The organism is Providencia sp. PROV150 (assembly GCF_028481025.1).
Classification (GTDB): Bacteria; Pseudomonadota; Gammaproteobacteria; order Enterobacterales; family Enterobacteriaceae; genus Providencia; species Providencia hangzhouensis.
On sequence record NZ_JAMPPJ010000003.1, the window covers coordinates 57,672 to 115,342 of the forward strand.

Consider the following 57,671-nt stretch of genomic DNA (forward strand, 5'->3'; position numbering starts at 1 on the left):
AAAGTGAAAATATTTATTCGACAATAACGAGCGACTAATCCTAGTACAACTACAGCAAAAAATATAATTGCACAATGGACGAGGATAACAAGTTTTAATAAAGGAACTAATGATGAAAAGCCGAAGTTAGCGACGGTAACGGATATTAATGCGAAAACCCCGATTGGGGCATACATCATAATCATATTTGTTACACGGAACATTGTTTCAGAGAAAGTCTGTAATACATTGAGTAACGGTTGTTTCTTCTCTGATGGTAAAGAAGAGAGCCCCAAGCCAAATAATACAGCAAAAAAGATGACTGGTAGCATATCACCACTTGCCATCGCTGCGAAAATATTACTCGGAACTAAAGTTAAGATCGTATTAATGATCCCCGAAGGGTGGCTTTCGACTTCTTGAGTGGTTTTTTCATATTGAGAAATATCGACCTGCGTTAATTGCGACATATCGATACCAACACCAGGCTGGAATATATTGGCAAAAGAGATACCGACGATAATGGCAATTGTAGTGATAATTTCGAAATAAAGGATAGTTTTAAAGCCGAGAGAACCTAATTGCTTAGTATTACCAACCCCGGCTATTCCAACAATTAGAGTCGATATAACAATAGGAACAACAATCATTTTGATTAACTGAATAAATATTTTACCTGCCGGGGAAAGAATATTTAGAATCAACCAATCTTTGTACTCTGTATTATCATGTAAAAGTGCACCAGCAATAACACCTAAAATAAGAGCAACCAGTATTTGCCATCCTAGGCCAAATTTAAACAGCTTCTTTTTAGTCACTTGGTTTAATGTCATAATGAAATCTCATTTTATATTAATAATTTTTATGTATGTGTTGTTATTATCATAAATTTTATATCGAATATTCGAGAAAACTACAACTATTAACTCGATAAATTTGAGTAATTTCAATATGTAATTTATATCAATATGTTTATTATGTTAAATTTAGATAGTAAAATAGCGATGCATGTTAAATATTATGGATTTTTGTTAATAATCAGTAGATTTTAAGGTGAAGTTGTCATTTTAATTAAATGTAAGCAATTATTTTAAATTGTTAATGATATTGCTTTTTTGTTACTTATTTTTTCGCGAATAAAACTAGATAGAGTAAAAAACAACCTCTAAAAATAATCTTTTTATTGAAAAGTCAGCAGAATATAATTTTCTGTATAACTCATTCAATTTAATAAGTTAATAAAAAAAGAATTTAATTTGAGCTAATCATTATTAGAAGAATAGGAATTATTAAAATATCAAGGTATGACTATAAATGACCACCTACTAAAGTTTATGTAATGAAATTAGTAAGGGATGAGCGAGTTAAATAAGAAAACTATTAATATTAAAGCAACTCAAAGTGCAGATTGTTTCCGTTTAAATGCAGCGAGTAATGTGCGTTCAGAAAGGTCTAAGTAATCACGTAACATATTAGAGGCATCTAAATTTTGGCCAGAGTCTAATAATCTAAGAATAGAATGGTTTTTATCAATATAGGGAGCATATAAAATTTTAGGGTCATTAAGATGACCAAAGGCCAGCCGTAATTCAGCGGATACATTACGGTATAATTTAATTAAGCGTTCGCTGTCAGATAGCTCAACAATGGCAGTATGAAATTTCATATTTGCAGTTCCTACACCCACCCAATTTTCTGTCTTTTCATGTTCACGAGCTTCTTGAACAGCATCTTTCATTTTTTGAACTGATGGATGCAAGGCATATGCATGAGTTAGTGCATCACATTCAATGAGTCGGCGAACTTGATAAATATCGATAATGGCAGCCATATCAGGCACTGAGACAAATACGCCCTTATTTGGGGCATAAGTTAATAAACCTTCCTGTGTGAGTACGCGAAAAACTTCTCGCAATGTATTTCGAGAAATATCGAGTTCCTCACTTAATGCTGCTTCAGATAAGCGTTGACCTGGTGTGATCTCCCCAACTGTTATCTTATGGCGTATAACTTCTGCAATAGTGACAGATAAAGTTTGTACAACAGGTTGTTTTTTCATAATAAAGGCTAATTTTAGTCTCAGGGGTGATAAGGCGTTATATTCCCATATTCAAGTTATAGCAGCAAGTTTCCTTTCTCTATTACTTATTCCATTCCATATATTTGCACAAGAATAGTGAAATTTAAATTTATTGCATCAATTTGGTGCAAATTGCTCGATAAACAATATGGTTTGTCAGCCAAAATTGTTAAAAAAGTGATCTCGTCTTGATTTTTAAACCAGCAATTACGATTTTTATTGATTGTTTATTCATCATTTAATACTAATTGTTCAACAATCTATTAAAAATGAATTAACAATACAGCTAACAAGTAGAACAATGGCACGATAATTGCCTTAGTGATTGTGACATCAACAACTACATTAATAATTAAAACAATAACTATTAGAGGAGTATTCATATGGCAGCTCAAGAAAGTGCACCAAGTACTGCTGAATATGTGAAAAGCCGCCGTTCATCATTGATAAGCGCAATCTTTTTAATGGCAACCTCAGCCATTGGGCCTGGGTTTATCACACAAACTGCGACTTTTACCGTGACATTAGGAGCCGCTTTTGCCTTCGGGATATTAGCGTCTATTGTGATTGACTTCGTTGTGCAGCAAAACATATGGCGTGTTGTTACCCTGACTAAAATGCACTCATCCGAAATTGCGAATGCCACAATTCCTGGGAGTGGTTATTTATTAGCGATATTAGTTATTTTTGGCGGGCTAATATTTAATATTGGCAATATAGCTGGTGCAGGTTTAGGGCTTAATGCGTTAGTCGGATTAGACCCGAAATGGGGCGGTTTGATTAGTGCATTATTGGCAATTTATATTTTTTCCTCTCGTAAGGCCAGCACCTTTATCGATAGGTTAATCATTGGATTAGGTGTAGTGATGATTGGCTTAACTTTATTTGTCGCTATCGCATCAAACCCACCTGTTGGGGAAGCATTGCGTCAAAGCGTATTACCTGACACAGTTGATTTTGCCATGATAACCACTATTGTTGGGGGCACTGTTGGGGGATATATCTGCTATGCAGGCGCTCATCGCTTATTGGATAAAGGCGCTGTAGGTATTGAAAACATTAAAGTTGTTTCTAGCGCAGCCACAAAAGGTATCTTAGTTGTCGGGTTGATGCGTTACATTTTGTTCTTGGCTATCTTAGGTGTGGTAGCCAGTGGTGTGACTATTGATATTTCTGGGCATGCAGCTAACCCTGCATCTCAAGCATTTCAGGCTGCCGCTGGTAATTTTGGTTTACGTATTTTTGGTTTAATTCTATGGGCTGCTGCTCTCACCAGTGTGATTGGTGCGGCGTATACCTCAATGAGCTTCCTAACGGCATTTAAGTCCTCTATTACAGAAAGGCAGCGTAATGTTGCAACTATTATATTCATCGCAGTTTCTCTGATTGTTTATTTATTCATGGGAACAGCTCCAGCTGCATTATTAGTTTTTGCTGGTGGTTTCAATGGGTTAATTTTACCTATTGGTTTAACTTTATTTGTTTATATCGGCTGGAAGCGCTCAGATTTAATGTCGGGTTACCATTACCCACGTTGGTTATTATGGTCAGGTGTCGTGACGTGTGCACTAACTTGGTATATGGGCGCGATGTCTGTCGGTGCAATCTTTAATTATCTGAAATAACTCAAGGAGTAGCCATGAAAAAGCAAATTGATTTAAATAGCGACCTTGGGGAGAGTTTTGGGCAATGGGAAATGGGCAATGATACCGCCATTCTTCCCGTTGTTAGTAGCGCGAACATTGCCTGCGGTTTTCATGCAGGCTCACCTGAAGGGATATTAAAAACCCTTAACGCGGCGAAGGAAAATGGTGTTGCTGTTGGTGCTCATGTTGGTTATCCCGACTTAGTAGGATTTGGTCGACGTAATATGGATATTGCATCGAGTGAATTAACCGCAGACGTGATTTATCAAATTGGTGCATTACAAGGGTTAGCAACCGCAGCAGGGACACAAGTTTTATATGTTAAGCCTCATGGTGCACTGTATAACACGATTGCTCATGATAAACGCCAAGCAATGGCCGTTATTGATGCGATATTAGCCATTGATAAGCAATTGATATTAGTGGCATTAGCAGGGTCACCATTAATTGAGTGGGCAAGAGAATGTGGCTTAAATGTGGTCGCAGAAGCTTTTGCTGATAGAGCTTATAACAGTGATGGCACATTAGTATCTCGAAAATTAGCGGGTTCAGTATTACATGACCCACAGATAGTTGCAGACCGCATGTTGCAGCTGGTCATGGAAGGCGGTGTGATGTCAATTGATGGAAAATTTACACCTGTTGATGCGGGGTCAATTTGTGTTCATGGCGATAGCCCTGGTGCTCTTGAAATGGCAAAACAGGTGCGTGCCGTACTAGAAAAACAAGGTATTGAAATTTATGGTTTTGCTCACAAAGGAGACCACGAATGACACAGCTAATGAAGGCATCACTGCAGGCCATTGAAGCCGCTCGCCTTGCACGCCAAGCTATCCGTGAGGGATATGACAAACCGACAGCAGGCCTTGCTCCGGGTATGACTCAAGCCAACATGATTGCGTTGCCACGTGACTGGGCATTTGACTTCTTATTATACGCTCAGCGTAACCCAAAGAGCTGCCCTGTTCTTGATGTATGTGAGGCAGGGAGCTGGCAAACGGTCTTAGCTGAAGGCGCTGATTTACGTACTGATATTCCACGTTACCGTGTGTGGGAGAAAGGACAGCTAGTAGATGAAATTACGGATGCGACAGAAATTTATCAGCAACATCCTGATTTAGTAACTTTTTTAATTGGTTGTAGCTTTACATTCGAAACGCCAATGATTGAAGCGGGTATTGATGTACGGCATATCACGGATAAATCCAATGTTCCTATGTATAAAACCAATCGCTTATGTCGTCCAGCAGGGCGTTTGCAAGGTGAATTAGTGGTTTCAATGCGACCAATACCCGCACACCGAGTTGCTGATGCAGTAAGTATCACTGGCCGGTTTCCTGCAGTGCATGGCACTCCTGTTCATATTGGTGCGCCAGAACAATTAGGTATTGATGACATTATGCAGCCTGACTTCGGTGATGCGGTTCGCATTGAAGAGGGCGAAATTCCCGTTTTTTGGGCTTGTGGTGTAACGCCTCAAGCGGCAGTAATGAAATCCGGGGTTCCATTCGCATTAAGCCATGCACCTGGTTACATGTTTATTACGGATGTACCTGATGCCGCATATCACATATAGAGGTGCCAATTGAGATTTTTACCCGTCAATTTAAGTGCTTTTATGGTGGAGTTGGAATGTCTTGAACAAACAATGGCATTGGCTGATTCTTTAACAGAAATGCCTATTTATGGGATTGATGAAATAACACCAGCAGCAAGGACGATTTTAATTCGTTACAACCCGTTCAGGATTGATGTAAATGAGTTGGTTGAAAAGATATCGGTTAGGGATGTATCGAGAATGGCCGGTAAAGCCAGTAAATTGGTGACTATTCCAGTTCATTATAATGGAGAGGACCTCTCGGATGTTGCAGCGCATTTAGGGATATCTACTGCAGAAGTGATACGTCGTCACACAGAAAATGAATTTCAGGTTGCATTTAGCGGTTTTGCTCCGGGTTTTGGTTACATGGTGTCGAAAGGCGCTAATCTGAATGTTCCAAGGCGTCAATCACCAAGAGTGCGTATCCCTGCGGGATCTGTTGCCTTAGCCGGGGAGTTTAGCAGTGTTTATCCACAAGCTAGCCCAGGGGGATGGCAGTTAATCGGTGTGACTGAGCTATTAATGTGGGATATCAATCGACCAGAACCCGCACTTGTTCAGGCAGGCATGCGGGTAAACTTTGTTGATGCAACAAAAAGCCAGATTAGCTATAGCTTGCCAACTAAAGTAAGTATTGAAAAAAATGCTGAGAATGTCAGTGCTGATTTAACCGTTTTAGCGACAGGATTACAGGTTTTATTCCAAGATTTAGGGCGTATTGGCCAATCAGCATTAGGTATTTCAGAATCTGGCAGTATGGATAAATCGGCATTGCGTAGTGCAAATCGTATTGTGGGGAATAAATCAGACTCCGCCGTTTTAGAGATAACGCAAGGTGGGTTTAAGGCTCAAGCGCACAAAGACCTTATTGTTGCAGTGACTGGTGCACCTTGTACTATTGAGGTTCTTACGGAAGAAAACCAACAATATCAAGTTAATACTTATCAACCAATTCATTTAGCAAAAGGCGATACCATTAAATTAAGCCGCCCTAACAAAGGGGTACGTAGTTATTTCGCTGTGCGGGGTGGTTTTAACATTGAACCTATTTTATCAAGTTGCTCGTTTGATACGCTGGCACAAGTTGGCCCTGCCCCAATCAAGGTAGGTCAAACATTAACGGTTAATACTAATTCGTCTCCATTAGCCGTTTCATTAAATGAGACACCTGCTTTTGATTACCCAGCAGAAAATGATGTTGTGGTTTTGGATGTGATATTAGGACCTCGAACGGATTGGTTTACAAAACAAGCCGTTGGCCAACTAACAAAGCAATTATGGCAAGTCACTGCGTCATCAAACCGAATAGGCTTGCGCTTATCTAGTGAAAAACCGTTAGATCGCGAGCAGTTACAGGAGCTACCGAGTGAAGGGACTTGCATTGGGGCTATTCAAGTGCCAGCAAATGGCCAGCCCGTTTTGTTTCTCAATGACCACCCTTTAACTGGCGGTTATCCCGTCATTGGCGCGGTATGTGAATACCATTTGGATTTAGCAGGGCAAATCCCTGTGAATGCCAAAATACGTTTTAATCCACTTGGTGAATTTAAAGTATTATAAGGGAGCCATTGTGCTTATGAAAATGAATAACAACAAAAAACATAAAGTATTGATTGCTAATCGAGGCGAAATTGCAGTTCGTATTATCCGTGCATGTCGTGATTATGGTTTCCAGTCTGTTGCGGTTTATGCGGACAGTGACATTGAAGCTCTCCACGTCAAAATGGCTGATGAAGCCTACGGGCTTGGGGGAAACTCGCCAGCAGAAAGTTATTTAAATATTGAAAAGTTGATTAGTATCGCTCAGCAGTCTGGTTCAACCATGGTGCATCCGGGGTATGGTTTTTTATCTGAACGCGCTGAATTTGCGCGTGCAGTTGAAGGCGCAGGGTTAATCTGGATTGGGCCTAGCGCAAACAGCATTGATATACTAGGGGATAAGGTTCAAGCTCGCCATATTGCAATGCAAGTCGGTGCACCGCTAGTGGTTGGTACAAAAGACCCTGTGAATAGTGCACAAGAAGTACTAGAATTTGCTCATCAACACGGTTTACCTATTGCCATTAAAGCAGCATTTGGTGGCGGTGGCCGAGGGCTAAAAGTAGCTTGGCAACTCCATGAAGTTGAAGAACTTTATCACTCAGCAGTGCGTGAAGCGACCGCGGCATTTGGCCGAGGTGAATGTTTTATTGAACAATTTTTGCATAACCCTCGGCACATTGAAGCCCAAGTTATTGCAGATACGCATGGCAACGTGCTGGTGGTGGGAACACGTGATTGTTCACTACAACGGCGTAATCAAAAACTGGTTGAAGAGTCACCAGCCCCTTTTTTATCGGAGAACCAACAACAGCAAATTGTCCAAGCCTCAACGGATATTTGCCGCAAAGCGGGCTATGTGGGAGCAGGAACCGTTGAATTTTTGCTAAGCCAAGATGGAACGCTGTCATTTTTAGAAGTGAATACGCGCTTACAGGTTGAGCACCCAGTCACAGAGGAAACCGCAGGGATTGACTTAGTGATTGAGCAGCTACGTATTGCGGAAGGTTTACCTTTAAGTATTAATGAGATGCCGACTCCTCGAGGGCATGCGTTTGAATTTCGTATTAATGCCGAAGATGCTGGGAATGGTTTTTTACCGACCCCCGGCACTATTACTGTTTTTGATGCACCAACGGGGCCGGGAGTCCGTGTTGATAGTGGCGTAACGGCAGGGACAACAATACCGGGTACCTTTGATTCATTAATGGCCAAATTAATTGTCGTGGGGAGTACTCGTGACCAAGCCATTTCGCGTGCACGTCGAGCACTGGCAGAATTTAATATTGAAGGCGTTGCATCCGTATTACCATTCCATCGTGCAGTAATAGAACAAGCTGATTTTTGTGATAATTTTAGCGTACATACGCGTTGGATAGAAACTGAATTCAATGTGGAAATTCCACCAGCAAAACGGCAAATTCCATTATCGGATCCTGCGATGACTCGTACTTTTATTGAAATTGATGGGAAGCGTTGTGAGTTAGGTTTGCCCACTCAACTTTTTTCTGGTTTCTCAGTCAATAATTCAGCGGCATCCCATTCAGCCCCTCAATTAGTTGATAATCCTGATGCGGTCAACGCACCTATTTCCGGGATATTATTTAACTGGCTGATCCCTCAAGGAAATAATGTTTCTGAAGGGGATGTGATTGGTGTAATGGAAGCCATGAAAATGGAAGTGCAAATTGTTGCACACCGAACAGGAACGTTGAAGTATTGCGCTACTAAAGGGGATTTTGTTGAAGCAGAAAGCCCAATAGCTGAAATTATTTAGTTTGATGCCAATTAAGTTTGAGCTAAAGGAGTTAGCTCAAACTAACGGGAAATTCGCTCTGGCAGCGTTCTTAGAGGAAGATGAGGCGCAGGAATAGCATGTTTTTCTTCAGCGGTCATTTCATTGCTATCGCGGTAAACCTCACCACAGAGAAAGTAGAGATTCGGTCGTTTTGATTCTAGGTATTTTTTTCGGCTCATGCATTGTTCTTGTGTAAAAATAGTTTCAGTCACCGGTAATGCATCGCATGAATCCGTACCACAAGGGCTAACCCATAACGCCCAACCAATGAGTACCATATGTCCTGCCATTTACATTGCCTTCCTTAATAAGAACCAATATGAACCGCTGAAAGTGATGACTGCAAGTAACTATCTAATTCACATACGCATTATAGGTTAAATTCTAACATTGAGTTAACCAAATGTATGTATTTAGGCATGATGAATTGTTTCATTCACACTAAAAAGCAAATCGTTATAAATTAAAAAGTTGGGAATTATCATAAGTATAAAATAAATGATTCGATAATAAATAAAGTAGTATATTGTTAAAATTACATTATCAATATTGAATGTTTTTTTGTGTCAGATCGCAAAAAAACAAAATAATTATCTACAAATATCCGATATTAGAGCTCAAGCCTGTCAATTAAGGCTATTTTTAACTAGGATTATGACAACCTCTAATAAGAAAATAGATAGGAATAAATCATGAATGCCATGGAAGAAGTGCTTTCATTTTGGTTTGAGGAATCGACACCAAAACAATGGTTTGAAAAAAGCGCTAAGTTTGATTTAACGATAGCACAACGGTTTGCTCATATCTGTGAACGCGCAGCTAAGGGAGAATTAGCTTATTGGCGGGCATCTATTCGTGGACGTTTAGCGGAAATTATTGTTCTAGACCAGTTTTCACGTAACTTATGGCGTGATACACCACGGTCTTTTGCTCAAGATGGGATGGCTTTAGCATTAGCGCAAGAGGCGATTAAGCAACATGATTATAACCTTCTGACGCTGTCACAGCGCAAGTTTGTTTTAATGCCATTTATGCACTCTGAATCCAGTTTTATACATTTACAGGCGGTTGAGCTATTTCGCATGCTGGGTGATGACGGTACATTAGATTTTGAAATGAGACATAAAGCGATTATTGATAAATTTGGCCGTTATCCTCACCGTAATGAAATTTTAGGTCGGCCATCAACACAAGAAGAAATTGCATTTTTACAAGAGCCAAACTCTTCTTTTTAGACTAAAACCAAATGAGCCCATATTTTGTTTAACTAGCTCATTTGGTTTAGTTTTTATTTAGCGAAATAATTCAGCCCTGACTGGCGATAATTCTAATTTCAATTGTAGTGATTTGAGGTAAATTTCAGTGATCTGTGCAAGGCTAGGGTAAAAAGTGGACTCTGTTTTGCTTTGCTGCACTAGCTCTAAATAGCGATACGCCCAAGGTAACAAATGTTGCTCAAATAGAGCAATAACAGCGCTGTCGTCCTCTTGCTCTGCTAACGCAGAAACTGCCATCATCATTAAGCCAAATTGGTCTTCAGGTTCACGGATTCCAGTATCAGTGACTAAACCTTTCGCTTGCAAAAAGTCGCGATAAGCCGCAGTTGACTCACCCATAACAGTATTATCATGCTCTAAGTACACAGAGCCCCAAGGCGGAGCAGGCATACTGCCTTGTCCTTCGAATAAGATGGAATAATCATAAGAGATATCATCAGGTTGTGTTTGTGACAACGAAGTACAAATAGCCTGAATTTTCTCTGGGTTATCCCATGTACATAACTGTGGTAGTTCACCCAAGACAGAGTAAACGTTACGTAAAGTGTCCGATTGCGGAGGGTAGTAGAAAAACGCACCAAGGATGCGGATCATTGTCGTGTCAATCATATTATTTTATCCGTCTTATTTCGCGCTAAAGCATGACATCATTATTTAATTTCCTGCTACTGTATCAATGCAGGTGGTGTTGAAGATATCTAAACAAAGAACCCCAAAAGGGGTTCTTTTATGAAACACTATAACATAGTAATAACAATGCCTTACATGGTTATTTGCCACAAATTATAGAATGCAATGCGGCCAGCCAGTTCAGCTAATAATACTGCGGCGGCACAAGTTGCTAATGTCGCTTTTGGTGCGCGGTGCTTTAACGCCATACCAACGAAAGCAGCTAAAGCAATAGCTAAAACAACAACTTGGAAGCCCCAGAAGCCTGTTTGTTCACCGCTAAGAGCGGGACCTGTTTCTGCTAAAAAGGCTTGATAACCCGCACGGCTTGCAAAAATAGCAAAAGTACCAATTAAGAACGAAGCAATACCTAAGCCACGAGCACCGATTGCAATGGCGAGCGCACCGCCACCGACTAACATCGTCATCCACATTTGCAGTGTGGTATAACCGGTGTCCCAGTTAGCAATAGTGGCGATGTTGTATACTTGAGGTATTGACCAAACAAATGCAAGTCCAGAAACTACCGCGGCAATATTAGCCAGCTCACGTAATAACGTATGTTTGAAAAACAAAGTAAAAAATAACGTTGCAGCAGCGCATCCAACAAATACGCCACTTAAGAACGCTTCATTACTCATTGGTGAACGGCCTACCCCCAGTAACATATTAAAGAAGCGTAGTGGCTGGCCAACGTGTAACCCACCGATACCTAAACCAATTATCATAATGATAAAGGCAACGATATTGGCAGTTTTTAGCTGATTATCGTCAATAGAACCCATTCTACGGCTAATATAAGCGAGTAAGAAAAGCCCAGCGGCTGACTGTCCTAAGACGGTGAAAAAAACGAGTGGTAATTCATGCATCTTACACCTCCGCAGGGTTTTTTAATTCGCCACTTTTATCGCCAAATGGCTTCGCATCTTTATGTGGTTTGATGACAATATTCGGGTTCGTCAGGCTTGGGTCTGGCATTGGAGCAATGCCACACTCTGTGCCGTGTAACTCACGAAGAACATTAATGTCATCAAAATCTAAAGCACGCTGCGGGCAAGATTCAACACAAACAGGTTTCATCCCTTTTGCGACGCGCTCATAGCAGCCGTCGCATTTACTCATTAGTTTCTTCTTCTCATCAAATTGTGGGGCGCCATACGGGCAGCGCAACTCACAATAACGGCAACCAACACAAATAGATTGGTCAACCACGACTAAACCATCTTCTTCTCGTTTATGCATTGCACCGGTTGGACAACCCGCGACACAAGTCGGGTTTGAACAGTGGTTACATGAAATAGAAAGATAGTAACTAAAGACATTTTGCTGCCAAATACCATCTTGTTTTTGCCAACTACCGCCACCGAACTCGTAGACACGACGGAATTTTGGGCCTAAATCTAAATCTTTTTCATCCTTACAACTGACTTGGCATGTTTTACAGCCAGTGCATTTTGTGGAGTCAAAGTAAAAGCCATATTGTTTCATCATTCAACTCCTTAAGCGCGTTTAACTTCAACAAGGTTAGTATGTTGTGGGGTACCTTTAGCCAATGGCGAAGGAACATGCGAAGTCAGTGTATTGATACAACCACCGACATCTAGCCCATCATTATTAAGAGTACGCCATGCACCTTGTGGAACGGCGATAACACCGGGTAATACACGCTCTGTCACTTTCACTTTAATTTGAATACGACCACGGTCATTAAATATTTCAGCCAGATCACCATTATTCAAGCCGCGTTGCTGGGCATCGACTGGATTGAGCCAAAACTGATGTGGAATGGCTTCACGTAGCATAGCAACATTGTAATATGATGAATGCACATGGCCTTTATCATGAAAGCCCGTCATTAATAGCGGATGCTTTTGTTGGCTTGCTTGGGCTTCAACACCTTCTTTATTGACGCAATACTCAGGAATGGCAGGAATACGTTGGCCTTCTGGTAATTCCCAATTTTTAACACGTTCAGCTAGTTGTTCTGAATAGATTTCCACTTTACCTGACGGCGTTTTCAATGGGTTATTGATTGGGTCATCACGGAATTTCTTCAATGCAATATTTTCTGAGCTGTTCAGGAACTTACGGTCGATAATGCCCGCACCGTCGGTTTCGCTGAATTCAGGTAAATGAGGCATTTTTTCACGTGTTTTGTTATAACAGAACTCAATCCATTCAGCGTAGGTACGGCCTTCGGTGAATTGTTCTTTTACACCCATTTTTTCAGCAATTTCTGCTAACACATCGTAATTAGGGCGGTTTTCCCACAGTGGCTCAATGGCATTTTGTAGGCGAACTAAATAATGATACGCACCACTTGCATAGGAGTTATTGATTAAATCGTTGGTTTCTACAGTTGTGACATCCGGTAACAATAAGTCTGCATATTTTGCGGATGGGGTATCATGGTTATCCCATACTAGAATGAATTCACATTTGGATTCATCTGCAAGTATTTCATGGGTTTTATTTAAATCGCCATGTTGGTTACCAATGACATTACTGGAGTAGCACCACATAAACTTGATGTCGTTGTTTAGTTTATCGACACCTTTAATGCCACCATTCTCTGCGGTCAATTCTTTCCCGCGAACAATTGCTTCTGACCACATATAAGTCGGAATCAAGGCTTTTACTGGGTTAGGTAAAGCAAAACCTGCAACAGGATAAGCATAGCTGTTACCCCACAGCCCAGTGTTAGTTCCTGCACGACCAATGTTCCCAGACATCAACGGTAACATCATAATAGAACGACAAGCTTGCTCGCCATTCTCTGTGCGCTGTAAACCCCAGCCTTGTGAGATCCATGCTCTATTTGCATTACCGATTTCACGTGCAAGTTGTTTAATACGTGCGACTGAGATACCCGTTAATTTGCTCGCCCACTCAGGGGTTTTTGCGATGCCATCGGGGCCATTACCTAAAATATAATCTTTATATGATGCATTGCGCGGTGCAGAAGCAGGTAAGGTAGACTCATCCCAACCAACACAATAGTTGTTTAGGAATTCTTCGTCAGTCAGGCCTTCTTCGATCATGACATAACCGAGAGCAGCAACTAATGCGGCGTCAGTACCTGGGTAAATAGGTATCCATTCTGCGCCAAGCGTTGTTACGCTATCAGTGCGACGCGGGTCAATAATAATAACTTTTGCTTTGCTTTTATCTAACGCATTGAGGGTTTCGTAAAATTGACCGCCCCCAGACATACGCGTTTCAGCAAGGTTGTGACCAAACATGACGACTAAATCTGAATTTTGGATTTCAGATAAATAGGATTCTTCAATACTGCCATATACGTAAGGCGTGATTTCCATTAATTGCGCATATGAATATGTGCCATAATCACCCAAGAAACCACCGGTTAAGCTTAATAAACGTTTACAAGCAGCACGGCCGTGTAAGTTTGCGCCTGTTGAGCCCGAGCCATATTGATAGTAAATGGCATCACTTCCATATTTATCAATAGTATACTGCAGTTTTTCGGCGATAATGGTTGTTGCCTCATCCCATGAGATCTTTTTAAATTTACCTTCACCGCGTTTACCAACTCGTACCATTGGGTATTTTAAACGGTCTGGGTTATAGGTTTTCCAGCGCACTGAACGGCCACGCAAACATGGGCGGATTTGGTGTTCACCTAACGTTGAGTCGTCATACATTGTTTCATTGGAAATGCGGCTGATAACACCGTCTTTCACATGAACTTTTAATGGACAGCGGCTACCACAGTTTACTAAGCATGCGCTATAGCTGATTTTTTCGCTGACTTCGTCAGGCATGATCGCTGGTGTTTTTGCTTGAGCAGCAAAAGGAAGAGTGATTGAGCCAGCAACAGCAGCGACACCCGCAACGGTTGCAGAGGTTTGTATAAACTCCCTCCTGCTCAGTTCTCCAAATTGAGTATTTATTTTATTTTTATGCATTGACATTGCCTATATGTAAATAACAACATTACTTTCTTGTTTTATATGTTAAAAAAAGTTTCTGTTGAGTTACATGACTTACATCAATGTTATCCCTGATAAGATAAATGTATTTATTTAATTTATAAGGATTTTTTGTTTGCTATAACATAGATTAGTTCTATTTCTATTAACTATCGAGGTATTAATTATTATATAACGATTGAGTCAAAGTAAGGAAAAAGAGGGATATCTCCCTCTTTGAAATACTACTTTAGGTGTAGATGGATAAGAAAATTTAACTAATCACTTAGTATTAATTATTTTTCTGGGGAATAGCCTATCATCCTAACATCATTTCCGGTAGGTGATTGATGTACCATCAGATTAAATTGCGGAAGGATGGAAAAGATATGGTCAAAAATGTCTGACTGTATTCTTTCATACTCCACCCATACGGTTGTATTCGTAAACGCATATATTTCGATTGGGATACCATTTGAGTCAGATTCTAGCTGTCTGACCATAATCGTCATATTTTTGTGAATATTAGGGTGTGATTTTAAATAAGCTTCAATGTAAGCCCGGAAAGTCCCTATATTTGTCAGACGACGTTGATTTAAAGGGATTGCTTTATCATCAGGTAGGCTAGAATTAAAGACTTGAATCTCAGATATTTTTTGCTCGATATAGGGCTCAAGTAAATTTGCTTTAATACAGTACGCTATTTCTTCAGATGTTAAAAAATGCACACTGCTAGCATCTAAGCGGACACTACGCTTAATTCGGCGCCCACCAGACTCTGTCATTCCTTTCCAGTTTTTGAATGAATCAGAAATAAGTGCATAGGTAGGAATAGTGGTTACTGTGTTGTCCCAATTACGGACTTTTACCGTAGTTAAACCAATATCAACCACAGCGCCATCAGCACCGTATTTAGGCATTTCTAACCAATCGCCAATGTTAACCATGTTGTTGGCTGAAAGTTGTATCCCAGCAACTAACCCCATAATAGGGTCTTTGAACACTAGCATCATAACAGCGGTCATTGCACCAAGACCGCTGAGAATAATTAGAGGCGATTTGCCTATTAATAGCGCAATGATCATGATGCCAATTAGAATTGTGGCAATCAGTTTAAGGCTTTGAAATATTCCTCTAAGAGGTAAATGCGCGGTTTTAGCCGCACGTTGGAGTACACCCAGTATAATATCAAGAACAGAGTAAAGGGTTAGTAAGCCAAATAATAGGCACCAAGCCTGTGAGCCGACCTTTAGAACGGCTTGTGCAGTCGAGCCTGAATGTAACCATAGCGTAGCTTGGATATTGACAACAACACCTTGTATAACAAATGCAAAGCGATTAAAAAGATTATGTTGAGTTATTAAATGAATCCAAGTTCCTGCACTTTTTTGCCCGCGCTTTTCGAGTTGAGGAAGTAATATTTTATGCAGAATTAAGTGTAATACGCAGGCGACGATTAGAATTAAACCGAGCACCATAAGTAAAGAGGCGAGGTTAGCGTAATCTTGGTTGAACTGACGTACCCAGTCTAGCAGTTGCTGCTGCATGGTTTCTCCTTCTTGAGGGTGTTAGGAACAATGGTTTATAAAAATATTCGGTTTATAAAAATATTCGATAGTTTAAAGACCTTATCATATTCACAATGAAAATTCATGGCGAACAATATTAAACTCCGTCTTAATTCTTATTGTTAGTTCTAAGTATTGTGCAGTATATGAATGCAATATTAATGACAATAAAGTCATTATAAAGGAGCGGGTTCGTTAATTTGATTAGTTATGTAACATTTACATAACATTACATGTGATAAGGATTTTCTGATTGCGAGTCTTCATAACTAAGCATAATGTTCTACAAACTTCCTAATGTTATATTAACTTTGCAGGAATTTATTATGAGCGTATTTAAAAAGCCGACTTATTCTGTTCTTTTGCAGTATATCTTATTACCCGTTATTGCCTGCACTCCATTTCTCGCTAATTCATCTCCTAATGGCAATCAAGGCCAAGGGAATGGTAAAGGAAATCAACAAATTCATGGAAACAAAGGAAATCAGAATAAAGATAAATCGAATAAAGGGGATGGTAATCAACAGCTAAAATATGCCAAAGCAAGCGAATCTTACGATAAGAAACGAGGTTCTAATATTAGTTTTAATGTGAGTTTTGGTAATGTAAGGCCTTTGGCCATTGAATATGGTTTGACGGGTTATCGAGGGTTGCCGCCAGGCATTGCAAAGCAAGTTGGTCGGGGTAAACCCCTTCCTCCAGGTATTGCCAAAAAAGCGTTACCTTCAGCTTTTTTAGCTCAATTACCCGTTTATGTTGGGTATGAATGGAAAATCAGTGGCCAAGATCTTGTCTTGGTTGCGATAGGAACAGCGATAGTCGCAGAAATTATTGAAAATGTTTTCGAATAAAAAAAACGACCTTGATTTCAAGGTCGTTGTGCAAAATAAATGCAATTAACGCTAATGATTAGGTAACTAAAAGGTCTGATTGACTAAAAAATGATTAACTCGCTTACATAAAACGTTTAGACAGTAATTCAACAACTTCTTGCACACTGCTGATAAATTCTTTGATGCTGTTCATCGATAACTCCAAATTAAAATGTGATCCAGATCACGTGAGAGCATTTTAGCCATTAACATGTTAATGTCAAGTTAATATTAAAAATAATTTTAAATATTAAATTATTTTTTAAATGAATGTCTGGCACTTGTTTTTGACTGCAAGTTTTTACCACAAGACATGCAAAAATCCATAAATGGGCACAAAAAGTGTGAAGAATTGAAAGGTAATTTTTATAATATGGTGTATGGTTAATCAGAGGTTAGGTAATGATTTGATTGATAAAGGAATATAACTCATGATTGCTTATGTGAACGGCCAGTTTTTACCTGAAGAAGACGCATCAGTATCTGTTTTTGACCGTGGGTTTCTATTTGCGGATGCAGTATATGAAGTGACAGCAATAATTAACGGTAAGCTCGTTGACTTTGATCGTCATATGGCTCGTTTACAGCGTTCTTGTGCTGAATTACAGCTATCACTACCTTATGATTTAGCAGAATTAAAACAAATTCATCTTCAATTAGTTCAGAAAAATAATATCGAAGAAGGGCTTGTATATCTTCAGTTGACCCGTGGTAATGCACACCAACGTAGTTTTTTATATCCGGATAAACAGACGAAGCCAACATTAGTCTTATTTGCACAAAAGACACAGATTGTTGAAAATGAAAAATCAAAATATGGAATAAAAGTTGTCACTGTAGATGATATTCGTTGGCAGCGTTGTGATATTAAAACAGTTGCTTTATTAGCAGCTTCGATGGTAAAAGAATACGCTAAACAGCAAGGTGCAGACGACGCTATATTTGTTAAAAACGGCTATATTACTGAAGGAAGTTCCAGTAATTGTTTTATTATTAATCAACAAAACCAAATACAAACACGGGGGTTAAATAATGAAATATTGTCAGGTATTACTCGCCAAGCGATATTACAACTTGCTAGAGAACAACAAATAGACATTGTTGAAAAGCCATTTAGTATTGATGAAATGTTAGAAGCCAAGGAAGTCTTTATTACCTCGGCGACAACATTAGTTTGGCCAGTTATTATGGCGAATAACCAATTCATTGGGGAAGGTAAGCCGGGGAAACTAGCTATCCGGCTACGAGAGATATACTTGCAAAAATTAAAATAATCACATGAGATATCTAAATGTTATTTTAATTGCATAAATTCTTTAACTGAAGAAATGGTTACCATGCCATCCAATGCCTGAATACTTTGCTGGTGGAGTTCTGGCGTTGGAGCGGCACATAAATCCTCAAGTACTGTAACAAAATACCCTAAATCATGAGCCTGTCTAGCAGTGCTTTGAATGGCCTTTACGGTACTAACTCCGCCAATAAACAACTCGGTAATATCATTATCGGTAAGCCATTTATGGAAATGATTTCCTGCAAATGCAGAAACCCCTTTTTTAATCATTACTGGGTCACGAAATGCCACTTCAAGGTCATGAGCCCAATGACACCCAGAGCCACTTAATTTTAAGGCTCCAAGTTTTTTAGCTTGCTGAAACATAGGGGAGCCAGCAGGAACATCGTGATAATTGTCTGAAAACCCAACCTTAACCCAAATCACGGGAATATGATGGTTTCTTGCATATTGTGCCGCTTGATTAGCTTTTTCAACGATTTTTCGCGAGCAAGTTTGCTGGTAACTTGAATTAGATAAGCCATTTTTACCAATTATCTCTTCAATGAGATCAATAATTACTAATGCCTTGGACATTATTGCCTCTTTTAGGTGTAAGTATATTAACGTATAACGGCGTATACTATCTGGAAAAAAGCGTGAATGCTGTTAACTCAATAACATTATTCGATTTAGGGTAAGTCAATAATAAAACCAATACCTTGATTGTCTAATCCATCAGTAACTCTAATTACAGCACCGATTTTATGGGCTAAATTCTGGGCAATTGATAAACCTAAACCGCTTCCGGTTTCCATTGTTCCAGGTACTCGATAAAAGCGAGAAAATATAAGCTGGCGACTGTCTTCTGGAATTCCTCGGCCGTTATCTTGAACAGAAATAGTCCCACCAAATGGGGTAAGGTCTTTCAAAATGACCTTGATTTTCCCTTTTTCAGGGCAATATTTAATCGCATTTTCAAGCAGATTAGTAAAAATATTACTTAATGCGAGTTTATCTGTGAGGATATAAAAAGATTTTGGGCTTTGGAGTTCGACATCAATATCTTTGTTAATGGCGTAAGGTATGTGTGAAGATATTAAATGGCTGATTAATGCAGGCAGGTCAACTTGTTCTTTATTTAGCAAGAAATCTTCAGTTTCTAAACGAGCTAAGTCAATTAATTGATGTGATAGAGAGGCCGCACGATTTAAAGTTTCTTGCATATCATTAATAATTTCGCCTTTTTCTTTTGGATTATCAATTTGCATTAACAAATGCAATTGAGCAATAACAGCCGCAATCGGCGTCCGTAATTCATGTGCGGCGTCTGCCATGAAGCGCTTTTCACGTTGATTCGCAGCATCAACACGAGACATAAGGTTATTTATTGCAGCAATAATAGGCCGAATTTCTTTATATTGCTCTTTTGTTTCTATAGGAGTTAAATTACCCGGCTGACGGCTGGAAATGAGTTTTGCTGATTGTCTTAAAGGCCGCAAACTAAAATAAGCGGTAATTAAAATTGCTAGCAACATAATACCTAAAATGAAAGCGAGGGGAATGGCTGTCCCTTCGGCTGGATTACCTAATAAGGATTTACGATCACTATAAGATTCAGCAATGACAACCTCAAAGGTTTTTTGATCATTCCATGCAGAAGTAAAGTGCCAGTCTTTATGTAATGCAGCGAGCTCAGAAACGGATTTAAGGGAGGGAACATGTAATTTGTCGCTGTTCCGGTAATAGACATTCCCTTGTTTATCTCTGACAACCATAAAAGGCCGATAACTAATATTATCGCCACTTTCCATTGCGCTAGAATAAAGTTCTTGTAGGTTGTCGGCTATTTTATTGAAATATTCAGGTTTATCAGCAACCACATCAAGTGTTTTAGCAAACCCTTGAGTGACGATATTCTGTTGTGCATTTAACTCATCATGAATTGATGGCCAATAAAAAAACTGGAGCCAGCCAACTAATAATAACCAAAGAAAAATAACGGAACTGATTTGTAGCCCGAATGTATAAATAAAAAATGATTTAACTTTCACTTAGTGGCACTTCTTTTTTTAATAGATAACCAATGCCACGGATAGTAATTATACGGTCTTTACCTATCTTTCGGCGTAAATTATGAATATGAACCTCTAAAGAGTTACTTTCTACATCATCCAATCCGAATAGACGCTGCTCTAAATCCGTTTTTCTGACAACATTATCTGCATTTTTTATTAATTCATAGAGTAATAGATATTCTTTCCCGGATAGCAGTAGCAATTGCTCATTAAGGGTTACTTGATGATTAAGTGGATTTAATTGCAGGTTACCCAATTGCCATATTTCAGATGAAAACCCAGCCATACGGCGACTAACGGCTTTCACTCGGGAAATAAGTTCAGGCATAGCAAATGGTTTTGTTAAAAAGTCATCAGCACCTGAATCTAAACTAGAAACTAAGTTATCCATTTGGTTTCTTGCCGTGAGAATGATTATTGGAATAGTTTCGCCCATATTACGCCAAGCTATGAGCTCGTCATGACCATCGCCATCAGGTAAGCCCAAATCTAAGAGCATTAGGTCAAAATTGCGAGATGCGAGTTGTAACTTTGCATCAACAAGTAGCCTTACCCAACAAGGATTAAAACCTGCAAGCTCCAGCCCACGACATAGTGCTTTTCCCAATTGAAGATCATCTTCGACTAATAGGATATTCATATTATCACCTCTACTAGCCAGTATAAGCAGGCAGTGAGCGTCAGACAATATGAACAGTTCAAGTTTGAAGCGTATTTAAGCATATCTTAAGGTTGGTTTAACCCATCTTTAAGGTACAAAAAAATAGACTGTTTATTATCGTTTTATCATTCAAGCAATAAGAGCATTGATAATGAAACACGCATTTTATGAGGTGCCATTGTTTATAGTCGCAATCGCGCTTGCTTTAATCTTTATTGGAAAAGATTTTAATAATACGTCCACAGTTAGTTTATCACCCCTAAAACTAAATGAAATTTCTACTTGTGCAAATATTACTAACTGTATTTCGCAGGTTAGAACAACTAATGAAGAGAATGAAAAGTTGAATCCAGTGAAACAAATTAAAACCTTTCTTAGGCATAAAATCTATTAATTAAAAATGAGTAAAATTTAGATATAAGAAATTTAAAACAACTAGCTGCTTTAATAATCAGTGTGTTACCTTGCAGTTGTTCTCTGGCTGATGAAAGTACTTTTGTTGTTTGGAGGGGGGGAGTCAATATTGCGCCAGTTTATGAAGGTGTAAAAAGCCTCACGTATTAGTAAAAAAGGAATGTCATTGGGTAAAACATTCCTTTTAAGTATTTGGTTAATCCTCTGTTGTTTCTTCTGGGACCCAACCATCATCCATCCATATTTCTTCCAGTATTTCTTCAATACGAGTTTTATCCTCCGCTATTTTTGTTCCTGAAATATTAACGCGTTGTTGTGAGCTAAACCCAACCCGAGTTACCATATCAGGATATTGGTTCTGAAGTTTGCGTAAAATCTCAGTTTCAAGAGCTTGTAAAACCACTGAACTGGGTTTTTGCGGAGCGTTTTTATCAAATAATACTTCGATACGTAACATGATAGCCTCTAGTAAAGACTGTATTAATATACAGTATTTTTAGAGCTATTAGACAAAAAAGTCAATATAGAGCTGCAAATATTTTTATCAGTAAATTAAGTGAAAAAATAATATCAATATAAAACAAAAAGTTAATCTTATGAGCGCTTGATAAAATAATTGTCAGAAAATTAAAAATAGGTATTCTATAAAATATATTTGATGAAGGTGAGTTTCGATTAAATGTTACATGCTTTAAGAATTAAAAGTGAAGATAGCCAAGCGATAGCTATGATTAACCAGTTATATGACACCGCTTTTCCGTTATATGAACAAAGAAGCTATCAGGGAAGAAAGGCAATATTGAATCATAGCGATTATTATTTGCTCAATTTCAAAGAAAATGACATTTTTATTGGTTTTATTGGTTGTTGGAAAATCGAAGGTTATTATTATATTGAACATTTTGCCATTTCCCCTGCATTAAGAGGGCAAGGTTATGGGCAAAAGGTACTAAAACAGTTTTGTCATGATGTAGGCAAAGTGATTCTAGAAATAGACCCTATTATTGATGAAATCAGCCAAAAACGTTGGTCTTTTTATCAGCATTGTGGTTTTCAACAAAATGAATACGCCCATGCTCATCCAAGTTATTACCCAGAAAATAAGCCGCATGAGCTTAGGGTGCTAAGTTATCCAGAAGAGATTGCTCAAGAAGCTTATCAGCAATTTAATCACATCTTACAAACGGTTGTGATGGATAAAACGCTATTATAGTTCATCATATCGATGGTATTAATCAGGTATATAGCAATAGATAAGTTCGGGATCATTATCATCTAAATTTTCTATGTAGCCACTAGGAACAAAGCCAGCTTTTATAAAGAGCTGTTGAGTGGCAGTATTCGATTGATTTGTAGAAGTAAAAATTTTGGGAGTTTTGCTCTGCATTTTTAGTTTATTAATTAAAATGAGGCCAAGGCCTTGTCGACGATGGTTTTTATTTACCATTAATAGCTCTATAAAGGCATGGGAATAGAAATGATAATGTAGAACGCCATAAGCCAATATTTCGTTGTTGGATTCCAGTACATAACATATTCCTTGCTCGCTCCATTGGGTAATGTCTTTATAGCGTTCTGCGGTCGCAATGGTATCTATGGAAAATATAGCATTTATATCAATTGGTGTTGCTACTCTAAAGTTAGTTTTCATTATTAATCAGTTATTTGTCAATGCTAAATGTATTAATTCAAAAATATTACAGTATAGGATGGTTTAAATAAAAGGTTAATATGAAAACTTAAAATAAGTTCATTACAATTATTGTTTTTTTAACCTGTTGAATTAAAACAATTTTAATCTTATGGCAGTTAACTAAAAATCTACCATAAAGCTCGCTCTTTGCTATCATTGAGTCGTTGTTAATCTATACAGTGGTAATTCTTATCAAATTTAAGAAATATAGAATATGATTAGCCTAATTTTCTTATTATTGGGGAATAAACCATGTCTCAAAATATTTATGATGACCCTGATTTTTTTGCAGGCTATGCAACATTGCCTCGCTCAGTCGAAGGGCTAAGTGGTGCACCAGAGTGGGATGCAATACAACGGTTATTACCAGATTTAAATGGGAAATCTATTATAGATTTAGGTTGTGGTTATGGCTGGTTTTGTCGGTGGGCAAGTGCTCAAGGGGCAACACAGGTAACAGGCGTTGACCTCTCAGAAAAAATGTTAACAAAGGCGATTTCAATGACAGATGATTCCGCTATAACATACTTACGTGCTGATTTGGAAAAGTTGAGCTTACCTACTGAACAGTATGATTTAATCTATAGCTCGCTGGCTCTACATTATGTGGTCGATATTTATTCTCTATTAACTAAGTTATATCAAGCTCTAAATCAAGGTGGGAGGGTGATTTTTTCTGCAGAACATCCAATATACACCGCACCACTTATTCAAGAATGGTGTATAGATAAGTATGGTAATAAAGCCTGGCCGGTTAATCAGTACCAGCAAGAAGGCAATAGAATTAGCCATTGGTTTGCTGATGGTGTCGTAAAGCAACACAGAAAATTATCCACTTGGATTAACTTATTAATTTCTGCTGGGTTTGAAATAATTGAACTGGATGAGTGGGGGCCATCGTGCGAGCAAATTATAAAAAATCCAACATTAGATGAGGAAAAAGAGAGACCAATGATATTTATTATTAGTGCTCAAAAGCCATAATTAAAACCTTATGTTTTGGTAAAGTTTAATACACATCACAAGGCGATTTATTATGGTTCAATGAATCGTTAAAGACTGTTGTTGGTATAATGCACGCAACGGCTTATGACTAGTTACTATGAGAAATATAGTCATGGGTAGTAATTGACAGGTATGTGTAATGATTGTTTGTTAGTAAGAGTAGTAATAGCGGATATAAAATGAAAAGAGAAATGTTGTCACCTGCCTACACGACAAATTTTGATGAATTAGCAGTGGTTAAAGTTAGAAAATAGGTTGGATTTTTACCCGACTTTTGCCCACCTAAAATTTCATGCATAAAAAAACCAACCTTAAGTGGTTGGTTTTCTTAAAATAAGTTGGTCGGCATGATAGGATTTGAACCTACGACCCCCGACACCCCATGACGGTGCGCTACCAAGCTGCGCTACATGCCGAACTTTGGTTAATACTACTCAATTTGCTTCTAAAAGCAATAGACTTATGATGCGACTGGTTGATATTTAAGCACTAATTTTCATTAAAACGCTTTAATTCAGTAAAGATTTTCAACAACTCAGCCAAATCAGGTTTTTCATTTCGTTCTATGGCACCTTGTTTATCGTAGATATTAAACTGGCCATTTTGATCCATGTAGAGAGTGGCATTATCTGTGGTAATGACAACATCGTCGTTGTCACCCGTGATCACCCATGGGTAAGTACGTTTAACACTAAATAAATCTTCACCTTGGCTGTAATCATCAGGTGGATTACTGACATGTAATAAACGCTGCATCAGTGTTGTCATCACATCTTGATGGCTTGTTAGCTTATCTATCTGCTGTGCAGGTGTGTTTGGCCAATAAATAAACAGTGGTATCTGCATATTATCACGGTTGAAGCGTTTACCATCTAACCATTCGTTTTCTGCTTTTCCTTGGTTATTGTAATTTGCCGTCACAATAACAATGGTATTTTGCAAGCGATTATCACGCTGTAATGCGGCCATTACGCGATTGATTTGTTCATTCGTTTTTGCACTTCCAGGTGTTCCTTTAATATTCAGGAAAGAGAACCAAGGCGAGCCGTTATTAAGGTTATCTAGCCAGTTATTCCACTGTGTAACTGTTAAGTTGTCATTATCTGCAGTTTTTGCAGGTAATGAGTAATCAGCTAAAATAGCTTGTCTGAATAATGGAGAATTAAAGCCATCTGTTGAGAATAAACCAAACTGATACCCTTGATGTTGTAAGGCTTCAATTAGCGCTGATGGATGGCGACCATTGAGAATATTATCGAAATAAGTCGATGAAATACCATAGAATAGGCCAAATAGCGCAGTATCGTTACGTAGCCCAGCCGTGTAGTGATTCGTAAACTGCGTACTGATTTCTTTAAATTCGTTTAACGCCCCCATAGAATCTTGTTGAGATTTATCTCCTAGATCATCAATGACCAACAATAATAAGTTGTAATCAGCGCCTTGGTCATAATAACTTAAAGGTTTCAATGGGTAGTTTAATTTAAGTGCCGTTGGGCTACCTTGTTGGAATACACGATTTTGATGTTCGGTTAAGTCTAATAGACCATACCTATCAAGTAGCTTGCGAGCTGTCATGGGTTGCGACAATGGATAATTGTAGCGTTGCATGGTGATAGGGCGATAGAAATTAGCGTCGGCCCATGCATACATCAGGTGTGACATAATAAAAGTCACAATAAAAATAGCCGCCAGAGGTTTGCCGAATGTTTGGCGGTTTAAACTACGTAGTTTTTGCCAACTCCAAGTCGCAAATAACATTTCAACAAGAAAGATAATGGGAATACTGATAAACATCAGTTGCCACTCACGAGCCATTTCCCCCTTAGTTGGGTTGATGACCAAGTCCCAAACTTGCGGTGTTAAATGCAAACCGAATTGACTAAAAACACGGATATCAAAGATTAATAGTGTTATTCCTGCCGTTGCAAGGGCAACACAAAGTAGCCTCAGCAACCGCTGAGACATAACAATAAAGGTCAGTGGAAAAATAATTAGCAAGTAAGTCGCAAAGACCACAAAACTAAAGTGACCTAACCAACTGACGAAAGCATAAATTCGGCCAGTTAAGGTATCTGGCCAATCAAAAATAAACAGATAGCTGCTACTTAACACGAGGCTAAGCAGTATATTGAATAGTGCAAACCAGTGCCCCCAACCAATCATGTTAGAGACTTTGTCACGGTAGCGCAGGTGGGTGACCATACTGTTTATTTCATTAATCAATTAGTGTGATTGATCTTCTTTAACAGAAGAAAGTAATGCATTTGCGAATGATTCTGCAATCATTTTACGTTGCGCAGGCGCAACCGACGTATTCAGCAGATTCGTTACCATATTACCTAACACCATGAGGGAAAGGTCAACAGGGGTGTGATTTTTTTCTAACACACTCACGAGGTCAGAAAGTAAACCTTCAACTTTTTCATCACTATAGCGAGATGATTGTGGCATAAATTGAGACATCCTAAATTAATGAAAGCTACATATCATAGCGTATCACAGTTGGTTTTTCTTCTTTCTTCGCAACAAATTTTTGTTTAAATGGGAATAATGTTAATTCAGATTCGTAAAGTGCGTATTAGTTCAGCGTAATCAGGCTAAAAATAGAACAAATGATGGTTTCTGTTGCAGATGAATAATATCAATGTTTGAATACGCGCAACATTATTTTCGCTATAACGAAGGAGCCAACAATGAGTCTGGAAATTAACCAGATAGCTTTACACCAGCTAATTAAAAGAGATGAGCAGACCCTAGAGGTGATGTTGCGGGATTCTCTATTGACAGCAGATGGTGTCGTACAAGACATGATGGCAGAATTGCACCGCGTCTATAGTGCTAAAAGTAAAGCATTTGGTGAATTTAACGAAGAAAGTGAACTTGCTGATGCGCTAAAGTTATTGCGTAAGGGCGAAGAAGAATTTTTAGGTTTCAGCCGTGCGATGACGGTTCGCTTGAAAGATGAATTAGCCAAATATCCTTTTGCGGAAGGGGGCGTGGTTCTCTTTTGTCAATACCGTTACCTCGCGGTCGAATACTTATTAATTGCGGTGCTCAATAGTTGTGACAGCATGTTTGTCACAGAATCATTGGATTTAGGCACGACACATTATTTAGATATTCCTCATGCAGATATTGTCGCACGTATTGATTTAACCGAATGGGAAACCAATCCTGAGTCAAAACGCTATTTAACTTTCTTAAAAGGTAGAGTAGGGCGGAAAGTTTCTGATTTCTTTATGGATTTTCTGGCTGCATCTGAAGGGTTAAACGCAAAAGTTCAGAATAAAGGCTTGGTTCAGGCACTTGATGATTTTTGTGACAATGCACAAATGGACAAAAATACGCGCCAAGCTTATCGCCAGCAAGTACATAGTTATTGCACAGAACAATTACAGTCTGGAGAGGAAATAGAGCTACAGGCGTTGGCAAAAGAGCTGCCAATGGTTGAAGAACAAAGCTTTGACGATTTCGCTCGCCAAAATGATTATCAACTCGAAGAAAGTTTCCCTGCCGATAGAGGAACGTTAAAGCAATTAACGAAGTTTTCGGGGAGTGGTGGCGGGATCACGATTAGCTTTGATGCGATGCTCATGGGGGAGCGTATCTTTTGGGACCCTGTCACTGATACGTTAACCATTCGTGGTACACCACCTAATTTGCGTGATCAATTACAACGCCGTGGTACTAAATAGGTTGTGGTGTTGAAGAGGTAGAAATAAATAACGCCGCAATTGCGGCGTTATTTACTCGGCGTCCCGAAAATTTCTAAAGCTCGGCTGTGGGCTTTAATTAAGCGCGCAGGAAGTCAATGTGCGTCACTTTTGGCTTAAATGGGTGACGTTGAACAGCCTGAACTTTTACTTTTGTTTCTTTACCATCGATAACCAGATTCAGAACTTCGTAAAATTCTGCTTTGCTTTCTTGGTTGATGATTTCATCGTGGTTAAGAGTTACAGAGATAGCTTCTTGGTTGCCACCGTAAACGATAGCTGGAAGCTGGTTATCTCTGCGCAGGCGGCGGCTCGCACCCTTACCCTGCTCTTTACGTTCAATTGCATTGATAGTTAACATTACTATTTCTCTATAAAAAGAAAATATAAATTCCTGCTACAGGCGACCCAGCAGCAGGTTCGAGATTTGGCCTAGGATAATCCATTCAGAGAACAAGATATCGGAAGGCGGGCGGCATTTTAACGAAAAATCGGCCATCCAGCAATCATTATGATCATTTTCGCGTTATGACAGGGGAGCAGCAACGCGAAAACGCCCTTGATAATCGAAGATTTTCTCTCGAATTTCCCAAAAGCGTTCTTTTTTGCGCGCGACAATAAATTGGGGATATCGTAATAAAGATTGTTGCACTAATATATCATTTGCATTATTCCACTTAAACGGAACACCTGGGGCACGCTGATGCTCACGTAAAAAACGATATTCGAACACGCGTTTTTGTGCGGGTGTGGCTAGGCGAAAACGTTCTGAAACACAGGTTCCATCTTCATCATAATAATTGATTTTAATCCATTCACCTTTGTTATCACTCCCTGTAATGAATTGCATACCACCACAACGAATAATTAACGCATCTTTGAGTTTTAAGGCGGCTTTTAGCATATCGTCAGGGTCGGTAAGCACTTCTTGGCATTTTTGACAGCGACGAGCCGCTATATCATTTTCTGCACCACAGTGTGGACATTGTTTAAAGCGAAAACGAAATTCACATTGTTTTTTCTGCTTATTTTCATCTTCTTCCCAGCCTTGGCAGCGCCGGCCGTAATGTTCAATAATTTGCCCATCAGAGGTACATTTTCCCCAAAAAATATTCGCAAATTGGCATAATGGGCAAAAAACTTGCACAGGCACACTGGTTGAATTTGGTTGACTTGACCCCACTTCAGGCCGAAATAAATCGTGTGGATTACCTGCGTAATCTAAGATTAAACAGCGTGTTTTTCCCTCATAAAGGCGTAATCCTCGGCCAACAATTTGTTGGTATAAGCTGACTGACTCTGTTGGCCGCAAAATAGCAATCACATCGACATGAGGCGCATCAAACCCTGTTGTTAATACTGAAACGTTAACGAGATAATGTAATTCTTTATTTTTAAATTGCTTAATAATTGCTTGCCTATCAATTGCTGGGGTTTCAGCCGTCACTAATGCCGCACTATTCTTCGGTAGATAACTCAGAATTTCTTTGGCATGCTCGACCGTCGCAGCAAAGATCATGCAGCCTTGTAACGGTGTTGCATATTCAATAACTTGCTCAATAATTTTAGGCGTAATGCGTTGTTGTTTTTTTAATGACAAATTAAGTTCTTGTTCGTTAAAAATACCCGATGATGTTAGTGAAACTTGGCTAAAATCATATTGTAAAACAGGCATGTCTAAGCGTTCAGGTGGAACTAAGAATTTGTTTTTAATCATATAGTGTAGGGGGAGTTCATAAATACACTCTCGGAAAAAACAATTTTCATCACCACGTACCATGCCATGGTAATGGTATTGGTAAATCCAGCCACTGTTAAGGCGGTATGGGGTGGCTGTTAATCCTAAAATACGTAATGAAGGGTTATTAGCTTGTAAAACTTGAATAATTTGTTGGTATTGGCTCTTATCATTCAAACTTATACGGTGACACTCATCAATAATCACTAGGGAAAAATGTGCGTCAAATGCCTTAAGATTGCGAGCAACGGATTGCACACTACCGAAAACCACTTTGCTTTGAGATTCTTTGCGGTTCAGGCCTGCGGCAAATATATCGGCTTGTAGGCCATATGCGAGGTACTTAGCATGGTTCTGCTCAACTAATTCTTTCACATGGGCTAATACCAACACTCGCCCACGAGCAAGCCGAGCCAATTCGGCAATCACTAAGCTTTTACCTGCTCCTGTTGGTAAGACAATCACGGCAGGGGCAGTCTGCTTGCGGAAATAATCAACTGTCGCATCGACAGCTTCTTGTTGGTAAGGGCGTAATACAAAAGGCATATTATTCAGTATTATGTAATTAAATCAGGTGAATGACGTTAAATTTAATTTAAAACGATGACTCTGTCTAAAGATGTAAGTTGCTGCGGTGAAACTATCACTTCACAGGGGTTATTGTTATAATGAATTATGTGATAGCAATCACAACAACCTTTCACTCTATATTCTGACAGTTGAGCGTTATTGTACGCTTCGCTGGCATTCCATCAAGTTAAGAGAATCTATGCGACTGGATAAATTTTTGTCCCAGCAATTAGGGATAAGCCGAAGTTTGGTAGCGCGAGAATTGCGCGCAGGGCTCGTAACGGTTGATGATGAAATCGTTAAGTCAGGGGCCTTTCAAGTTACGATTGATCATGAAGTCGCTTATGATGGTAATGTCCTCGTGCAAGTTACTGGGCCGCGTTATTTTATGTTACATAAGCCACAAGGCTATATTTGCTCAACAGATGACCCAACACATCCAACAATTCTTTTTTTTATTGATGAGCCTCTCGCACAAAAACTGCATTCAGCAGGGCGTTTAGATATCGATACAACGGGGCTTGTCTTATTAACTGATGATGGTCAGTGGTCACATCGCATTACTTCACCGAAGCATCATTGTGAAAAAACATACCGAGTTCAATTGAGTGACGATATCGCCAATGATGTTGCCGAGCAGTTTGCTCAGGGCGTTATGCTTAACGGGGAAAAATACCTAACTAAACCAGCAAAACTGGAAATTATCAGCCCTAGAGATGTCAGGTTGACGATTAGTGAAGGGCGTTATCATCAAGTGAAACGCATGTTTGCTGCGGTGGGGAACCATGTTTGTGGGTTACATCGTGAACGCGTTGGTGAAATTTGGCTCGATGAGACTCTTGAGCCCGGAGAATACCGTCCACTGACGGAAGAAGAGATCAACAGTATTAACGTACCACGTAAATAAATAGCAGGAGTTTAAAGAGTGCAACAGCAGCGTTCATCCTATTTGGGGCTGATACTAATTCTAGGTTTATTATCGATGTTAATGCCGTTGGCCATCGACATGTACCTGCCAAGCTTTCCGACGATGATGCATTATTTTAATGTAGATGAAGGGCGCATTCAAATGACGCTCAATAGCTACATTTTTGGTTTTGCTATAGGGCAATTATTTTATGGGCCGATGGCAGATAGCATTGGTCGTAAACCTGTTATCTTGGGTGGAGTCGTTGTTTTTGCAATTGCTTCAGCGGCTTGTGCTATCACTGAATCGATTGACTCACTGATTTGGTTGCGTTTTTTACATGGTTTTGCCGCGGCAGCTGCAAGTGTTGTGATTAATGCACTTATGCGGGATATGTTTACCCGTGATGAATTCTCAAGAAGTATGTCTTTTGTTGTCTTAGTGATGACAATCGCACCGTTATTAGCCCCTATTTTAGGGGGAGAGCTAATGCGCTGGTTCTCATGGCATGCAATTTTTTGGAGCATCGCTATTGCTGCGGTTATCGCTGTTATTTTAGTGAGCTGTTTTGTGCGGGAAACACTCCCCGTTGCCAAAAGGCAAAAATTTCATGTTGGAACAACATTAAGGCAATTTGCGACTTTATTTAGAGCAAAACAAGTATTGTTCTATATATTAGCGAGCTCATTTTCTTTTGCAGGAATGTTTTCGTTCTTAAATGCAGGCGCTTTTGTGTATATCGATTTAAATGGGGTATCTCCACAGAATTTCGGCTACTACTTTGGTATCAATATCATCTTCCTGTTTATTATGACGACCATTAATAGCCGTTATGTAAGGCATTTTGGCGCGGAGAAAATGCTTTACTTTGGTATTATTATCCAATTTGTGATGGGCGTGTGGTTGCTTGTTACAACGGCATTTACATTAGATTTTTGGACATTGGTTATCGGTGTTGCAATCTATGTTAGTGGAATAGCGATGATCACTTCTAACGCAATGGCAGTGATCTTGGATAATTATCCACATATTGCAGGAACCGTTTCTTCATTGGCAGGAACAATAAGGTTTTCAATTGGCGCACTCGTTGGAACTTTGTTATCACTAATACCTGCTCAGAGCGCATGGCCAATGGTCGGCTCTATGGTTGCTTGCGTGGCGCTCTCAATGTTATTTGTTTTACTAGCCAAAAAAACAAAATAAATCATATGTTTTCAAGTTTCATGGATGAAACTGAGAACACTCAATTCTCTTCTTCATTATTTATAACGGACTAATCAAAGTTTGTTCTAGTTACTTTCCCATATAATTCATTTATCTATTAGAGATAAAAGTGATTGCTCGATAAAATCGAGTGATAACGCAGTGGTATTAATAATCTTTAGTGAAAAATGATCTAAATCAATTATCATTACAGCTGAATTTGTTAAATTTATGTTTTGTGATTTGATATGCATTGCAACATTATTCATTAATAAAAATTTGGATTTACTTCAAAAATAAACTGTTTTTTACTATTTTCTTTTCACAAATGTAAAAAAAAGTTAAGTGTTTTATGCAAGATGTTAGGATGTAGCGATCAAAATTAGTTTATATTTTAAGATATTTGCTATTAAAATGAATATGCAATGATTTATGTCACAAAAATTTAACGACATTTTGTTTTTTTAATGTTATATTTAAGATTCGATATTTAACATTCATGTTACTTTTTGGATAACTTAAAGTTCGGTTTGAACGATGAATGAGTGGCTTAAGCCCATGTTAGGTCAAGTAAGAAATTAAATATCAATACTTGGCAAAATACTAGAATGTATCAATAGGATATCTTTGTGGAAAAATTAGGTCTTTCGGTGGTGCACAGGCTACCGCAAAGCTACCGCTGGTTATCAGGCAAAATAGGTACGGATGTTGAAGTTGTACCTATGAATGATGCCGATAGCGATAAGCTTGTGGGGCTGAAATTACTTAGCCATGACTGTGCGACAGATTGTATTGCAATGCAACAATTGTCTGAATCATTATCAGATATGCAGATTGCCAACGCGATCTTAGAGTGGCAAAAAGAAATTTGCCTATTTATTCATGCTAATGATGAGTTGGCAGCTATGTGCCGTTTAAAAGCCTCTGGCGTTGCTATTGCAGAACTTTCTTCTGGTTTTTATAGTGCTTAGTTTTGAGTATATTTAATATTTTATTAGTTGTTATAGTGGCTTGATTACTTATTATTATTTTAGTTACAGGTTTTATTCGGTTACGTGTTTAAAGCTTGTTTTTGAATGAGTATTATCGCGAGGTGGGCTTGGTGTTTTAGTTGTTTTTTACCTAAAAATCAAATGGCTATCACTAAGTTTAGTCAAAAAATTCCCAATAAAAAAGCTTCCATCAAATGGAAGCTTTTTTATTGGGAAGGGATATAGGATATTATAAAAACTTATGAGCCATTAATAATGCGCCTGCTGGCATAATATCTTTTACTCCAGTATGAGTTAGTCATTTCAGAAACGATAACACCACTACTGGTTGATGCATGGACAAATTTTTGGTCACCAATATAAATGCCAACATGCTTCATAGTACGGCCTGTTTTAAATAAAACAATATCACCGACTTTTAGATTATTACGTTTTACGCTTTTGCCGGAGGATTCTTGTTCAGAGGTCGTACGAGGGAGTTCAACACCAAATTGTTCAAGAAATGTTCTCTGTACGAAACTTGAGCAATCAACACCTTTCTTTGTTGTGCCACCAAGACGATAAGCTACGCCTTTCCAGCTTGCGTATTGATCCATTATTTTAGATTTGGTATCAACACTTTGTACTAACTCTTCGAATTCATCTTGAGATGCCATCGTCAGCGAGTCACCCGCAGAACCATTTAGCATACGAGTATCTGATTTAGCAGTATATTGTGTGTTTTTAGCTGACTTTGGGTTGGTACATGCTGTGAGCGTTACGGCGATTGCAATTGCCGGAACAATGCGCCAAGCATAGCGCTTAAGTTTTTCAGAGGTTAGCATTCTTATATATATCCCTTACCATTTTTCTTTTTAGTACTTTATTGTGTAAAAAGACACAAAAAAACTAAACTTATCCCTGTGAAAAACGCATTATAGATGGCAAAACTGTGTTTTTCGCAGAAAGTGTTTATCGTAGTACCACTAAACTTCGAGTGTACTAGTCATATTTAGTGACTTATTGAGTATAGGAGATATATCAATATTTACTAAATTTACTAAGACATTCTTTACATTTTTTTGTTTAGAAGATTCAGCATCGTAGTAGTACCAAATCAAACCTTTAAGAGCATACATAAACAAAAGCAAAATGGCGAGTTAATAGGGGTGAAATTTACAAAACATTAGATAAAAGTGCCTATTTGCCATTGGTTTATGTGACAATTGTCTACAATGAAGGATATTACTTATAAAGATGGTATTTTTAACTAGTAAAATATGAACTAAATCACACTTTTCTATGTGTTATTTCAGTGAATTTGCATAATTAAGGACTTTTCAAACTAGAAGTGTAAAGAAGTTTAAGTTTTTATTTAGAGGGAGTGTGTTTGTACTCAAATAAACAGCTTAATTTTTGTTAAGAAAGTCCATTAGAATAAAAAACGCTCAGAAAATAATTTAAAAAATAAAAGCACTGTATGTATATCAGTATTTTTTGGTTGTATTTATTAGCAATTCTCCACAATATTAATATCGACTAGTGAGTAGCATTCTACCATAACCATTCATAACCAATGTATTGTTAGAGCAACTCTAATAATACGTCAATATAACTAGATATTTAATGGTGACAGCAAAATAGGGGGCGAGGAATGTGTCTATATCTTAAGATTATAGTCACGATAAAGTCGTTGTTCGAAATCAGCAAACCGGCGATTTAGGGTGGAACGAGCAATTCTAGTTGAGAAATAATCAATGGGGATTAGGTTAGATGAGCCAAGGTTATCTATAATAATAAATTGACCATAAGGTTTATAGCCTAGTTGATAAACGATGTTATAAGTTTTGAGCGCCATCGTGGTAATAGCCTCTTTGTATATGTTCTTTTTAAATTGCTCATAAGCAATTTTCATGTTTCTTTTATGTTTCAAAAAAACTTGTTTATTTTTTAGATAATAATCTAAAGTATTTGAAACATTTCCTGTCTTATCTTTGATTAATTGGAATACGTACCCTAGCCCCCGATCAGTTTGCTGGGTGCCATAGTAATGAGAAATCGTTTTTACGGTAAGATTCCTTTTATACAAGCGTTTATAATAGCGAACCTCTCTTAATGTTTCTTTATCATCTCGCCCACTTAAATGAACTTTTACACATAGGTGATTATACTCAGGATGCTGATAACAAGCACGTTGCCTGCCTGATGCGATCAAGTTTTCAGAAGGTAATAAAATTTTTTTATCTAAGTTCATATTCATGATAATAAACACTTTTTTTAACAAATTTAAGGTGTTTGATATATAGATATACCTAAAATGGCATAACGACGATTTTTATAAATTAATTGACCAATGCTAATAGATTATATTTATAAAGTGTTGCATTTTGTGTGGTTAATTAAGTGTGAGGCAAGTCATATATTTTGTTTTGATAAATAATAAAACAAAAAATAAAAAACTACGGCTATAAATGAAATTATTAATATCCCTTTGGAATTAGTATGTCGTCCTCAGGCAATTCAGCCAAATAAATACTTTAACTGTAAATAAATTACAGGAAGTGACGATAACATAATTTTAAACGGGAATTTCGTTATGAATAGCTCAGTAAAAAAAATGGTAATGGCTTTTTTAGCAGTAACAGCATTGAACTCAAGCTTTTCAGTATTTGCATCTGAAAACAGTGAGGTAAAACGCAGCAATACAGGCGTTATTCGATTTACTGGAGCTATTGTAGCAGCGCCTTGTATTGTCGAAGCCAATGCGAATAAAGTAGAAACCAAATGCTGGAATGATAGTGGTAAGTTGGAAACCGCATCTGCAGATATTCGTAAACTAAAGAATCAAGAAATGTTGCTTCCGAATCAAAAAGGTACTCAACAATTCAACTGGATTAATAAAGATAAAACCCTAGGTATTTACACAATAAAATACGATTAATTTTGAGACGAACACAAATTGAATATAGCAAACTAAGATGAGAAGGTATGCAATGTTTAATTTTAATGACATATGCCTATGAACAATAAATTCATAGGCATATAAAGGCTTATTTCTTTCAAATCAAAAGCAGAAATTAATCACAACGGCCCATATAACGACGCTCAGCGATATGAATACGAATTTTTTCACCGGTTGTTAAATATTCAGGAACCTGAACTGTTAACCCTGTAGCCATCGTTGCAGGCTTAGTTCGTGCGCTAGCCGAAGCCCCTTTAATTGCTGGGGTTGTCTCAATAATGACCATATCAACCGTTTGCGGTAACTCTAAAGCAAGAACTTGCCCATCCATTGTTAACACTTGCATTCCTGGTAACCCTTCTTCAGGAATGAAAAGTAATTCTTCTTCAATATCGGCTTTTTTGAAAAGGTAGGGAGTATAGTCTTCATTGTCCATAAAGACATATTCATCACCATCAATATAAGAAAAGCTCACTCCACGACGGGTTAGGGAAATTGTTTCTAAAATATCATCGCCTTTGAAACGCTCTTCAACTTTCTGGCCCGTTTTGATATCAGTAAAGCGCATTTTATATAATGTACTCGCTCCACGAGCACTAGGTGCTTGAATATCAATGTCTTTTACAAGTAATAATTTGCCATTGTAGTTAATTGCTAAACCACGTTTGATTTCGTTGGCCTTGGCCATAAATAACCTTCTTTAGGGTTGTCAAAAAGAGTGCGACAAAATTACTCGCAGATAAAGAATTAGGCAAGATGCTGAAGTCAATTTTCAGTGAAAAATTTTTAGGTGACATATCAGTGTGGATATAACCAGAGGGCGATATCCACACTGAAAGGGTTAATAAATAGGTAGTAAGCCAGATAGTGACAATAAATGAGCAACCGCATTAATTAATCCAAAGAGGATCACAAAGCCAATAATAAAGCTCCCACCTGGTGCTTTGTAGCTGTTGTTAGGGTAACGTTTACGACTTGCTTTCGCCATCAGCGCAGGGACAATGACTGCCCAAATAGTAGCTGCCAACCCTGCAAAACCAATCGCATAAATAAACCCATTAGGAAAAATCAGTGCGAGTATTGTTGGTGGTAAAAAAGTGACTAAGACAGATTTAAGGCGCCCAAATTTGTTATCTGCAAATTTGAAAAAATCAGCAATAAAATCAAATAACCCTAAAGACACGCCTAAGAAAGAACTCGCTAGAGCCATATAAGAAAACAGGTTCAAAAATTGAGATATAAAGCTGCTCTGGGTAGAAATATTCATTTGAGCCAGTAATGCATCAATATTGTTGCCATTTTCTCTGATTTCAATAAATGACGTTCTTGGAATATTTCCTTGGATCGCATACTGCCACAAAATATAGATAACAACGGTAATGGTAGCCCCATAAACTAGGCTCTTAACAACACTACGGCTATCTTTATTATAATATTTAACTAATCCAGGAACATTACCGTGATAACCAAATGAGGTTAATAAATAGGGTAATGCGGCTAAGGCATAAGGAAGATATTGGCTTTCACCATGCTCAGTTTGGTTGAATAGGATAGCTGGTGATGCGGTTGAAATCATTCCACCGATTGACATAACAAAGGTGATGACCATCCCGCCAATTAAAATGGTACTTAACCTATCGACAGCACGAGTAGAAAGCCACACAAAAAAAGCCACAATAAATGCAAAAATAAAGCCTGCACCCGCTTGTGGTATTTGTATTTTTTCTGACAAATTCGCGGTGATGATAGAGCTTCCTGCAGAAATATAGGCGTAAGTAAGAATATAAAGCACAAAAGTAACGGATAAACTGTTAATAGAATTCCATGTCGTGCCTAATAAGTCTTTGACCATAGTATGGAAACTGGCGCCAGCTGGGTAATTCATATTGGCTTCTAAAATCATTAACCCAGAAAGTAACATGCAAATAAAGGTATAAATTAACAGTATGACAGAGCCTGTGAACCATACGCCGGAAGTCACCATAGGAATTGAAAACATACCTGCACCCACCGCAGTACCGGCAATGATCATCGCACCTCCTAATATAGAAGGATTTTTTTGTTGTGTTGTTCCATCAATAGCCATGGTGGCTCCTAAATATATCGTTTCACTGTACTAGCCAAATGATACGGTAAGAGTGCAGTATTGTAAATATCGTAAATAGAATAAAATAGGGAAAAATGAGTAATTAGAAAGGGATGGATGATAAACGTACAAAAAGAGGATGTTGTACGTTTACACTTGATTAGGCTTTGTGGTGATAGAAACGTTGTGTAAGCCAGAGGTCAACAGCATTGCGGCTAGCTTCAAAATGAGGCTCTGGGAGCTTATCAGGTGAAACCCACATTAAGTTTTCACATTTATCTGCTTCCATAATTTGAGGTTCAACCTCACCGTTATATTCAACATGCATACAAATAGAAACGGTATGTTTACCTTCTTGTTGATAAGTCTGTAAATTATTGCTGATACCAAAAACAGTTGGAGCTTGGATATCAATACCAATTTCTTCTTTTATTTCGCGAATGGCACAATCTTCAAAGGACTCACCAGGGTCCACATGTCCCCCGAAAATGGACCAATAGGGCGCATGTTTACTACTGCGTTTGCCCATCAAAATTTGCCCCTGTTTATTAGTGATTAGAACACCAACACCAGCGACGACGTGAGTATGCTGAGACATATATTCTCCTTATTATTTTATTTTTCAGCGCGCTGATCCTGACATAATCTTGTAGAAAAACAAGCAGGAAAAAGTACAAATATCACTGAAAACAATATGCTTTAATGTTATAACTATAATTAAATTTAAAGACACGATAATCATGATAAGGGAGATTAGTGGTTATGACTCGCCGGGTTGCTACAATTACATTAAATCCTGCTTACGACCTTGTGGGCTTATGCTCTACTATCGAAGTTGGTGAAGTCAATTTAGTCAAAACCGCTAGCCTCAACGCGGGTGGTAAAGGTGTCAATGTCGCAAAAGTGCTCCGTGACTTAGGTATTGATATCACTGTTAGTGGTTTTATGGGAAAGGATAACCAAGAAGAGTTTCAACATTTTTTCAGTGAAAATGGCATGGCGAACCGTTTTAGTATGGTGCCAGGGCGTACACGGATTAACGTGAAACTCACGGAAAATAATGGGGAGTCAACGGATTTCAACTTTTCAGGCTTTGAGGTCAGTAAAGACGATTGGAACCGTTTCTCCACAGAGTCACTTAATTGGTTAGGCCATTTCGATATGGTCGTTGTCAGTGGAAGTTTACCAAGTGGTATTGACCCAGAAGAATTCACTCGTTGGATGACTCGCCTTCGCCAATTATGCCCATGTATTATTTTCGATAGTAGCCGAGAAGCCTTAAAGGCAGGTTTGAAAGCGTCACCATGGCTAGTAAAACCTAATCGTTATGAATTAGAAAGTTGGGTTGGCCGAAAACTGCCAGATTTACAAGATGTTGTAGCCGCAGCGCATGAGTTAAGAGACAAAGGAATTTCTCATGTTGTTATTTCATTAGGAGAAGAAGGGGCTCTGTGGGTTAATGCTTCGGGTTCTTGGCTGGCGAAACCGCCACATTGTGAAGTGATAAGCACGGTTGGGGCTGGTGACTCGATGGTAGCAGGGCTAGCTTATGGGTTACTCAATGGTGAGTCCAGCGAGCATACGTTACGTATGGCGACCGCAATTTCTGCACTATCCGTTTCTCAGCCAGATGTCGGTTTAAAAAATAGAAACAAATTAGCGGATATGATGGCAAAAATTGAAATGAAATCGTTATAGTTAATGAATTTCAAACAACCCCCACATGATAATGCGGGGGTTGTTATATTAGAAAGCCAATAATTAGCTACTTTGCTGTGCTTTCAACCATGCAATTTCTTGCGGCCAAATATCGGGATTAATGGTTTCTAAAATCAAGGGGATACCATCGAAACGGCTATCTTGCATAATATACGTGAATGGAACAAAACCAATATTCCCTTCACCTAAACTATGGTGGCGGTCAACACGACTGGCAAATTCACTTTTAGCATCATTAAGGTGCATTCCCTTTAGAAACTCAAAACCAACAATGTCTGCAAATTGGCTAAATGTGTTGTCACAATCTTCGGCTGTGCGTAAGTCATAACCTGCGGCAAATGCGTGGCAAGTATCAATACAAACGCCTACACGGCTTTTATCTTTCACCCGTTCAATAATTTTTGCAAGATGCGTAAAGTCAAAGCCTAAGTTAGTGCCTTGTCCCGCCGTGTTTTCAATTACAGCGGTCACGCCTTCGGTCTCAGCAAGGGCAATATTAATAGATTCAGCAATGCGAGCTAAACAATCGTCAATTTCAATTTTCTTTAAATGACTACCGGGGTGAAAGTTAAGTAAATCAATACCTAATTGTTCACAACGCTGCATTTCATCGATAAAAGCGACACGAGATTTCTCTAGAGCCTCAAATTCGGGGTGACCTAAATTGATCAAATAGCTGTCATGAGGAAGGATTTGGTGTTTACCGTACCCATATTTTTTGCAGTTATCTTTAAATTTCTTAATTACGTCTTCGCTTAGTGGCGCAGCTTTCCATTGGCGCTGATTTTTTGTGAACAAAGCAAAAGCGGTTGCATTGATTTCATGTGCGCGAATAACAGCTTGGTCAACCCCACCAGAGGCGCTGACATGTGCTCCAATATATTTCATTTTTGACTCCTTTTTGTTGGAGTATGCCATTAATAAGCAAATAAATGAAATCAACAAAAAAGCCACCCATTGAGGTGGCTAAAAGTGAGGAGAATATATGCTAAAAAATGCTTTGAATCAGTATGTTAATTAAGAGCCCACCGACAATCAACCAAACAAACAGGATAAGTGCCATCAGTAATGGCTTAATACCCGCTTGGCGAATAGCACTAACATGGGTAGTTAACCCTAAAGCAACCATTGCCATAGCCAGTAAAATCGTATCCAAGGCTATGATTTGTTGTACGAATACATGGGGCAGTAAATTGAGTGAATTGAAACCTGCGACAACAATAAAAAATACGGCGAACCAAGGAATCGTAATTTTACTTTTCTGAGTGTTTGTTGTTTGGTTTGCGGTTGTTTTACGGCTTAAGAAAGCCGATAAAATAATCAAAAAAGGCGCAAGCATCATTACACGGATCATTTTGGCGATGACAGAGGCATTTTCTGCCTCAGTACCAATAGTGTGGCCTGCTGCAACAACCTGTGCAACTTCATGTACTGTTGAACCGATATAAATCCCAAAAGTTTCTTCTGTTGCAGGAAACCAGCCAAAGTGCGCATTTAATTGGTAAATCCAAGGATAAACAAAAATACAAATAGTCCCAAAGATAACAACCGTTGATACGGCAACCGCAACTTTACTTGCAGAAGCTTTCACCACGGGTTCAGTAGCCATGACTGCGGCTGCGCCACAAATACTACTACCTGCACCAATCAATAACGTGGTTTCTTCATCAAGACCGAACACTTTTTTACCTAGCCAATATGCTAATAAAAAAGTTGAGGTTAATGTTAAGGCATCAATGATAACCCCTGTAGCACCTACATCCGTAATTTGTTGGAAAGTAAGGCGAAAACCATACAAAATTATACCCGCACGGAGAAAATAGTGCTTAGCAAATTTAATGCCGGCATCACAAGATTGACTGGCTACGGGGTAAAAAGTATTCCCTACAATAATTCCTAATAAGATTGCGAGGGTTAATGCACCTAAGCCGATATCCATAAACCAGGGTTGGTCACCTAGGTAAATTGCAATAGCAGTCAGAATACCGGCTAAAATAATACCGGGTATCAGTTTTAATATAGGATTTAGGTTATTCCGCTCAAGGGTGCTGGTGTCACTTTTATTCATGATAATGCTCTTTATTACCGCTTATAAGATTTAGTAATAAGGATATAACAAAATCAATAATAATTTAAATTGATTGTCTTCATATAATCTACCACTAAAATAGATTAGAAAGTTTCTTCTGGAATATTGCAAATAAATCGTTAATATTAACATTATTATTACAAATACTAAAAATCACGTTGGGGCTTACCTTTATGCGAATTACACTTAGGCAACTTGAGGTTTTTACGGAAGTATTAAAGAGTGGCTCCACGACGCAAGCATCTCAGTTATTAGCGCTTTCACAATCTGCAGTCAGTGCGTCGCTAACGGATTTAGAAGGTCAATTAGGCGTTCAATTATTTGACCGTGTGGGTAAACGACTTGTTACTAATGAGCACGGAAGACTTTTATATCCAAAAGCGTTAGCGTTATTAGAGCAAGGGTTAGAAGTTGAGCAACTCTTTAAAAAAGAGATGGGCGCCGTGCGTCTTGCTGCCAGTACAACGATTGGTAATTATATTTTACCCGAAGTCTTAGCGGGGTATCGTCATGACCACCCTGATATTCCTTTAGAGCTTTTTATTAGTAATACAGAAGAAATTATTAAGGCAGTCATGGAATTTAGGGCGGATGTTGGGTTAATTGAAGGTGTTTGTCATAGCCCTGAATTAATTTCTAAAGCATGGTTAAAAGATGAGCTCGTTATTTTTGTTTCCCCCCAAAACCCATTAGCGAATAAAAAAGTCTCTTTAAAAGATTTGCGTGACGCGCCTTGGATTTTGCGTGAAAGGGGGTCAGGTACACGGGATGTCCTTGACCAACTATTATTTGCACATCTTCCGGGCTTTCATATTTTGATGGAGCTAGGAAATTCAGAAGCTATCAAGCATGCAGTTCGTTACGGGATAGGTATAAGCTGTTTATCACGTCGAGTGATCGAAGAACAATTAGAAAATGGCTCTCTAGTCGAATTAAAAATAGACGACCTTCATTTAGAAAGAACGCTATATTTGATTTATCACCGCCAAAAGCATATTTCGAGTGCGATTACTAATCTTCTGTCTTACTGTAATTAAAAATCCTCGTCATCTTTTAACCTGTCGCGTTGTTGGCTGCAATCGACGACCCAAGTCACATACTAATGTATGCTCCTTGGATAGTCTCAATTGCCGCCTAGCGACACGCTAAAAGCTATAGAGGATTGCAGTGAACGTGTTGCACTAGTGATAGGCTATCGCGTTGTTGGCTGCACTTTTTATGTGCCTTGAACAGTCACATTTGCCGCTACAGACACGATAAAGAGAATAAAACGTCGTCCTCTTATTAAGAGGGTATACTGAATTTTTTGAGATAACGCGTTTTACTTATAATTTTGTATGAATTATGAAGGTATCTTATAACAGTGAAGAGTTGCTTAGTTCTCACAGTCTATTTTGCTAGAATCCATGCGATATTAGCTGAATAATAAAATACAGGGAACAAATGTCAGAACAACATACCAATACTATCTCGCAGGGCGGCCCACAAAGACTACGCCGTGAGTTAAAGGCGCGCCATCTTGCGATGATTGCTATCGGTGGATCTATCGGTACCGGTTTATTCGTTGCATCCGGTGCAACGGTTGCACAAGCAGGCCCCGGTGGAGCACTCCTTTCTTATGCTATCATTGGCTTAATGGTCTATTTTTTAATGACCAGTTTAGGTGAATTAGCCGCTTATATGCCTGTCTCAGGCTCATTTGCAACCTATGGTGCAAAATATGTCGATGAAGGTTTTGGTTTCGCACTAGGGTGGAACTACTGGTACAACTGGGCTGTAACAATTGCAGTTGACTTAGTTGCTGCTCAATTGGTGATGACCTATTGGTTCCCAGATACCCCAGGTTGGATTTGGAGCGCTATTTTCCTTGCGATTATTTTCTTACTGAATTTCATCTCTGTGAAAGGGTTTGGTGAGGCGGAATACTGGTTCTCATTAATAAAAGTCACCACAGTCGTTATTTTTATTGTTGTTGGCGTATTAATGATTTTTGGCATCATGAGCGGTGCGGAAAATGCCGGGTGGCATAACTGGGAAATTGGTGATGCACCTTTTGCGGGTGGTTTTTCAGCAATGATTGGCGTGGCAATGATAGTTGGGTTCTCATTCCAAGGAACTGAATTAATCGGTATTGCTGCGGGGGAATCGAAAGATCCTGCCAAAAATATTCCCAAAGCAGTACGCAAAGTATTTTGGCGGATATTGTTATTCTATATCTTTGCAATCTTAATTATTAGTTTGATCATTCCTTATACTGATCCAAGCTTACTGCGTAATGATGTAAAAGATATTAGTGTGAGTCCATTCACTTTAGTATTTGAAAATGCAGGTTTATTATCTGCTGCTGCGGTGATGAATGCGGTTATCTTAACGGCAGTATTATCGGCAGGTAACTCGGGTATGTACGCATCAACGCGTATGTTGTATACCTTAGCGCGTGAAGGTAAAGCACCACGTATTTTCGCTCGTTTATCTAAAGGTGGCGTACCTCGTTATGCGTTGTTAGCAACGACGGTTATTGCGGGCTTATGTTTCTTGAGTTCCATGTTTGGAAACCAGACGGTGTACTTGTGGCTATTAAATACATCGGGGATGACAGGGTTTATTGCTTGGTTAGGTATTGCAATTAGCCATTATCGTTTCCGTAGAGGCTATATTGCACAAGGGAAAGATCTTAATGACTTACCTTATCGTTCAGGTTTCTTCCCAATTGGTCCTATTTTTGCCTTTATTTTGTGTTTAACAATTACATTAGGCCAAAACTACCAAGCCTTTTTAGAAGATAAAATTGATTGGGTAGGGGTTACGGCAACTTATATTGGAATTCCGCTGTTTTTAGCAATTTGGTTTGGTTATAAGATAGTGAAGAAAACAACGTTTATTCGCTATAAAGATATGAGCTTTCCAAGTTACCGAGAAAATTTAGATAAATAATATTCTTAGAATATCTATCATAAAAAACAGCACTCTTTATAGGGTGCTGTTTTTTTATATATAGCGCAACAAACCTGCATTTTGGCGGTAAAATAGGCTGAATGTTTGGCTTTACGATAATGGTCACAGAATTCCATTGATGAAAGTCATGATTAAACTAATAATCGTATTGATAAGTATTCTTATTTGCTTTATTGTTACCGCATAAAAAAAAGGTAAGTCAATGAGGTTAATAGTGGAGCTTAATACTATGTCGTCGGTAGCCAAGAAGTCTGTAGCTAGGTCGGTAGTAAAAGGAATAGGTTTAGCGTTATTAGCAAGTGCCAGTATGAGCGCTTGGGCTGCAACAGTGACTGATATTGCAGGCCGTACTGTTGAGGTTCCTGATAATGTTAATCGCATTTTATTAGGTGAAGGGCGCCTGTTTAGTGCAATAGCTCTGCTGGAAGGTGATAAACCTATTGACCGAATTGTCGGTTGGCAAGGTGACCTTCGAAAACTAGACCCTCAAACCTACGCTGTTTATAAAGCTAAATTCCCTGAAATTGACAATATTCCACTGATTGGTAATACCAGCGCAGATAGCGTCAGTTCAGAAAAAGTATTAACCCTAAACCCTGATATTGCGATTTTTGGTTTGTCAGGCCATGGGCCGGGTAAAAACAGTGAATTAGTTAACCAGCTTGAGAAAGCCGGCGTGCCTGTTGTATTTGTGGATTTCCGTGATAAACCACTGGAAAACACATTACCAAGTATGCGTTTACTTGGTAAAGCGTTAAACCGCGAACAGGCAGCAAATAAATATGTCGATTTTTATGAAAGAAACCAAAAATTAGTCACTGATATTACTTCTAAAATACCAGAAGATAAAAAACCAAGTGTTTTTATTGAATTACGTGCTGGTGCTTTTGAAGATTGCTGTGGTACCGCTGGCGATGGAAATATGGGGAACTTTATTGATTTAGCTGGTGGTAAAAATATTGCTAAAGGCGTTTTGCCGGGCGCGCTTGGTACGATGAACTTAGAGAAAATCATTGCTGCGGACCCAAATATTTACATTGCATCTGGAGCAAAAGCACCGGGAAGTAAAGATGCAGGCGTTCAATTAGGGGCGCAAAGTTCATTAGCTGATGCGAAAGAAAGCCTGAAAAAAATAACTGAACGTAAAGGAATTAGCTCGCTATCAGCCATAAAAGATAAGCAAGATTATGCTATCTGGCACAATTACTATAACTCTCCATACAATGTGATTGCGACGCAAGTTTTCGCCAAATGGTTTTACCCAGAACAATTTACCGATCTTGAACCGCAAAAAACACTGGATGAATTACATAGAGAGTTTCTCGCTATCGAACCAACCGGTGTATATTGGGTCAGCGAAAAGTAATGAAAATGGGTAAGAATTGATGAGTATTACGAGCGAGCCAATAGTTGCGGCTGAAAAAGCAGCGATTCAGGCTGACAACAATGTAAAACAACATTATCAAAATATGTTGCGTCGTCGATTGACATGGATAGCTGTTATCGTCGCTGCGATTTTATTATCACTGGTTATTGATTTCACCTTAGGTCCTTCAGGGTTATCCCTTGAACGCTTATGGCAAACCTTAATGACCCCAGAAGCAGTTGATGCAGGAACTCGAGTCATTGTTTGGGATATCCGTCTGCCATATGCATTGATGGCCGTGGTGATTGGTATGTCATTAGGACTTGCTGGTGCTGAGATGCAAACGATCCTTAATAACCCGTTAGCGAGCCCATTTACACTAGGGGTATCTAATGCGGCGGCTTTTGGTGCCGCATTGGCGATTGTTTCAGGGATTGCAATTCCAGGCGTGCCTGACCAATGGGTAATATCAGCCAATGCCTTTATTTTTGCATTATTAGCAGCCTTGATGTTAGACGCGGTAACTCGCTGGACGCGTGTAGCAACCTCAGGTGTCGTATTGTTCGGTATTGCACTTGTGTTTACCTTTAATGCATTGGTTTCTATGATGCAATTCATCGCAACAGAAGATACCTTGCAGGGTTTAGTCTTTTGGACGATGGGCAGTTTATCAAAAGCAACATGGGTAAAACTTGGTGTGATGGCATTGGTTTTCGCGCTTGTTTTCCCGGTTGCCATGATGAGTTCATGGAAATTAACGGCTTTAAGGTTGGGTGAAGATAGGGCGATCAGTTTCGGTATTGATGTGCGCCGTTTAAGGCTAACAACATTATTACGTATTAGTATTTTATCGGCTTTAGCGGTGGCGTTTGTGGGGCCTATCGCCTTTATTGGTTTAGTCGCACCGCATATTGCAAGGTTGATTTTTGGTGAAGATCACCGTTTTTATCTGCCAGCAAGTGCATTAATTGGGGCGTTAATCTTATCAATGGCCTCAATAGCGTCGAAGAATATTATTCCGGGTGTGATTATTCCTGTTGGGATTGTGACATCGTTAGTGGGTGTGCCGTTCTTCTTAAGCATTATTTTACGTCATAGAGGGAACGTATCATGAGTGGCCTGATTATTAACCAATTTAATGCAGGTTACCCAAAACGCCCCGTAATTGAGAACCTATCGACGGATATCTTACCTCGCGGCAAGATCACGGTATTACTTGGGCCCAATGGTAGTGGCAAATCCACATTATTGCGTTCTTTGGCGGGGTTAAATAAAGCTACAGGGCAGCTGTTACTGGATGGCAAGGACTTAACTCAACAGAGTTTTGCCCAACGAGCACAAAATGTGGTGTATTTACCGCAAACGTTACCTGCTGGTGTACATCTGTATGTTTTAGAGTCAGTGATTGTTGCTCAACGTGCTTCAGGCGGTTTGAGCAATGAGAATAGTAAAGACGAAGTGATGGGGTTATTACGTCAATTGGGTATTGAACATTTGGCGTTAAGTTATTTAGACCAACTTTCAGGTGGTCAAAAACAATTAGTGGGTTTGGCACAATCTTTAATTCGTCAACCCAACTTATTGTTATTAGATGAACCTTTAAGTGCACTGGATTTAAATTACCAATATCATGTGATGGATTTAGTCGCGAAAGAAACGAAACGTCGAAATATAATCACGGTTGTGGTGGTTCATGATATTAACATTGCTCTCAAACACGCAGAACATGTATTAATGTTGAAGCAAGGTAATTTAATTGCTCAAGGTGAACCTGCTGAGGTAATTACCCCTGAAAGCCTTGCTGAGGTCTATGGTGTACGCGGTCGTATCGAACGTTGTTCGCAAGGTGTTCCGCAAGTCCTAATAGATGGGCTGGTTGATAAATTAGCAAGTTAATATCGTAATAGAATAATGTGCTTGCAGCACTCGGCAAGCACATTAAATAAAATGAGAGGATGCAATATTAAAGAAATAAACAAATTAAATATTATTTAATAGTAATTACCCACAGGAAATTTAATTGAATTATATAATAGTTTTTTACCATGAATTTCCTATGGGTATTTAAATGCCCCAATAATAAAAAATATTTTTTGATTCAATGAAATCAATGTGAGCAAATCAATTCATATATAAAACAAAATATCTCTTGGAGAGTTGGGAATGGTTGTTTTTAATAAAAGAAAAGTGGCAATTAGCATAATTGCGGCTATTGCTGCGGCACCTGCATTTGCTGATGACAGTAAAGATAAAATCTATGTAACAACAGCATCAGGTTATCAACAGAAAATTGAAGATGCCCCTGCGTCTATTTCTGTAGTAACTCGCGAACAACTCGAAACTAAAGCTTATCGTGATGTGACTGACGCATTAAAAGATGTACCGGGTGTTTTAGTCACCGGTGGCGGCAGTAGCTCTGACATCAGCATCCGTGGTATGGATGCTAAATACACCATGATTTTAATCGACGGTAAACGTGTTGATACACGCAGCACTCGTCCAAATAGTGATAATTCAGGTGTTGAACAAGGTTGGTTACCGCCATTACCTGCGATTGAACGTATTGAAGTGGTACGTGGTCCTATGTCGTCGCTGTACGGTTCGGATGCGATGGGTGGGGTTATCAATATTATCACTCGTCGTGTGCAACAAGAGTGGACGACCAGTTTACGAGCAGATACTACACTGACTGAACGTAAAAATTCAGGTAATACAGGGCAAGGCAGCTTCTATACATCAGGGCCATTAATTGATGGCTTATTAGGTGCTAAATTACAAGGCCAGTATTCACACCGTGGTGAAGATAAATATGAAGGTGGTTTTAATCGTCAAATTATGACAAGTGGTGGTGGTACACTGTCATTAACTCCTGATGATAAAAATACCTTTGATTTAGATTTCAAAAAAGATAATCAGCATCGTGATTCACGATATGGCTATTCAAGAAGTAGCACTGCAAAAACTGAGAATAAAGAGAAATTTGAAAATACACACGTCGCCTTAACACATTATGGTTTATACGACGGTTTTTCTACAGATACCTATATTCAGCATGATGAAGCTAAGAATATTGGTCGTAAAATGACATCAAAAGATACGACTATGCGTAATCAAAGCGTATTTTTACTGGGCGATCATAGTCTAAGTCTTGGTGGGCAATACCGTAAAGAAAAATTGGAAGATGAGCAGAATAAGTTAAAGGCTAGTTCTCTAGACAGATACAGTTGGGCATTATTCGCAGAGGACGAATGGTTAATGACCAATGATTTTGCGTTAACAGGTGGTATTCGTATGGATAAAGACGAAAACTACGGTACACATTGGACTCCGCGCTTATATGGTGTGTGGCATCTTGATGAGCAATGGACGGTTAAAGGTGGGGTTTCAACTGGGTATAAAGCACCTGATTTACGCCAATCCTCTGCAAATTGGGGGCAAGGTACAGGTGGCGGCCAATCAAATGGCGTCATTTTTGGTAACCCTAGTTTGAAACCAGAAAAAAGCGTAACTGAAGAAATTGCGGTTATTTGGAATAATCAAGAAAACTTAACAGCAAGTTTAAGTATTTATAATACTGATTTTAAAGATAAAATTACTGAAATTACACGTTGTGATAACAAAGATAGTAGTAATAAATGTAGTACGTCAAGTAATCCAATAAATCATAGTTATGATTTTGTCAGTGATCGCACTAATATCGGTAAAGCTAATATGCGTGGGGTTGAGGTTACGTTTAATTGGAATATTTTGGATAATCTAGCGTTCACAAATAACTACACCTTCACTGATACTGAACAAAAAAGTGGTGTAAATAAAGGTAAAGCACTAAATAAACAGCCAAAACATATGGTTAACTCAACATTGACTTGGGATACAACTGAAGACTTACAAACTTGGACTCGAATGAACTTTAGGGGTAAAACATCCGATTACCAAGGCCGTAGACAAGCAATGAGTAAAGGAACCCCATCATATGCATTATTTGATCTAGGCGCGAGTTATCAATTAAATAAAAATGCGAATTTAGTTGGTGGTGTCTATAACGTCTTAGATCGTCGTATTGATACTGCAAACTACGGTGCCGAATTAGAAGGCCGTCGCTACAATATCGGTATCAACTACAACTTCTAATCGAATAATTAATCTCGATTAATCCAAACCCTTTGGCTTCCACCAAAGGGTTTTTTGCTGATTAAAACGCGATAAAAACGCTCAGAAAAAAAAGATATAAGCAGATAGGGGAAAAAGTCAGAAATAATCAAAATTTCTCATGGAAAATAGGGTGATTTGTTAACAATTTAACTTGCTATTTGTGGTTATGGCGTGCAAAATGCGCGAACTAAAAAATAACTGATGCTTAATCAAATGAAGCATCGGTTTTTTTGTTTTTAGGAACGTTCATTCTAGCGGGGCCGGACATAGAGCCGGAGAGATAATTTTAATATTTACGTGTAGCAAACATTTTACGCTACCGATTTGAGGAATGCTTTTATGGCTTACTTTTTCGCATTCGCAGCAGGGCCAGGCGCTGGCGGCTGCCGTATCGATGACTACGGGGCTCTCGGTGGCTTCGCTCACACGCCTTTCTCCCTTTCTTCGTTTTTCTCTGCCTATAGGCAGATGCAAAGTCTTCCCAGTAACTGTCGATTAAGCCGAAGTAGTATGCAATCGAAAGTTATGGGAGGGCTTAGACGTGCAAAATAACACACCAATTCCATTAGACATCGGTCACAATCAAACGGGTGCGAATAACCGCGTACAACTTGCAAAAACCTTAACATTGGTGCAAGTGGTCATGATCGGTATTGCGTATATCCAGCCAATGACGATATTTGATACCTTCGGAATGGTGTCAGATAAAACCGGTGGACATGTTCCAACTTCATACATTATTGCACTTGCTGCGATACTGTTTACTGCTCTGAGCTATGGTAAATTGGTGAAACGTTTCCCATCAGCCGGTTCAGCGTACACTTATGCCCAAAAATCAATGAGCCCACATATTGGCTTCTTGGTGGGTTGGACATCCTTGTTGTCCTATATTTTTATGCCAATGATCAACATCTTATTGGCTAAAATTTATTTACAAGATATCTTCCCTAATGTTGAGCCAGCGATTTTTGTTGTGGGATTAGTCATATTAATGACAGCAGCAAACTTACGCGGTATCAACGTGATAGCGAATTTAAGTACTGTGATTGCGATTATCCAAATTGGGGTAATGGCGGTCTTTACGGGCTTAGTGATTCACGGCGTTTCAAATGGTGAAGGTTCAGGTGAGATTTGGACATTTAACCCATTTGCTAATGAAAAAACCGAAGTGATCCCGCTTATTGCTGGGGCAACAATCCTTTGTTTCTCATTCTTAGGTTTCGACGGATTAAGCTCACTGTCAGAAGAAACACCTAATGCAGGCAAAGTGATCCCACGTGCTATTTTCTTAACCGCGTTAATCGGTGGAATTATTTTTATTACTGTTTCTTTCTTCTTACAGCAGTATTTCCCTGATGTTTCACGTTTTAAGAATATTAATGAAACACAGCCAGATATTATGCGTTTTGTTGCTGGTGCATTCTTCCAGTCAATCATTCTGGTTTTCTCATGTGTTACGGTATTAGCGTCAGGTATGGCGGCTCACGCAGGTAGCGCACGTTTAATGTACGTTATGGGGCGTGATGGGGTATTCCCAGAAAAAGTGTTTGGTTATGTAAGCCCAACATGGCGTACTCCGGCATACAACGTATTAATGGTTGGTTTCTTGGCATTAGGCGCTATCTGGTTTGAAATGGATTTTGCAACCGCGTTAATTAACTTTGGTGCGTTAATCGCGTTTACCTTTGTTAATATTTCGGTTATCAGCCAATTCTTTATTCGTGAACGCCGCATGACAGGGTTCAAAAATATCCTGAATTACTTGATTTTGCCTGTTATTGGTACACTGACAGTGTGTGTGTTATGGCTGAATATCGAAGAAGACTCAATGGTTTACGGGTTGGTTTGGACGGCAGTTGGTTTGGTCTATATGGCTGTACTGACACGTATGTTTAAGCGGCCTATGCCGCAAATGAGCGACGTTTAACAATATTCTTCATATTTCGCGCTGTAGCTGCGTTGCGTTCTCAAAACGACATGGGTCACATACTTATGTATACTCCCCATGATCGTTTTGCTCGGCGCCTTGCTACAACACGAACTATTTTGAATATGTCCAGAATTAGATTCAAAAATAGCGCCTTGAGGCGCTATTTTTTTACCCGTTAAGAATTATTTAAGATAAAGCGTGTAGCCTATTAACATCATAATATTATGTGATATTGTTGTTACAACACATAATGCAGAACTATGATAATCACGAATTCGATTAATAAGGCACACAAATGAATGATGCAAAGAAACCTGAGAATCAACGGTTATTACTGACGCTTAGGAATATTGTTGGCAAAAAAAATATTTTAACAGAGCCACATAAAACAGAACGTTATCGTAAAGGCTTCCGCTCTGGTATGGGGGATGCAATCGCGGTTGTGTTTCCAACAACATTGCTCGAACAGTGGTATGTTTTCAAGGCGTGTGTTGAAGCAGACAAAATTGTCCTGATGCAAGCGGCGAATACAGGGTTAACCGAAGGGTCTACACCGAGTGGCTATGACTATGATCGCGATATCGTCATTATTAGTACGTTGAAATTAAACCAAATTCAAGTTTTACCGGAATTTAACCAAGTCGTTGCGATGCCGGGGAGTACTTTGTACGATTTGGAGAAAATCTTAAAACCATTAGGGCGTGAACCGCACTCTTTGATTGGCTCTTCTTGTATTGGAGCTTCAGTTGTGGGTGGTATTTGTAATAGTTCTGGCGGTTCATTAGTGCGTAGAGGCCCCGCCTATACTGAGCTTGCTCTTTATGGCCGAGTCAGTGACGATGGAAAAGTGGAGCTTGTCAATCACCTAGGTATTGATTTAGGTAACACACCAGAAGAAATCCTGACGAATTTACAAAATCGTGGCTATAGTAGTGAAGACGTACAAGTTAGCGATAAACTCGCTTCTGACCATGAGTATGCAGAACGCGTTCGTGATGTCGATGCAGATACACCATCACGCTTTAACGCGGATGAACGTCGTTTATTTGAAGCATCAGGGTGCGCAGGAAAATTAGCCGTGTTTGCGGTTCGTTTAGATACCTTCCCAGCTGATAAAAAAACACAGGTATTTTATATCGGTTCAAATAACCCTGACGTTTTGGAAGATATACGCCGTTATATTTTAAGTGAATTTAAAAACCTGCCAGTTGCAGGTGAATATATGCACCGTGGTTGCTTCGATATAGCAGAAGTTTATGGTAAAGATACCTTTTTAATGATTGATAAATTTGGCACTGACAAAATGCCAATGTTTTTCACTATTAAAGGGCGTATTGATGCAGTATTAAATAAAGTCCCATTCCTGCCATCAAATCTGATTGACCGTACTATGCAGGTTCTCAGTAAATTATGGCCTTCCCATTTACCACCACGTATGAAAGAGTTTCGTGATCGTTATGAACACCATTTAATGTTAAAAATGGCCGGAGATGGCATTGATGAGGCTAAAGTTTGGCTAAAATCTTATTTTGCAAGCGCCGATGGCGGCTATTTTGAATGTACACCAGAAGAGGGGGCAAAAGCATTTTTACACCGCTTTGCCGCTGCTGGCTCCGCTGTTCGTTATCACGCTGTTCATAATAAAGATGTGGAAGATGTATTACCTCTCGACATTGCTTTACGTCGCAATGATAGAAATTGGTTTGAAACATTACCACCAGAAATTGAAAAGCTATTAGTTCATAAATTATACTGCGGTCATTTTATGTGCCATGTTATGCACCAAGACTATGTCTTGAAAAAAGGCGTTGACCCGAAAGAACTAAAAGAAAAAATGTTAGCTTTATTAGATGAAAGGGGGGCTCAATATCCTGCGGAACATAACGTAGGGCATTTATATAAAGCCCCAGAACAATTAAAATCATTTTATAAACAATCTGACCCAACAAATACAATGAACCCCGGTTTAGGTAAAACAACTAAACGCAAAAATTGGGAAGGGGATTGTGGCTGCGCTCATACTCATGATCATTAATGAACGCGTCATATAAATAACAAAAGGCAGGTATTGGGAAACGTTTCAATATCTGCCTTTTTTATTACTAAATTAACTGGCGAGATCTCTCGCATAGCTAATCAATGCTTTTAATTGTTGGCAACGCTTTTCATCATGTTGATGCTCTACAAGTAATAGCTGTATTTGTTGCATATATTCTGTTAAACGCTCTTCACTAAAGTAGTCTCTACGGTGCTGTAACCAGCGTTGCTGCTCATCATAAGACAAGGTGGCAGGGTAGTTACGTGCTTTATAGCGAAAGAAGAGCTCTTTCATGCGCTTATCTTCAAAACTGAGTTCCAATGCAGGCAAGTTCTGTGGCGATGTTTCACGAATAATATCCATGGTTGAGCGGTCAGAAGGACTAAAGAATCCATTATAAATTTGTGTATCGACATCATCCGACTCTGTAAATACTTGTGGTTCGCTAAATAACTCAATTAATTTATTACGAATTTCAGGGTTCTTGCGTAAAGTTTCCAGATTGCGCATACACAAGTCACGGTCAACACCGGTTCGTTCCGCATCTTCAGGGCGCAGTGTTTTTTCTGGTGCTAAAATAGGGCACTTATTAATGTGAACGAGTTTTACAGGAACGGGAGAAGCGCCTGCCAATTCAGCTTTAGGTGTATATAATCGGGTACGCAACTGTTGAACATCTAACTCAACTAATGGTGAGATATCAGCAGATAAATCACACATAATAACGGCATTTTTGTTGTCAGGGTGCCAAGCAAGAGGAGCGACTAAGCTGACATAAGAACGTAATGCACCAAACATACCAGACACATGAACTAGTGGTGTTATTTCTACAATATCAATAAGTTGACTTATTTTGTTTTTATTTCTTAATTGATAAAAATAATCAAACATTCTGGGTTGAGCGGCTTTCAACAGTTTGGCCATGTTAATGGTAGCTAAAACGTCAGACATTGCATCGTGAGCATTTTCATGAGCAACACCATTCGCTTTAGTTAAATGTTCTAAACGCATACTCGGCAGGCCATCTTCATTCTCTGGCCATTGAAGACCTTCAGGGCGAAGCGCAAAACAGGCACGCAAAGTGTCGAGTAAATCCCAACGTGAATTTCCTTGCTGCCAACTATAGGCATACGGGTCATAAAAATTTCGATAAAAAATATTACGGGTAACTTCATCATCGAAACGAATATTGTTGTAACCCATAATGCAGGTATTGGGGACACTAAAAGCCGCATGAATTCGTTTAGCAAACTCGGCTTCATTAACGCCTTGAGATAATGCGACCTGTGGGGTGATCCCAGTGATCATGACGGCTTCAGGTTGCGGCAAATAGTCATCAGCTGGAGCGCAATAAAAAACCTCTGGCTCTTCAATGATATTAAAATCAAGGTCGGTGCGGACGCCTGCAAATTGCGCTGGCCGATCAAGAGCAGGGCGCTTACCAAAAGTTTCATAGTCATGAATAAAAAAAGTAGGTTGTTTTTTATTATCTTGCAACGTTTTCACCATTTCGATGGTTATATAGTAGATTGATAGTGGTTAATTTATTGGTATTCACTATACATTGTTGATTAATGATACCTTATCTACTGTGAAAGCTAAACCAAGGCTATCTGATATTGAACTGGCGCGATTGATAGCAGTTTAATTTGATAACTCGATAGAATATTTTACCCAGCAGGAGGTCGTTATCTTAAGTTATAAGTATTGTGATAAGTGTCACATATATTAATTGTTAACGTTAACATTGGTGATTAACATCACAATTAATAGGTGATTTTGTGGTTTGTAATTAATGTTAACCTTAACATTTCATCAGGATAATTTTTGTTAGGTGATGAAATATGAATCGTGGTTCAAGAAAGTATTATGCCTCTTTGAGTGCATTATTGTTTTTTTTCTTTTTCACCTGGTCATCAACATTTTCTGTCGTTGCAATCTGGCTGCGTAAATATGTTGGTTTAGATGGCGCAGATACTGGGGTTATTTTCTCTTGTATTTCGATTGTGGCGCTTTGCGCGCAACCACTTTATGGATTCATGCAGGATAAATTAGGGTTACGAAAAAATTTACTATTATTTATTGCAGTATTACTGATTGCATCAGGGCCATTTTTTATGGTTTTTGGGACGTTGCTAAAATGGAATGTATTTTTAGGCAGTGCAATTGGTGGCTTATTTATTGGTATGACCTTTCACGCAGGGATTGGGGTGCTTGAGTCTTATACAGAGAGGGTCAGCCGATTACGTAATTTTGAATATGGTAAAGCGAGGATGTGGGGCTCATTGGGTTGGGCGACAGCTACCTTTTTTGCCGGGCGTAACATTAACGTGAACCCTGATTACAATTTTATTATGGCAACTGTTTCAGGCCTATTATTTTTAGTTATTCTATTGAAATTAAAAACGGCAAATACGGATGCTTATAATAGCCTTGAACATGGTAAACCTTCTACGATAACCGTGAAAGACGCTCTACAATTGTTTGTACAACCTCAATTTTGGGCTTTAATATTATTTGTATTAGGAACCTGTATATACAGTGTATATGATCAGCAATTTATGGTGTATTTTGCTCATCAATTTCAGAATGAACAATTAGGTAATGAGATGTACGGTTATCTAAACTCATTGCAGGTTTTCTTGGAAGCAGGGGGGATGTTTTTAGCACCATTTATCGTCAATCGGATAGGTGCTAAAAATGGGTTATTATTTGCGAGCTCAGTGATGGCGTTACGCATTATTGGTTCAGGCTTAGTTGATGGTGCAATTATGATATCGATAATGAAATTACTGCATGCCGTTGAACTCCCGATTCTTTTAGTCGCGATTTTTAAATATAACAGCCTTCATTTTGATAAACGTTTGTCATCGACACTTTATTTGGTTGGCTTTAGCTGCATGAGCTCTGTAGTTGCAAGTATTTTATCGCCATTAGCTGGCTGGGGATACGATCAAATTGGTTTTGCTCATACTTATCTCGTCATGGGGGGATTTGTGATTATTACGACAATATTATCTGCATTTTGTCTCAGAGGTGACGGGACAGGTAATCAAGAAATCGGAAGTAAAGATCAGAGAAATAAGTTTGATAAAGATCACTCTGATAATTTGGTCGTTAAAGTATAAAGTGAAATCAAGTTTCAGCGGAATAATTTGATAAATATGCGAAACGGGCTTGTAACA

At 38.8% G+C, this 57,671-nt stretch carries 52 protein-coding genes and 1 tRNA gene (1 of these 53 only partly in view); 27 read left to right on the forward strand and 26 right to left on the reverse strand.

Going from position 1 to position 57,671, the window contains the following annotated elements:
• Together gltP and PSE83_RS03530 are read right to left on the reverse strand one after the other, a co-directional pair.
• Positions 1–812, reverse strand: partial view of a glutamate/aspartate:proton symporter GltP gene (gene gltP / locus PSE83_RS03525; protein ID WP_004259943.1) — the 5' portion only. 496 nt of this gene lie to the left of the window's left edge; only the first 812 of its 1,308 coding nucleotides appear in the window; its start codon is at positions 810–812; the stop codon falls past the left edge of the window.
• 563 nt (positions 813–1,375) lie between these two features.
• Complete coding sequence (locus PSE83_RS03530) at positions 1,376–2,038, reverse strand: GntR family transcriptional regulator (RefSeq protein WP_094962311.1); 663 nt, start codon at positions 2,036–2,038, stop codon at positions 1,376–1,378.
• A 404-nt stretch (positions 2,039–2,442) separates the two neighbouring features.
• Here PSE83_RS03530 and PSE83_RS03535 point away from each other — a divergent pair, with 404 nt between their 5' ends.
• Genes PSE83_RS03535 through PSE83_RS03555 form a run of 5 tightly spaced genes read left to right on the forward strand, consistent with a single transcriptional unit; the run spans position 2,443 to position 8,621 of the window.
• On the forward strand, positions 2,443–3,684 hold the full coding sequence (locus tag PSE83_RS03535) for an NRAMP family divalent metal transporter (RefSeq protein WP_272660664.1): 1,242 nt from the start codon (positions 2,443–2,445) through the stop codon (positions 3,682–3,684).
• A gap of 14 nt (positions 3,685–3,698) precedes the next feature.
• Complete coding sequence (locus tag PSE83_RS03540) at positions 3,699–4,478, forward strand: LamB/YcsF family protein (RefSeq protein ID WP_136134368.1); 780 nt, start codon at positions 3,699–3,701, stop codon at positions 4,476–4,478.
• The gene (locus PSE83_RS03545) at positions 4,475–5,281 is read left to right on the forward strand and encodes a putative hydro-lyase (protein ID WP_004259966.1); all 807 of its coding nucleotides are present in this window, start codon (positions 4,475–4,477) and stop codon (positions 5,279–5,281) included. Before PSE83_RS03540 ends, PSE83_RS03545 begins: the two co-directional genes overlap by 4 nt.
• Positions 5,282–5,290: 9 nt before the next feature.
• Positions 5,291–6,865, forward strand: coding sequence for a 5-oxoprolinase/urea amidolyase family protein (locus PSE83_RS03550; protein WP_272660665.1), 1,575 nt, complete (start codon positions 5,291–5,293; stop codon positions 6,863–6,865).
• A gap of 16 nt (positions 6,866–6,881) precedes the next feature.
• On the forward strand, positions 6,882–8,621 hold the full coding sequence (locus PSE83_RS03555) for an acetyl/propionyl/methylcrotonyl-CoA carboxylase subunit alpha (protein ID WP_206077543.1): 1,740 nt from the start codon (positions 6,882–6,884) through the stop codon (positions 8,619–8,621).
• A 41-nt stretch (positions 8,622–8,662) separates the two neighbouring features.
• Here PSE83_RS03555 and PSE83_RS03560 read toward each other — a convergent pair whose 3' ends face one another.
• Positions 8,663–8,932, reverse strand: coding sequence for a hypothetical protein (locus PSE83_RS03560; protein ID WP_004259979.1), 270 nt, complete (start codon positions 8,930–8,932; stop codon positions 8,663–8,665).
• A gap of 402 nt (positions 8,933–9,334) precedes the next feature.
• Between PSE83_RS03560 and PSE83_RS03565 the strand changes: the two genes are divergently transcribed.
• Positions 9,335–9,877, forward strand: a complete 543-nt coding sequence (locus tag PSE83_RS03565) for a DUF924 family protein (protein WP_004259983.1) — start codon at positions 9,335–9,337, stop codon at positions 9,875–9,877.
• Between the two features lie 57 nt (positions 9,878–9,934).
• On the opposite strand, the gene PSE83_RS03570 is transcribed toward PSE83_RS03565, so the two are convergent.
• From PSE83_RS03570 to PSE83_RS03590, 5 genes are all read right to left on the reverse strand, one after another.
• Entirely contained in the window at positions 9,935–10,528 is a 594-nt protein-coding gene (locus PSE83_RS03570; protein WP_004259987.1) for a TorD/DmsD family molecular chaperone, read from the reverse strand.
• Positions 10,529–10,680: 152 nt separating this feature from the next.
• The gene (locus PSE83_RS03575; RefSeq protein WP_004259991.1) at positions 10,681–11,457 is read right to left on the reverse strand and encodes a dimethyl sulfoxide reductase anchor subunit family protein; all 777 of its coding nucleotides are present in this window, start codon (positions 11,455–11,457) and stop codon (positions 10,681–10,683) included.
• 1 nt (position 11,458) lies between these two features.
• Positions 11,459–12,076 (reverse strand): DMSO/selenate family reductase complex B subunit, encoded by a 618-nt coding sequence (locus PSE83_RS03580; RefSeq protein WP_036958092.1) that lies wholly within the window; start codon positions 12,074–12,076, stop codon positions 11,459–11,461.
• An 11-nt stretch (positions 12,077–12,087) separates the two neighbouring features.
• Positions 12,088–14,517, reverse strand: a complete 2,430-nt coding sequence (locus PSE83_RS03585) for a DMSO/selenate family reductase complex A subunit (protein ID WP_153673333.1) — start codon at positions 14,515–14,517, stop codon at positions 12,088–12,090.
• Positions 14,518–14,816: 299 nt separating this feature from the next.
• Positions 14,817–16,067 (reverse strand): mechanosensitive ion channel family protein, encoded by a 1,251-nt coding sequence (locus tag PSE83_RS03590; protein WP_094962319.1) that lies wholly within the window; start codon positions 16,065–16,067, stop codon positions 14,817–14,819.
• Positions 16,068–16,414: 347 nt separating this feature from the next.
• Here PSE83_RS03590 and PSE83_RS03595 point away from each other — a divergent pair, with 347 nt between their 5' ends.
• Both PSE83_RS03595 and PSE83_RS03600 read left to right on the forward strand, forming a co-directional pair.
• Positions 16,415–16,939, forward strand: coding sequence for an anti-virulence regulator CigR family protein (locus PSE83_RS03595; protein ID WP_036958093.1), 525 nt, complete (start codon positions 16,415–16,417; stop codon positions 16,937–16,939).
• Between the two features lie 452 nt (positions 16,940–17,391).
• Positions 17,392–18,234: a D-amino-acid transaminase gene (locus PSE83_RS03600; protein WP_172767054.1), complete on the forward strand. Its 843-nt coding sequence runs from the start codon at positions 17,392–17,394 to the stop codon at positions 18,232–18,234.
• A 20-nt stretch (positions 18,235–18,254) separates the two neighbouring features.
• Here PSE83_RS03600 and PSE83_RS03605 read toward each other — a convergent pair whose 3' ends face one another.
• From PSE83_RS03605 to PSE83_RS03620, 4 genes are all read right to left on the reverse strand, one after another.
• Positions 18,255–18,830, reverse strand: a complete 576-nt coding sequence (locus PSE83_RS03605) for a cysteine hydrolase family protein (protein WP_164565201.1) — start codon at positions 18,828–18,830, stop codon at positions 18,255–18,257.
• Between the two features lie 95 nt (positions 18,831–18,925).
• Complete coding sequence (locus PSE83_RS03610) at positions 18,926–20,287, reverse strand: sensor histidine kinase (protein ID WP_004260020.1); 1,362 nt, start codon at positions 20,285–20,287, stop codon at positions 18,926–18,928.
• Positions 20,277–20,951 carry a response regulator gene (locus tag PSE83_RS03615; RefSeq protein WP_272660666.1) on the reverse strand — a complete coding sequence of 225 codons (675 nt, stop codon included), beginning with the start codon at positions 20,949–20,951 and terminating at the stop codon, positions 20,277–20,279. Before PSE83_RS03615 ends, PSE83_RS03610 begins: the two co-directional genes overlap by 11 nt.
• Before the next feature lie 631 nt (positions 20,952–21,582).
• Positions 21,583–21,843 carry a DinI-like family protein gene (locus PSE83_RS03620; protein WP_004260032.1) on the reverse strand — a complete coding sequence of 87 codons (261 nt, stop codon included), beginning with the start codon at positions 21,841–21,843 and terminating at the stop codon, positions 21,583–21,585.
• Positions 21,844–22,065: 222 nt separating this feature from the next.
• Between PSE83_RS03620 and PSE83_RS03625 the strand changes: the two genes are divergently transcribed.
• Positions 22,066–22,599: a GNAT family N-acetyltransferase gene (locus PSE83_RS03625; protein WP_272660667.1), complete on the forward strand. Its 534-nt coding sequence runs from the start codon at positions 22,066–22,068 to the stop codon at positions 22,597–22,599.
• An 18-nt stretch (positions 22,600–22,617) separates the two neighbouring features.
• Here PSE83_RS03625 and PSE83_RS03630 read toward each other — a convergent pair whose 3' ends face one another.
• Entirely contained in the window at positions 22,618–23,037 is a 420-nt protein-coding gene (locus tag PSE83_RS03630) for a GNAT family N-acetyltransferase (RefSeq protein ID WP_196732082.1), read from the reverse strand.
• Between the two features lie 294 nt (positions 23,038–23,331).
• Between PSE83_RS03630 and PSE83_RS03635 the strand changes: the two genes are divergently transcribed.
• Together PSE83_RS03635 and PSE83_RS03640 are read left to right on the forward strand one after the other, a co-directional pair.
• Complete coding sequence (locus PSE83_RS03635) at positions 23,332–24,063, forward strand: class I SAM-dependent methyltransferase (protein ID WP_004260042.1); 732 nt, start codon at positions 23,332–23,334, stop codon at positions 24,061–24,063.
• A gap of 164 nt (positions 24,064–24,227) precedes the next feature.
• Positions 24,228–24,338 carry a DUF4113 domain-containing protein gene (locus PSE83_RS03640; RefSeq protein ID WP_226616964.1) on the forward strand — a complete coding sequence of 37 codons (111 nt, stop codon included), beginning with the start codon at positions 24,228–24,230 and terminating at the stop codon, positions 24,336–24,338.
• Positions 24,339–24,423: 85 nt separating this feature from the next.
• Here the strand turns inward: PSE83_RS03640 and PSE83_RS03645 are convergent.
• The 3 genes from PSE83_RS03645 to PSE83_RS03655 form a co-directional block, all read right to left on the reverse strand.
• Positions 24,424–24,500: transfer RNA gene (locus tag PSE83_RS03645), tRNA-Pro, on the reverse strand.
• Positions 24,501–24,573: 73 nt separating this feature from the next.
• Positions 24,574–26,289 (reverse strand): LPS biosynthesis-modulating metalloenzyme YejM, encoded by a 1,716-nt coding sequence (yejM, locus tag PSE83_RS03650; protein WP_164565231.1) that lies wholly within the window; start codon positions 26,287–26,289, stop codon positions 24,574–24,576.
• A gap of 21 nt (positions 26,290–26,310) precedes the next feature.
• On the reverse strand, positions 26,311–26,538 hold the full coding sequence (locus tag PSE83_RS03655) for a YejL family protein (RefSeq protein ID WP_004911940.1): 228 nt from the start codon (positions 26,536–26,538) through the stop codon (positions 26,311–26,313).
• 242 nt (positions 26,539–26,780) lie between these two features.
• Between PSE83_RS03655 and yejK the strand changes: the two genes are divergently transcribed.
• Positions 26,781–27,782, forward strand: coding sequence for a nucleoid-associated protein YejK (yejK, locus tag PSE83_RS03660; protein ID WP_004260056.1), 1,002 nt, complete (start codon positions 26,781–26,783; stop codon positions 27,780–27,782).
• Between the two features lie 97 nt (positions 27,783–27,879).
• Here the strand turns inward: yejK and rplY are convergent, their stop codons facing one another.
• Complete coding sequence (rplY, locus tag PSE83_RS03665) at positions 27,880–28,161, reverse strand: 50S ribosomal protein L25 (RefSeq protein ID WP_004260060.1); 282 nt, start codon at positions 28,159–28,161, stop codon at positions 27,880–27,882.
• 165 nt (positions 28,162–28,326) lie between these two features.
• The gene (locus PSE83_RS03670) at positions 28,327–30,084 is read right to left on the reverse strand and encodes a DEAD/DEAH box helicase (protein ID WP_004260062.1); all 1,758 of its coding nucleotides are present in this window, start codon (positions 30,082–30,084) and stop codon (positions 28,327–28,329) included.
• A 223-nt stretch (positions 30,085–30,307) separates the two neighbouring features.
• Between PSE83_RS03670 and rsuA the strand changes: the two genes are divergently transcribed.
• From rsuA to PSE83_RS03685, 3 genes are all read left to right on the forward strand, one after another.
• Positions 30,308–31,015: a 16S rRNA pseudouridine(516) synthase RsuA gene (gene rsuA, locus PSE83_RS03675; RefSeq protein ID WP_004260064.1), complete on the forward strand. Its 708-nt coding sequence runs from the start codon at positions 30,308–30,310 to the stop codon at positions 31,013–31,015.
• 18 nt (positions 31,016–31,033) lie between these two features.
• Positions 31,034–32,218 carry a Bcr/CflA family multidrug efflux MFS transporter gene (locus PSE83_RS03680; RefSeq protein WP_036958095.1) on the forward strand — a complete coding sequence of 395 codons (1,185 nt, stop codon included), beginning with the start codon at positions 31,034–31,036 and terminating at the stop codon, positions 32,216–32,218.
• A 629-nt stretch (positions 32,219–32,847) separates the two neighbouring features.
• Complete coding sequence (locus PSE83_RS03685) at positions 32,848–33,189, forward strand: hypothetical protein (protein ID WP_004260080.1); 342 nt, start codon at positions 32,848–32,850, stop codon at positions 33,187–33,189.
• A gap of 260 nt (positions 33,190–33,449) precedes the next feature.
• On the opposite strand, the gene mepS is transcribed toward PSE83_RS03685, so the two are convergent.
• A complete protein-coding gene (mepS, locus tag PSE83_RS03690; RefSeq protein ID WP_004253117.1) occupies positions 33,450–34,034 on the reverse strand; it encodes a bifunctional murein DD-endopeptidase/murein LD-carboxypeptidase in 585 nt (194 codons plus the stop codon).
• Positions 34,035–34,849: 815 nt separating this feature from the next.
• Entirely contained in the window at positions 34,850–35,449 is a 600-nt protein-coding gene (locus PSE83_RS03695) for a YrbL family protein (protein WP_094960616.1), read from the reverse strand.
• A 336-nt stretch (positions 35,450–35,785) separates the two neighbouring features.
• Here PSE83_RS03695 and PSE83_RS03700 point away from each other — a divergent pair, with 336 nt between their 5' ends.
• The gene (locus tag PSE83_RS03700) at positions 35,786–36,130 is read left to right on the forward strand and encodes a hypothetical protein (protein ID WP_004253122.1); all 345 of its coding nucleotides are present in this window, start codon (positions 35,786–35,788) and stop codon (positions 36,128–36,130) included.
• Positions 36,131–36,266: 136 nt separating this feature from the next.
• Here PSE83_RS03700 and yeiP read toward each other — a convergent pair whose 3' ends face one another.
• The 3 genes from yeiP to PSE83_RS03715 all read right to left on the reverse strand — a co-directional run bounded on the left by yeiP (position 36,267) and on the right by PSE83_RS03715 (position 38,835).
• A complete protein-coding gene (yeiP, locus tag PSE83_RS03705; RefSeq protein WP_004253124.1) occupies positions 36,267–36,839 on the reverse strand; it encodes an elongation factor P-like protein YeiP in 573 nt (190 codons plus the stop codon).
• A gap of 153 nt (positions 36,840–36,992) precedes the next feature.
• A complete protein-coding gene (mtr, locus tag PSE83_RS03710) occupies positions 36,993–38,237 on the reverse strand; it encodes a tryptophan permease (RefSeq protein ID WP_196724964.1) in 1,245 nt (414 codons plus the stop codon).
• Positions 38,238–38,397: 160 nt separating this feature from the next.
• Positions 38,398–38,835, reverse strand: a complete 438-nt coding sequence (locus PSE83_RS03715; protein WP_004253127.1) for a nucleotide triphosphate diphosphatase NUDT15 — start codon at positions 38,833–38,835, stop codon at positions 38,398–38,400.
• A 164-nt stretch (positions 38,836–38,999) separates the two neighbouring features.
• Between PSE83_RS03715 and fruK the strand changes: the two genes are divergently transcribed.
• Positions 39,000–39,935 (forward strand): 1-phosphofructokinase, encoded by a 936-nt coding sequence (fruK, locus tag PSE83_RS03720; protein WP_198633323.1) that lies wholly within the window; start codon positions 39,000–39,002, stop codon positions 39,933–39,935.
• Positions 39,936–39,998: 63 nt separating this feature from the next.
• On the opposite strand, the gene nfo is transcribed toward fruK, so the two are convergent.
• Both nfo and PSE83_RS03730 read right to left on the reverse strand, forming a co-directional pair.
• Positions 39,999–40,844 carry a deoxyribonuclease IV gene (gene nfo, locus PSE83_RS03725; RefSeq protein ID WP_036957604.1) on the reverse strand — a complete coding sequence of 282 codons (846 nt, stop codon included), beginning with the start codon at positions 40,842–40,844 and terminating at the stop codon, positions 39,999–40,001.
• A 100-nt stretch (positions 40,845–40,944) separates the two neighbouring features.
• The gene (locus tag PSE83_RS03730; RefSeq protein ID WP_272660668.1) at positions 40,945–42,024 is read right to left on the reverse strand and encodes a YeiH family protein; all 1,080 of its coding nucleotides are present in this window, start codon (positions 42,022–42,024) and stop codon (positions 40,945–40,947) included.
• A 194-nt stretch (positions 42,025–42,218) separates the two neighbouring features.
• Between PSE83_RS03730 and yieE the strand changes: the two genes are divergently transcribed.
• The 9 genes from yieE to dld all read left to right on the forward strand — a co-directional run bounded on the left by yieE (position 42,219) and on the right by dld (position 54,483).
• Positions 42,219–43,082, forward strand: coding sequence for a DNA-binding transcriptional regulator YeiE (yieE, locus tag PSE83_RS03735; RefSeq protein ID WP_004253145.1), 864 nt, complete (start codon positions 42,219–42,221; stop codon positions 43,080–43,082).
• Positions 43,083–43,488: 406 nt separating this feature from the next.
• Positions 43,489–44,979, forward strand: a complete 1,491-nt coding sequence (locus tag PSE83_RS03740; RefSeq protein ID WP_004253146.1) for an amino acid permease — start codon at positions 43,489–43,491, stop codon at positions 44,977–44,979.
• 250 nt (positions 44,980–45,229) lie between these two features.
• On the forward strand, positions 45,230–46,366 hold the full coding sequence (locus PSE83_RS03745) for an ABC transporter substrate-binding protein (RefSeq protein WP_036957608.1): 1,137 nt from the start codon (positions 45,230–45,232) through the stop codon (positions 46,364–46,366).
• A gap of 19 nt (positions 46,367–46,385) precedes the next feature.
• Positions 46,386–47,480 (forward strand): FecCD family ABC transporter permease, encoded by a 1,095-nt coding sequence (locus PSE83_RS03750; protein WP_004253151.1) that lies wholly within the window; start codon positions 46,386–46,388, stop codon positions 47,478–47,480.
• A complete protein-coding gene (locus PSE83_RS03755) occupies positions 47,474–48,262 on the forward strand; it encodes an ABC transporter ATP-binding protein (RefSeq protein ID WP_272660672.1) in 789 nt (262 codons plus the stop codon). Before PSE83_RS03750 ends, PSE83_RS03755 begins: the two co-directional genes overlap by 7 nt.
• Positions 48,263–48,529: 267 nt before the next feature.
• Complete coding sequence (locus tag PSE83_RS03760) at positions 48,530–50,497, forward strand: ligand-gated channel protein (protein WP_094960416.1); 1,968 nt, start codon at positions 48,530–48,532, stop codon at positions 50,495–50,497.
• A 360-nt stretch (positions 50,498–50,857) separates the two neighbouring features.
• Positions 50,858–51,070: a hypothetical protein gene (locus PSE83_RS03765; protein WP_004253162.1), complete on the forward strand. Its 213-nt coding sequence runs from the start codon at positions 50,858–50,860 to the stop codon at positions 51,068–51,070.
• Positions 51,060–52,445, forward strand: a complete 1,386-nt coding sequence (locus tag PSE83_RS03770) for an APC family permease (protein ID WP_004253165.1) — start codon at positions 51,060–51,062, stop codon at positions 52,443–52,445. Before PSE83_RS03765 ends, PSE83_RS03770 begins: the two co-directional genes overlap by 11 nt.
• A 298-nt stretch (positions 52,446–52,743) precedes the next feature.
• Positions 52,744–54,483, forward strand: coding sequence for a D-lactate dehydrogenase (gene dld, locus PSE83_RS03775; RefSeq protein WP_004253168.1), 1,740 nt, complete (start codon positions 52,744–52,746; stop codon positions 54,481–54,483).
• 72 nt (positions 54,484–54,555) lie between these two features.
• Here the strand turns inward: dld and sbcB are convergent, their stop codons facing one another.
• Positions 54,556–55,983 carry an exodeoxyribonuclease I gene (gene sbcB / locus PSE83_RS03780; RefSeq protein ID WP_036957613.1) on the reverse strand — a complete coding sequence of 476 codons (1,428 nt, stop codon included), beginning with the start codon at positions 55,981–55,983 and terminating at the stop codon, positions 54,556–54,558.
• A 347-nt stretch (positions 55,984–56,330) separates the two neighbouring features.
• Between sbcB and PSE83_RS03785 the strand changes: the two genes are divergently transcribed.
• Entirely contained in the window at positions 56,331–57,614 is a 1,284-nt protein-coding gene (locus PSE83_RS03785) for an MFS transporter (RefSeq protein WP_004253175.1), read from the forward strand.
• The last annotated feature ends 57 nt before the right edge of the window (positions 57,615–57,671 follow it).

Excerpts from the sequence above, each read along its gene's own strand:
- PSE83_RS03600 (WP_172767054.1), top strand. The coding sequence starts at position 17,392 with ATGATTGCTTATGTGAACGGCCAGTTTTTACCTGAAGAAGACGCATCA.
- PSE83_RS03595 (WP_036958093.1), top strand. The coding sequence starts at position 16,415 with ATGAGCGTATTTAAAAAGCCGACTTATTCTGTTCTTTTGCAGTATATC.
- PSE83_RS03570 (WP_004259987.1), bottom strand. The coding sequence starts at position 10,528 with ATGATTGACACGACAATGATCCGCATCCTTGGTGCGTTTTTCTACTAC.
- PSE83_RS03590 (WP_094962319.1), bottom strand. The coding sequence starts at position 16,067 with ATGCAGCAGCAACTGCTAGACTGGGTACGTCAGTTCAACCAAGATTAC.
- PSE83_RS03760 (WP_094960416.1), top strand. The coding sequence starts at position 48,530 with ATGGTTGTTTTTAATAAAAGAAAAGTGGCAATTAGCATAATTGCGGCT.
- PSE83_RS03585 (WP_153673333.1), bottom strand. The coding sequence starts at position 14,517 with ATGCATAAAAATAAAATAAATACTCAATTTGGAGAACTGAGCAGGAGG.
- PSE83_RS03630 (WP_196732082.1), bottom strand. The coding sequence starts at position 23,037 with ATGAAAACTAACTTTAGAGTAGCAACACCAATTGATATAAATGCTATA.
- PSE83_RS03560 (WP_004259979.1), bottom strand. The coding sequence starts at position 8,932 with ATGGCAGGACATATGGTACTCATTGGTTGGGCGTTATGGGTTAGCCCT.
- PSE83_RS03555 (WP_206077543.1), top strand. The coding sequence starts at position 6,882 with ATGAAAATGAATAACAACAAAAAACATAAAGTATTGATTGCTAATCGA.
- rsuA (WP_004260064.1), top strand. The coding sequence starts at position 30,308 with ATGCGACTGGATAAATTTTTGTCCCAGCAATTAGGGATAAGCCGAAGT.
- yejM (WP_164565231.1), bottom strand. The coding sequence starts at position 26,289 with ATGGTCACCCACCTGCGCTACCGTGACAAAGTCTCTAACATGATTGGT.
- mtr (WP_196724964.1), bottom strand. The coding sequence starts at position 38,237 with ATGGCTATTGATGGAACAACACAACAAAAAAATCCTTCTATATTAGGA.
- PSE83_RS03620 (WP_004260032.1), bottom strand. The coding sequence starts at position 21,843 with ATGTTACGTATCGAAGTATTATTTGATAAAAACGCTCCGCAAAAACCC.
- PSE83_RS03750 (WP_004253151.1), top strand. The coding sequence starts at position 46,386 with ATGAGTATTACGAGCGAGCCAATAGTTGCGGCTGAAAAAGCAGCGATT.
- PSE83_RS03625 (WP_272660667.1), top strand. The coding sequence starts at position 22,066 with ATGTTACATGCTTTAAGAATTAAAAGTGAAGATAGCCAAGCGATAGCT.
- PSE83_RS03745 (WP_036957608.1), top strand. The coding sequence starts at position 45,230 with ATGTCGTCGGTAGCCAAGAAGTCTGTAGCTAGGTCGGTAGTAAAAGGA.
- PSE83_RS03715 (WP_004253127.1), bottom strand. The coding sequence starts at position 38,835 with ATGTCTCAGCATACTCACGTCGTCGCTGGTGTTGGTGTTCTAATCACT.
- nfo (WP_036957604.1), bottom strand. The coding sequence starts at position 40,844 with ATGAAATATATTGGAGCACATGTCAGCGCCTCTGGTGGGGTTGACCAA.
- PSE83_RS03605 (WP_164565201.1), bottom strand. The coding sequence starts at position 18,830 with ATGTCCAAGGCATTAGTAATTATTGATCTCATTGAAGAGATAATTGGT.
- dld (WP_004253168.1), top strand. The coding sequence starts at position 52,744 with ATGAATGATGCAAAGAAACCTGAGAATCAACGGTTATTACTGACGCTT.
- PSE83_RS03530 (WP_094962311.1), bottom strand. The coding sequence starts at position 2,038 with ATGAAAAAACAACCTGTTGTACAAACTTTATCTGTCACTATTGCAGAA.
- PSE83_RS03695 (WP_094960616.1), bottom strand. The coding sequence starts at position 35,449 with ATGAATATGAACTTAGATAAAAAAATTTTATTACCTTCTGAAAACTTG.
- PSE83_RS03535 (WP_272660664.1), top strand. The coding sequence starts at position 2,443 with ATGGCAGCTCAAGAAAGTGCACCAAGTACTGCTGAATATGTGAAAAGC.
- PSE83_RS03765 (WP_004253162.1), top strand. The coding sequence starts at position 50,858 with ATGGCTTACTTTTTCGCATTCGCAGCAGGGCCAGGCGCTGGCGGCTGC.
- PSE83_RS03575 (WP_004259991.1), bottom strand. The coding sequence starts at position 11,457 with ATGCATGAATTACCACTCGTTTTTTTCACCGTCTTAGGACAGTCAGCC.
- rplY (WP_004260060.1), bottom strand. The coding sequence starts at position 28,161 with ATGTTAACTATCAATGCAATTGAACGTAAAGAGCAGGGTAAGGGTGCG.
- yieE (WP_004253145.1), top strand. The coding sequence starts at position 42,219 with ATGCGAATTACACTTAGGCAACTTGAGGTTTTTACGGAAGTATTAAAG.
- yejK (WP_004260056.1), top strand. The coding sequence starts at position 26,781 with ATGAGTCTGGAAATTAACCAGATAGCTTTACACCAGCTAATTAAAAGA.
- mepS (WP_004253117.1), bottom strand. The coding sequence starts at position 34,034 with ATGCTAACCTCTGAAAAACTTAAGCGCTATGCTTGGCGCATTGTTCCG.
- PSE83_RS03540 (WP_136134368.1), top strand. The coding sequence starts at position 3,699 with ATGAAAAAGCAAATTGATTTAAATAGCGACCTTGGGGAGAGTTTTGGG.
- PSE83_RS03545 (WP_004259966.1), top strand. The coding sequence starts at position 4,475 with ATGACACAGCTAATGAAGGCATCACTGCAGGCCATTGAAGCCGCTCGC.
- PSE83_RS03740 (WP_004253146.1), top strand. The coding sequence starts at position 43,489 with ATGTCAGAACAACATACCAATACTATCTCGCAGGGCGGCCCACAAAGA.
- PSE83_RS03700 (WP_004253122.1), top strand. The coding sequence starts at position 35,786 with ATGAATAGCTCAGTAAAAAAAATGGTAATGGCTTTTTTAGCAGTAACA.
- PSE83_RS03580 (WP_036958092.1), bottom strand. The coding sequence starts at position 12,076 with ATGAAACAATATGGCTTTTACTTTGACTCCACAAAATGCACTGGCTGT.
- PSE83_RS03565 (WP_004259983.1), top strand. The coding sequence starts at position 9,335 with ATGAATGCCATGGAAGAAGTGCTTTCATTTTGGTTTGAGGAATCGACA.
- fruK (WP_198633323.1), top strand. The coding sequence starts at position 39,000 with ATGACTCGCCGGGTTGCTACAATTACATTAAATCCTGCTTACGACCTT.
- yeiP (WP_004253124.1), bottom strand. The coding sequence starts at position 36,839 with ATGGCCAAGGCCAACGAAATCAAACGTGGTTTAGCAATTAACTACAAT.
- PSE83_RS03730 (WP_272660668.1), bottom strand. The coding sequence starts at position 42,024 with ATGAATAAAAGTGACACCAGCACCCTTGAGCGGAATAACCTAAATCCT.
- PSE83_RS03670 (WP_004260062.1), bottom strand. The coding sequence starts at position 30,084 with ATGCCTTTTGTATTACGCCCTTACCAACAAGAAGCTGTCGATGCGACA.
- PSE83_RS03655 (WP_004911940.1), bottom strand. The coding sequence starts at position 26,538 with ATGCCACAATCATCTCGCTATAGTGATGAAAAAGTTGAAGGTTTACTT.
- PSE83_RS03615 (WP_272660666.1), bottom strand. The coding sequence starts at position 20,951 with ATGAATATCCTATTAGTCGAAGATGATCTTCAATTGGGAAAAGCACTA.
- PSE83_RS03635 (WP_004260042.1), top strand. The coding sequence starts at position 23,332 with ATGTCTCAAAATATTTATGATGACCCTGATTTTTTTGCAGGCTATGCA.
- PSE83_RS03785 (WP_004253175.1), top strand. The coding sequence starts at position 56,331 with ATGAATCGTGGTTCAAGAAAGTATTATGCCTCTTTGAGTGCATTATTG.